The sequence below is a fragment of the Desulfobacter postgatei 2ac9 genome (assembly GCF_000233695.2).
Classification (GTDB): Bacteria; Desulfobacterota; Desulfobacteria; order Desulfobacterales; family Desulfobacteraceae; genus Desulfobacter; species Desulfobacter postgatei.
The window spans coordinates 2,758,308-2,815,978 of the sequence record NZ_CM001488.1 but is presented as its reverse complement, the minus strand read 5'-3'; the positions used below and the strand labels follow the sequence as shown (position 1 = coordinate 2,815,978).

The following is a 57,671-nucleotide window of genomic DNA, read 5'->3' as shown; positions in this document are numbered from 1 at the left end:
AGGAATTTTGAAATGGGTGCCCCCCTGCTCTGCCTCTTCAAATATTTTATTGGCCAGAGACAGGTATTCTTCGATCAGGACGTTCCTGAAATTTTTATCAAGAATATCACAACTGTTAACACCCAGCATGGACTCGGCAGCCTTATTCATGGTGGTGATTATCCCCTCATTGTCCATGGAGACAACTCCGGCAGAGATGTTTTTCAAAACGATCTCAATATATTGGCGACTTTTTTCCAGCTCGACATTCTGCTGTTTAAGCATATTTTCGGACAGGGCAATCTGCTGGCGGCCCGCGGCCAGCTGGCGGGTCATGGAGTTAAAGCTTTTAATCAGGGTACCGATCTCATCGTCGGTCTTGAAATCAATCTGATATGCCATGTCGCCGTCTATGATCCGCTGGGTACCCTCGGCAAATTTCATAATGGGAATGGTGATGGACTTGGCAATCTGGAATCCAAACCACACGGCACAGAATACAACAAGAAGCGCCACAATGGACAAAGCGATATAATACGAAATTTCAGCCGGTCTCTTTGTCAGTTTAAGCTGGTGGTACTCCTCCACACCTTTAAGAATGGCTTTTAAATTCTCAGACAGATCCGGGGCTGTCAGGGTGTTGATTACAATAAAGCCGGCAGCCTTGGCCGGCGGTACGTCAAAGGGGATGGTGCATAGGGTGCGTAAAAATTCCCCTTGATCCATGGTCTGATAAACGGTGTGACTGGCGCTGCCATCCCGGATGCCCCTTAACTCCGTGGTGGTCAGCAGCCCAAAGTGCGTGTTCTCCAGCTCGCTGGCTAATGAAATGCTTACCCGCTGGGCATCCGGGGTGTAGACTTCCACGGCCTGACGGTTAAAGGCGCGCTGGATCACCTGGGTGTACCGCGTGAGTTTCTCCTGATTTTCAGGTTTGAGCAGATCCCTGGAATGAATCTGAAACGCCCCTCTTTTAGCAAAAAAGGCATTTTTCTCCTCAATGTAATCATACAGGGTTTGTCCTACGGCCAGAGAGGCTTCCAGGGTCTGCTCCACAGGGGCATTAAACCAGAAGGCAATGGAGGTAGAGATAAACTGGATGGAAAAGAAAAAAAGCACGGTAGTGGGTAAAAGGGCCAGCACTACAAAAGAAGCGGTCAGCCGGGTTTTTATTTTGGAACCCAGGATGTTATTTTTTCTTTCATAGTAGAGTTTGGCAAGATTCCTGAAAACCAGCAGCAGGAGGGTAAGCAACAACAACAGGTTGATATTTATCAAAATGAACATCAGCACGGTGGATGACAGGGGCAGTCCCGTGTCAAAGGGCGTGACCCGGGTTTCAAGAACCGTCAGCCCCCCAACGGCCATAAGAAGGCATAAAATGGCAATGCATTCTCTTTTCCGGCCGGATCGTTTTGGTCTTGTGTTCTGGAGTATCTGGGTCATATGCCATGCCTGTCCGGCTGATGGTTAATACGTGAAATTAATGACGTACCAGTCCGTTTCAAAATCCCAGTAAGAGACAAAAAAGAAAACATAGTGCAACCACAGGGGCAACGTGACTTTTTCAAGTTCAGCTTTGATCCGAATCTGGTACTTATCACCTTTTATCAAGCGGTTAAGGGGTACCACCTTGAGGTTATCAATTTCGGTCATCCAGGTCTTTGCCTCATCAAAGGATTTTGTGATCAACGCAGGGGCATGCTTCCATTGGCAGACAACCGTGTATTCCTGTCTCATGGAATTGTATTTTATTGTTGCACGGGTTTTAATATCGGCAATTTTTTTGTCAAACAAACCGCTTGACGTTTTGAACAAGGTTACATAGAACGTAAACGAGCTGGGAATGCCATTCTCAACAGCCTGGGTATTTTTTTCATTAAAGGCATTTTCCACCTTGAAATAAGCAAACAGATCATCCCGGGTGTTGGCCAGTTTGATATTGGATATAACCGTATTGTCATAGGCAAGAGCAATTGCCGGGACAATAAAAAGAATGCCCGCGATAAAAAAGGCAACTGCACATAAACTTTTTGTAACCGTACCCTTACTTATCATCGGCATTAAGTTCTAATCAGCGCTTTGCCGGCCCTGTTTCCCAGGCCTGCCTTTCATCAAGAAATTTTTTTATAAACAGATGATTCAGGTGATGACCGGATTTATGGGCGATAATATGCCCCTGAATGGGCATTCCCAGAAGGGAAAAATCCCCAAGGCAATCCAGCAGTTTGTGCCGGACAAACTCATCCGGATACCGCAGCCCCCCCTTATTCAAAATTTTATCATTATCGATCACAATGGCATTGTCAAGGCTTCCCCCCCTGCCAAGACTGAATCTTTTCAGCAGTTCAAGATCTTTAACAAACCCAAAGGTCCGGGCCCCGCAGATTTCCTGTTTAAAGTTATTTTCCGCCCTGTCATAGACAATTTTCTGCAGGCCGATAAGCGGATGGTTGAAGTCAATGATGCAGGAAATTTTGAAACAGGGTTCAGGTTCCACCCGAACCCATTTATCTCCCTGTCTTATTTCTATGGGCTCATTCACGATAAAAAGGTGCTTGGGTTTATCCTGATCTACCACGCCCACGTCGGTTATCGCCCGGGTAAATTCCCTGGCTGATCCATCCATGATGGGGATCTCATAATCGTCCACTTCCACCAGGGCATTGTCAATGCCAAGACCTGCAAAACTTGCCATCAGATGCTCAATGGTGGAAACAATAACGCCATTGTCCCCGATAACCGTGGCAAGGCTGGTATCCACCACCAGCTTGAAAAGCGCCGGGATATCAGGGGTTCCAGGAAGATCTATACGCCGGAATTTAATGCCGTGGTTCTCCTTGGCAGGGCGGATGGTCAAGTTAGTCTTTTTACCCGAATGGACGCCTACCCCCGAAAGACTCACCTTTCCGGCGATGGTTTGCTGATTATAAAAACTGTTCATTTTTTGTTCCAAAGTGTCTGAATACGATAAAACGTGGTATATATAGCTGATTTAAAAATACAAAGCAAAACAAATGAGAAAAATATTTGGCATGCAGACATTTTATGACAATTTAGCATGATTTCAATGAATTAAGTTCCATTTTTTTTCTCTTATCTTAAATTTTTTAAAATGAGACCTTAAATGATAGCAAAAATGAAGTCCTGTGCATTAAACGGGTTTGAGGCCATTGTTGTAGATGTTGAAGTAGACATCACACTGGGATTGCCGGTATTCAATATGGTGGGGCTGGCTGAAACCGCTGTCCGGGAAAGCCGGGACAGGGTCCGGTCTGCCCTCCAGAACGCCGGATATACATTCCCCATGGACAGAGTGGTGGTAAACCTGGCGCCCGCGGATTTCAAAAAAGAGGGTACCGGCCTGGACCTTCCCGTAGCTTTAGGAATTCTTTGTGCCCGGGGGTTATTCCAGGCATCTGAAGCGGCATCCTGGCTGTTTGCCGGGGAGTTGTCCCTGGACGGCTACCTGCGGCCGGTCAAGGCAGCACTGCCCTTTGCCCTGGCCGCCCGGGACAATGGATTCAAAGGCATTATCCTGCCCAAAGAGAACGGAGCGCAAGCAGCGCTTGTTAAAGATATTGAGGTTCTGGCGCCGGATCATCTGACCCAGGTCGTGAATTTTCTGGCAGGAAAGGCAGGACTTGCGCCCCTGGAACCTGATCTGTCCATGCTTCTGGAAACAGATGGAACAGACCGGGAAAACGATTTCTCCCATGTCCGGGGCCAGACCCATGTAAAACGGGCCATGGAAGTTGCGGCAGCAGGGCATCATCATATCCTGTTCAACGGTCCGGCGGGATCCGGGAAAAGTTTGATGGCAAAATGTTTGCCGGGAATCATGCCGGAACCATCCTTTGAAGAGGCCATGGAAATCGCCCGGGTCTATTCGGTGGCCGGGGTGGCCCGGGAACCGGGGCAGCCCCTGGGCGCACGTCCTTTCAGATCCCCCCACCATTCCATCTCCGATGCAGGACTTGTGGGCGGCGGCACAGTGCCCAAACCCGGTGAAATCACGCTGTCCCATAACGGCGTACTGTTTCTGGATGAGTTGCCAGAATTTCGGCGCAGTGTGCTGGAGGTTCTCCGGCAGCCTATAGAGGAGGGCGTCATCACCCTGGCCCGGGCCAACGCCAAGGCCACCTTTCCATGTCGGTTTATGCTCGTAGGCGCCATGAACCCCTGCCCCTGCGGCAATCTCACCAATCCGGACAGGGAATGCACCTGCACGCCGGCAAAAATTGAGCAGTACAAAAACAAAATCTCAGGCCCGCTCATGGACAGAATGGACATCCTTGTGGAGGTTCCCCGGTTGTCTTTTCAGGAAATGACGGCAGATGGACACCGGGAGTCTTCCAAATCCATCCGGAAACGGGTGGAAAAGGCCCGGGAGATACAGACCCTTCGGTTTAAAAAGGCCGAAACAACGTGTTTTGCCAATGCAGACATGGGCCCAAAGCTTTTGCAGCAATTTTGTCCCCTGGATGCCCAAAGCAGCAGGGTGGTTGAACAGGCCATGAAACAGTTTAACCTGTCCGGACGGGCCTATGCCTCCATATTAAAACTTGCCAGAACCATCGCTGATCTGGCAGGCGCCCACGATATACACAAACCCCATGTTCTTGAGGCGGTTCAGTACAAACGCCTGGATCAGGCCCGGGATGACTTTGGTTGATGCTGTTCCCACCGTGCTGCAGTGGGTCACACCGCATTTTGTGCACCCCTACCGGCAGAGTGCAGGACAATTTTGCCGCTATTGTTTCTCTCTGCCGATAAAACGAAGCTCAAACCCCGCCTTACCAACTTTTTTTTAAATAGGAGAAAAAAGAATGAGCTTTTTGGAGTAAAAAATGTTTTATTTATAATCTCTTGGTTATTATTGATGCGATAGTCTGAACAAAATATATAAAGGAGAATACGTATGAAGGTTGTTGGATTTAATGGCAGCCCTAATAAAAAGGGAAATACAGCCTGTTCACTGAACATGGTTTTTGAAGAGCTGGAAAATGCCGGAATTGAGACGCAGATGATCCATGTCGGCAAAAAAAAGATACAGGGATGCACTGCCTGTCTCGATTGTGTAAAAAAACAAAATCAAGCTTGTTCCCTTGATGACGATCCGGTTAATGAATGGATTCAGAAAATAAAGGCAGCCGACGGCATTCTACTTGGTTCTCCTGTTCATTTTTCCGGTGTTGCAGGGACAATGAAATCCTTCCTTGACAGAGCGTTTTTCGTTGCTTCGGTTAACGGCGGCCTCTTCCGGAACAAGGTCGGCGCAGCTGTTGCAGCTGTCCGGCGATCAGGCGGGATTTCAACAGTTGACTCCCTTAATCATTATATCAATTACTCCGAAATGGTCATGCCCTCTTCAAATTACTGGAATGTGGCACATGGTCTTGCCCCGGGGCAAGTGATGCAGGATGGAGAAGGTAAACAAATCATGGCGGTTTTAGGTAAAAATATGGCATGGCTCATGAAAATTATGGAACATGGAAAAGAACAATTTCCCCCGCCTGAACCGGTTGCCAAAATCATGACCAATTTTATCCGATAGTTTGAGCTTAGGAAAACAAATCAGGTGGAAGCAGCATCGTTTTCGTCCTCCTCAGCCTCTCTTCTTTCCAAAGAGTGCGAGGCCAGGGGAAGGCGGATAATAAAATTCGCCCCTTTGCCCGGTGCGGAAGAGACCCCCAGTGTGCCCTTATGATTTTCCGTAATAATAAAATAAGATACGGACAGGCCCAGGCCGGTGCCCACCCCGGGGGGCTTGGTGGTAAAAAAGGGTTCGAATATCCGGTTACGGACTTCCCGGGTCATACCCGGGCCGTTGTCCTGAATCTCCATTCTCAGCATGCCGGCCTCGGCCTCCGTTGAGATCCTCAGGATAAAGCAGGGCCGGTTCCGACCGGCTTCCACCATGGCCTGGGCCCCGTTTTTCAGGATATTGAGAATCACCTGTTGTACTTTCGCTCCTTCACAGGGAATCATGGGCAGGTTCTCTTCATATTCCCTGACAATCTTAATTGTTTTAAAATCATACTGCTTTTTAAGATCATAATCCGTAGCCGCCAGCTCCAGAATACTGTCCATGAGTTCTCCGGGATTGTGGGAAGAGACAATGGCATCGGATTTCCTGGCAAAACTGAGCATGTTGTCCACAATGACCGCCACCCGGGCCCCGGATTCATTGATGGCCTCAAGCATGTTGAAAATACCCCGCTTTTCCATAAATGCCCGGACCTGTTCCGTGGAGATGCCGATGTCGGATGCCGCCCGTTTGTTTGCCGCCATGTCGATATTCTCAAGTCGCAGTTTCATTACATTGGCGGTCTGCATGATCCCTGCCAGGGGGTTGTTGATCTCGTGCGCCATACCCGCTGCCAGTCCACCCACGGAGAGCATTTTTTCAGACTGGATCACCATCTCTTCCATCCTGACCTGATCAGTGATATCGTCCACACGGATCACTGCCCCCTCCACCCCGTTGGCCACCAGGGGGAATACGGTGATATCCTCATAACAGACCAAATTGTCCTGCATCCGGGCCTGTTTCTTACTCACTCTCTCCCTGCGGGTGGCAATGGCCTCCCTTACCTGATCCATCCTGGGGGCCAAACGGGGATAGACCTTTTCCAGGGGGCGATCCAGGGCCTGTTCTGTAAGAAATCCCGAGACCTGTTCCGCCCTGTTGTTCCATAGGGTGATATTCCCTGCCGGGTCCACACCGATAAGCACCGAAGGCATGGAATCCAGTATCGACTGGAGCCGTGCCCGGCTCGCCCTGAGATCTGCCGTACGTTCTTTAACCCGCTCTTCCAGGGTTTTCTTTGCGATATACAGATTTAAAAAAAACCAGAGACCGGCAAAGAGCAGGACCTGGCATATAATCACATAAAAATAGATAAAGGCGGCCCGGTTCTGCCAGTCCACCTCTATGCTGCCGATGGTCCGATTTTGATACCTGACCGGCTCTTCCAGCTCAACCACCGGCAGCAGCCCCGCCCGGGCCATTATACGTTCCGTAAACGAAGGTGCCGGGCCCTTAACTGCGGCATATTCTTTTTGTGAATCGTCAATAACCTGCACCGTCGTATAGCTGTTGGACCGGGCAGACAGTATCAGATAAGCAAATGGGGGGGGCTCGTACCGCCACAGGGACTCTGCAATGACAAGGGCATCTTCCCTGAGCCGCCCTTGTGCATATTTAAAAACAATATCCTGATACCAGGTGAAAAACAATAAAAACCCCGCAGTAAATAAAGCCAGCAGCAGCACAAATACCAGCCGGATATGATCTTCAATCAAACGCGCCATATTTTCACTTTTAAATAACTAATTTTTTTTCTTTTGATTTTAGTTGTTTGTAAAATTGGGTTCACTCCCAGCTGAATGGGAGGCTATCAATTCAAAATCAAAATGAGGTTATGCCGTAGGCCCCAAGTATACCTGTCATTGTGCCGTCATCGGCCATATCGTTTATGGTCCGGTTAAACTGGTTAAGGATACGAGTATACCCCGACCCATTATGGATCATGAGATGAAAGGGCATTGATTGAAGAGCAATGCCGGTGTCAATAATTTTGTCCCTAACCCCGGCTTTTTCCATGCCCAGCCGGGCTCCCGCCGGCCATTCAATTGCCAAATCCCCCCTCCCGGCGGCCAGCATTTTCCAGACATTGTGGACTTCGCTGGTTTCCCAGGAGGGAATACCCAGGCTTGAGATGTGTTCATCATGCCACCCGTTGCCGCTGTAGGTTACCACGCTGTATCCCATAGCCTTGATATCCCGGACAGATTCGATGGTCCGGATACGGTCCAGATCCGGATGTCCCGCATAGGTGAACAGGACCATTTTTTTAAGATACAAAGGATCTTGATGGGTCAGGCAATAGGTAGATCGTTCCGGCGTGGGAACGGTTATCATTGCATCGTATCTGCCGGCTCGTACCTCCTCCTGGCATCGCTTCCAGGGCATCTGCCGCCAGTGTACGGTCACGCCCATGCGCTTATCCAGAGCCTCTGAAATAATTTCGTAAAAGAAACCGGCCATTTCGCCGTTATCTTTCCGGGTAAAAAAGGGGTAAAAATCAGGATAAGCAATGGTTAGACCGGCCTGAGCCATGATCATACCCGGAAATACCAACACAACAATAATGCCTATAACACCTGACAATTTTCTCATAATATTCTCTGGAGCGGACAATTTTTATTACAGAACGTGTAAAAATTATCATACGGGGATTCAAATCCTATGTAAAGCCTAATGGTTTACATTTACCAAACAGGTCTTATAATAACACGGCATGATTACTTTGGGGAATTAGAAGATGATAAAAAAAGATATATTTCAGCATGATGTAAAAGCCCAGTTCCAGGCCTCGGCCAAAGAACGGCTCTACCGTTTTTTAATGGCGGATGATCAGATCAAAGGGGTGGTGGTACATGGAACCCGGATGGTCAAAGAGATGCAGGCCAATCATGATCTGGGTCCTTTGGAAACCCTGGTTCTGGGTCAGGCTTACATTGCCGTGGCCCTGATGAGCGCACCACTGAAAGGCCGGGACCGGATTGCAATGAAGATCCAATGCTCCGGTCCCATAAAGGGCCTTGATGTGGAGGGCAACGCTTTTGGAGAGATCCGCGGATATTTAAAAGCCAACCCCATTGAAATAAAAAATCCGGAAAAAATAAAATGGCTGTCCACCCTTTACGGGGCAGGTTTTTTGTCGGTAACCCGGTACATAGAAGATACAAACCGACCCTATACCGGCCAGATTGCCCTGGTTCACGGCGCCATTGCCGAAGATCTGGCTGAATACTTTCTGACCTCGGAACAGATTCCTTCCGGCTTCATCCTGAGCGTGGCTTTTGATGAAAATGAAAACGTTACGGGTGCAGGCGGTATATTTCTCCAGGCACTGCCGGGTGCCCAACCAGACAACGTTGCCCGGGCCGAAAACTTGATCCGAAATATCAATGCTTTAGGCAATTGCTTTGCCCAGAATCAAACACCGGAATCCATTATTGAAACCGGCTTTGCCGATCTGTCACCGCGGTTTCTGGACAGTTCCCGAGTAGAATTTTACTGCCCGTGCACAAAGGAACGGATGGGCGGTTACCTAAAGAACCTACCCAAAAAAGAGTGTACCGATATCCTGGCAAACGGTCCTTTTCCATTGGAGCTTCGATGCCATCACTGTAATTCCGTCTACCGGTTCAGCCAAAAGGAGTTAACCGGTCTGCTTACCGGATAGCCATTACTTTTGTGTGGCAAGAGATTTCAGATGATCCAAAAGAGTCTGCTCCAGCCGGGTAATGAGTTCTGATGGAGGAATACCGCCCAACAGGACAGGAATGACTTCCATATCCAGGATAGCGGCAGCTGCAGCGGAGAAATTTAGATCATAAACCATTCCGGCCTGAAACACCCTCATGGCATTGAGGGTGTTTACACAGCTTAAATCGTTCTGCCGGGTTTCAAGAAGGAGTTGGGCAGCTGTTGTCGGTATTTTGCCGTCATCGTGCAAATCATAGGTAATAAAACCGTGACTTGAATCCGGATTCAGATAATGGTCTTTCATTACTTTATAAATATCCATTTTGTCCGCATCCCTGAGCAGACGGGCCAGAAGACTTAAATCGCTCCCGAGCTTTCCGGAAAGACGGGGGCGGTTATGCAGGGCCACTGCCCGCAAAATCAGCTGCCTGTCGGTAACGGACAAATGGGAAAGAATGTTGCTTCGCACTATTTCCCGGCACCCTAATGCTGCATGGTTTTTGGAACGGGCATCCGCATAGGTGTGAAAGACGGCAAACTGGGGAAATCTGCCCATATCATGAACCATGGCGGCAGCACAAGCACGGGCCGTTTTCGGCCCGTCAAGATCAAGTGATGCGCAAAGCATTCTCATGGCCTTGCAGACCCGGGCAGTGTGTTCCTGTTTGAGTACAAATGGATAGGCGTCTTCAGCCCTGTCGACAAAAGGGGTGGTATACGCATAAAACTGTTTTTCTATTTTTAAAAAATCATCGTGGGTCATCATGGATCAATTTTCCAGGACAATGGATGGAATTTTCAACATAAGGGTGATTTGTCCACTGACCTAGTTATCCGGCCTCTTTTCTGACAAAAAGCATCATGATAATGCCGCCAAGCACAAAAAAAACAAACGCTGCGATCACCGGATCATCTTTGGTTGGAAGAACATTGATATTGGTCTGGACTGCCACATTGTCAAGGCAGATGATTTCCCCTGCCTGTTTCACATACTGCTGCGCCATCAACACGGTCTCTTTAAAGGGCCACAAAGCATAAAGGGAGCCTACCATCAGCCCGCCTAAAAAGGCCATGGTGGCATTATAGCAACGATAAAGGACAAAACTGACCAGCCGGGCAAACATAAGGCCGCCGAAGATAACCCCCAGGCCGAATATTCCCAGAAAGACAAATGTCTCCCAATGAAAGGACTTTAATTCAGAAATAGCCGAAATAACATCAAAATAGGTTCCCATTAAAATCAATACCAAAGAACCGCTGACACCCGGCAGTATAGTGGCTGAGATGGCAAGAGCACCGCAAAATGCAATATACAGATAATCCTCAGGTGAATAACCTTGGACCGTTGAAGCAATTTTTCCCGATTCAGGCATAGAAGCATCCGGTCGCGCAGCAGAGGCGCCCTGAACCTGGAAGATCCGGGAAAGATAATCAGACTTCATCTTGATTTTATCGTAGGGATTGACCATGGCGGATACCCACACAGTGATGCCGACCCCGCCCACAAGGCAAAGCAGGGCCCGGGCATCAAAACGCTTAAGCATCTTTACCGGAATGATGATAGAAACCAGGATCAACCCGAAAAAAAATGAATAGGTTACACAAAAATGGTGGAGCAAAAGATATTTCATCAGACTGGAGAGGGCAAGAATGGCAACGGCGGTCCCGGCCGCAAGTTTAAACAGGAAAAAGAAACCGTTTTCTTTAAAAAATGCATAAAAATTTTTAACGCCCTGGACCGGGTGCATGAAACAGGAAAAGACAAGTTTAAGGCATTTCAGGACAAAGTTTTTATTAATCTGATTTAAAATTAAAAATACCCGCTCATATATTCCGAAAACCAGCAAAAAGGTCCCGCCGGAAACCCCAGGAATAATATTGGCAACGCCTAAACAGAACCCCATGAGCAACTCTTTTATGGTTGCCGACGTAGCAGAAGAAGAAAAGGACATCAAATTTTACCTCAATATTCAGGGTGTATTAAGCAGGCCACCCGTGCTCACCGATAAGCTTGACAAAACGGCAACCACCTAAATTGACCGTTTTAATACCCGTGCTGGTCTTTTCAATACGTAAAAGTTCCTGGGAATGCAGTCCCCCCACGGGCATAACCAGGCGCCCCCCCTCTATAAGCTGATTCACTAAAGGTTCGGGTATCCGATTCCCTCCGGCCGTGACAATGATGGCGTCAAAGGGGCTTTCGGCTTTCCAGCCCGTGGTGCCGTCGGAATAGCGGGTTACGATATTATGGTACTTCAGACGGTCAAACAGTTTCCGAGTCCGTAGATAAAGCGTATTGTTCCGTTCAATGGTATACACCCTGTAAACAATACGGGACAGCACGGCAGCCTGGTAACCGGAGCCCGTACCGATCTCAAGGACACGCTCCTGGCCCGTCAAGGTCAGACTCTGGGTCATTTCAGCGATAATAAAAGGCTGGGAAATGGTCTGTCCCTCACCGATGGGAAGTGGGAAATCCCCATAGGCACTGTCAACCAGGGCCTCACTGACAAAAAGATGGCGGGGCACCTCGATCATGGCCTGGATCACCAAAGGATCACTTACTCCCCTGGCAATAATCTGTTTTTCCACCATATCCCTGCGCCAACGCGAAAATTTTGTAGGTTCGTCAGTCATGGTCTTTTAATATCAGCAACCGCCGAGGCCGTCAAGCATTAGAAAACGGGTTTAAAGCCTGTAATAAAAGCCGTTATGGTAATTATCCGCCCTTCATCTTTCCCTTGCATTTGGACGCCGGTGAAAGTAATAGTAAGTCATGGATAAAACTTCTAAAATGGTAATAACCGTGTTTATCGCGGTCCTATTTTTTTGCATCGGCACGGCCGGATACATGGCCGTTGAAGGCTGGGGGGTTCTTGATGCCGCCTATATGACGGCCATCACCCTGAGTACGGTGGGTTTTCTTGAAGTCCACGATCTGTCCAACGGCGGACGATTGTTCACCATTTTTCTGATATTTACAGGCGTAGGGTACTTTCTGTATCTGGGCAGTGTTTTTATCAGTTCGGTTGTGGACGGTGAAATTAAAAGCATGCTGGGGAGGCAACGTTTGAACAGCAAAATAAAAAAAATGAAGAATCATTACATTGTCTGCGGATACGGTCGCATCGGCAGAATTCTGTGCAACTTCGTAGCCGAAGAGACCATAGACATCGTTGTGGTGGAACAAAGTGAAGAACTCAAAGATCTCCTGGAAAAGGATAAAATTCACTATATCATCGGAGATGCCGGGAATGAGGAAATTCTGGAAAAAGCCGGAATCAAACAGGCAAAGGCACTGGTGGCGCTTCTTGGAACGGATGCGGCAAATGTGTTCCTGGTACTCACAGCCAGACAACTCAATCCCGACATCTATATTATGGCCCGGGCAATAAGCACCATGGTGATAAAAAAACTCTATGTGGCGGGCGCCAATCAGGTGGAATGCCCCTATGATACCGGTGGGATTTCCATGGGACTGAAGCTGTTGCGCCCTACGGTTTCCAATTTTCTGAACACGGCACTGTCCCGGGAAAGCGATGCCATCCAGCTTGAAGAAGCCTTTGTACCGGAAACATCAAATTATGCAGGGAAACAGCTTAAGGATTCCGGTATTCGGCAGGACTACAACCTGATCATTATTGCACTCAAAGAGAAGTCAGGCCACATGGTATTTGCCCCCAGTTTTGAAACCATTATCCATCCCTGGGACACACTGATTGTCATGGGAAAAACCGAAGACTTGAAGGCTTTCAGGCGTGCGCTTGGTAATGTTTAAATCTTATAGATTACCCGGGTATCGGTAATGATAATGTCCACCGTATATTTTCTTGACTCCATCTGAATCTGATCAACAATCTGCTCTTCATAAGCCAAAGCTACCTTACGGCAGGTTTCAGGCAATTTTGTGATCAGCTTTGAATAGTAATTGTTTCCGAAGCCCATGCGTCCGCCCTTGTCATCAAAGGCCAGACCCGGGATAATAGCAATATCCACATCATCCAGGGCGATTTTCTTGCACCGCTCGGGATTGGGCTCAAGCATGTCATGGGCGTTGGGCACCAAATCTTTATCAAAATGACTAATCTTATACAAAAGGAAAGTATTTTTAACATCTGTAAATACCGGTAAAATAACACTTTTCTCAATTTCCATAGCTTTTCGAATAATCTTTTCCGTAGGAATTTCCTTACTTCCGGGCGGGTATAGGAACACCTGATGGGCTTCTAAAAAGTTTGCAAATTCGAACAATTTATTTTCAATGATATTATATTTCTCTTCAATCTGTTCCGGGGACAGGGCGTTCATACGTTCGGCAACCTGGCTTAACACACTGTTCTTACCACTTTTAGCTTCATCCATAATCGTATTCCTTAGATTATTGTACAATAATTTTTTTGCGAAATATTATACACTGCCGGCCAATTGTCAACCGGCAATAATCGTTGACTGTTTACATGGCCCGTGTTATCTGAATATGATTGTAAAAATATTATAATCAGCCACCCGTCAACCCTATAATCATGCAGGATAAAAATCAAAAATGCTTGATATAAAATTGATTAAAGACAACCTGGATACTGTTGTCCAGGGCATGAAAAAACGCCGAGCAAACATTGATTTTTCCCCATTTCTTGAAAATGAGGAAAAAAGAAAATCTCTTTTAGTTGATATTGAAGAGTTACGGCACCTAAGAAATACTGTTTCTGATGAAATTGCCAAAATGAAGAAATCCGGCCAGGACGCCCAGCCAAGCATAAATAAGATGAAAGGCGTTTCTGAGCAAATTAAGGAAATGGACAAAACACTCAATGAACTGGACGCCTGGATCAAGGCGTTCCTTATTAATATTCCCAATCTGCCCCATGAAGATGTGCCCATGGGAAAGGATGACACTGAAAACCGGCTTGAAAAGAGGTGGGGTTCCCCCCCGTCCTTTGATTTTGAGATCAAGGACCATGCGGATATTGCCGAAGACTTAGGCATTCTCAATCTTGGATGTGCAGCAAAACTTGCCGGGTCCAGATTTCCTTTGTACATCGGCGCTGGTGCGCGCCTGGAAAGGGCCTTAATCAATTTTATGCTGGATATTCACATCACGGAGCACGGGTATAAGGAGGTTTTACCGCCGTTTATCGTAAACAGGGAAACCATGACCGGAACGGGCCAGCTGCCTAAATTTGAGGAAGACCTATTTAAGCTTGAGGGCTGGGATTACTACCTGATTCCTACATCAGAAGTGCCCATGACCAACATCCCGGCCGGAGAAATCCTGGATGAATCCAAGCTGCCCATGAAATTTACCGCATTTACCCCCTGTTTCAGGTCCGAAGCAGGCTCCTACGGCAAAGACACCAAAGGACTGATCCGCCAACACCAGTTCAACAAAGTGGAAATGGTAAAAATCACCTCTCCGGAGAGCTCATTTGATGAGCTTGAATCATTGCTGGCCAACGCCGAAGAGATTCTCCAACGCCTGGAACTGCCATACCAGGTGGTCACCTTGTGCACCGGGGACTTGGGATTTTCCGCCGCAAAAACCTATGACCTTGAAGTGTGGATGCCCGGCCAGGATAAATACAGAGAGATATCCTCATGTTCAAACTGCCTTGATTTCCAGGCCAGGCGGGCAAACATCCGGTTCAGACGGGAAAACGCCAAAAAGCCTGAATTCTGCCACACACTGAACGGGTCCGGGCTGGCCGTGGGCAGGACCTTTGCAGCAATTCTTGAAAACTATCAAATGGAAGACGGAACCGTCAAAGTGCCCAAAGCACTGGTACCGTATATGGGAGGGTTAGAAATCATTGAATACGAATCTTAATCTGTTTCCTGAGGATATCAGACCACACATCATCCCCTCGCCCAAGGGGGGACTATACTATAAATGTCTTGGCTGCGGTGCCGAATACGGCATTGAAGAACTTTTATATGTGTGCCCGGCATGCAACGAGGTATTGCTGATCCATGACCGGAACAAAGACCAGCTCAACGCCATTTCAGGCGAAACCTGGCAGAGAATATTTGATTACCGCAAGATGCTTAAGATCCCGGCCCTTAAAGGGATTTATCGGTACCACGAATTCATAGGCCCCAGCATCCCCCTTGAATCCATCATCTATCTGGGTGAAGGACACACGCCACTGGTGGAGGCCAACACCCGGCTCCAGGAAAAAACCGGGTTAAAGTTCTATTACAAAAACGACGGCCAGAACCCTTCAGCCTCATTTAAAGACAGGGGCATGGCCTCCGCCCTGTCCAGCATAAAATATCTTATTGACCAAGGATTTGTCTCCGAGGTCATCTCGATATGCGCCTCCACCGGCGACACCTCGGCATCGGCAGCCCTTTACGCCTCCTACCTGGGATCTAAAGTAAAATCAGCCGTACTTCTGCCCCATAAAAAGGTCACCTCCGCACAGCTGGCCCAGCCGTTGGGAAGCGGTGCCAGGGTCTTTGAAATTCCGGGGGTTTTTGACGACTGCATGAAAGTTGTGGAGCATCTCTCCTCAAGCTATCCGGTGGCACTGCTCAATTCCAAAAACGCTTGGCGGATACTGGGACAGGAGTCCTACTCCTATGAAATTGCCCAGGATTTTGACTGGGATATGGATAAAAAAGTGGTCATGGTGCCCATTGGCAATGCCGGAAATATTTCAGCGGTTATGAACGGTTTCTTAAAATTTTACAATGCCGGCATCATCAATAAACTTCCCAAAATCATTGGGGTTCAGTCCGAACATGCTGACCCGGTATACAGATACTACCTTGAACCGGATGAGGGCAAACGTAAATTTATCCCTGTCCAGACCCAGCCGAGTGTTGCCCAGGCAGCTATGATCGGCAACCCCGTATCCATGCCAAGGGTGATCCAGATCGCCAGGGAGTATGATGCGGCCAGCGGCCACAGAAATGTTTTTGTGGTCCAGGTAAAAGAACAGCAGATCATGGACTGGCAGCTCACAGCCAACCAGAACGGGCATATCACCTGCACCCAGGGAGGCGAATGTCTTGCAGGGATGGTCCAGGCAAAGGCATTGGATCTCGTGGATGAGAGCGAAACGGTGATTCTGGATGCCACGGCACATGCCATTAAATTTTCCGGATTCCAGGACCTCTATTTTAAGGGCGAACTGGCTGAAGGTTACGGTATTTCATCTGACAGCCGGTTTATCAATTTACCGGATTTTATTTCACCCGATGATCCCGAATTGATTCCGTCCCAGGAAAAACCCCTTGGTCCATCACAATTCCAAAAATTCGTAAAGGATGTGTCAGAAAAAATCGCCACCCGTTTAGGGCTTTGATCTATGTCTTTTCCCCGGGACATCATAATGAGACGTATTGTTATCCCGGCCATACTGTTTTTTTTCACCCCTTGCGCCGCTTTCGCAGCAACGGGGGTGAAAACCAGTATTAAAAAATATTCTCTGTTCACTTACGAAGATCGGGTTTACCTGTGCGAGCCTTATCTGGTCGGGCAAGATGAATGGCTGTATAAAATTTTTCGCCAGAAAGGAGAAATATCCGCGTCGGATTTCCCGCTGTTTTTAAAAATATTTAAAACCATCAATCCGCAAATAAGCAATATTGATGCCATTTCCCCCGGCAGCCAGATTGTGATTCCCCTTAAACAGGTGGATAAAAACGCTTACAAACACGAGAACAACGGCATGGTGGCGGTACCGGTGCTGGAGTTCTCTACAGAGATTAATTCTGCCACTCTATCCCGGCACATCCATGAACACGAGGTCAAAGCCGGGGAGACCATATCAGAACTGCTTTCCGAAGAATTTTTAACATCCAGGGGCCATCTATCCAGGACGGGGGAAAAAATTGTGCTTCACCTGAATCCAAACATAACGGATATCAACCGTATCTATCAGGGGACAACCATCGCAATCCCTGACCCTTCAATTCTTTCCCAGCCCTGGTTTACCGATTTCATTGCCATGGGAAAAGATGTTGCACCGCTCGCAAATAACGTTGCCACCAACATTTCCGAAGAGAAACGAACACTCCCCCATTCACCCAAGCCTCTGTCCATGGCGCAGTTGACAGATCTAAAACGCTATACCCGGCTTATCCAGGGTCACCTCATGCATCAGGGAAAACTGTTTTTCCCGTCCGACAGCCAAGGCGGCAAGCCTCAATGCATCGATTTGTCAATAACACCCGTCATCAGTGACGATACCGGGAAAAAAACCGTGCTGCTTGGGCCAGATGCCACTGAAGCGTCCATGGATCCAGACCTTGTTGCTGCTATGAAAGCCTATTGGAAAAATCTGCAATTTAGAAAATACAGTGAAGTCCTCAATGCCAAGATGCTGCTCAACACACAGACCATGAAGGATGTGCCCAGATCCCATGAATCGTTGATTCGGCTTCTTATCGCCGCCACATCTTATTCCTATGAGCCCCGGGTCTATTTCCCCCTATCCGTCAACAAAGTACAGATGACGGTCTCTTTAGGCAGGATCACCCATAAGCACGCGTCTGATATTTTAATCAATTCGGGAAGCGTTTACGGTAAAGCACTTGACGTCTTAAAAAGCCAAGGATACCTCATACTTGACCTACCTTCGGATCTCACGTTTGAAGATATCTGTACCCGCCTTTTTTCCCAGCTTGGGTATCAGGTGTGGAAAGACCCATCGTTTAATACAGACCGGAAAGTATATAATATCCCAGGTGTTTACATTGAAAAAGGCCTGGAAAAGCTGTTTTTCACCAGGATACCCCTTTTCAAAAGAGCTACAAACTTTCTGGAAAACGAAAAAATTGATGTGATTATGCTGAATAAGGAGTCGGCCCGATGAAAACAAAGCTGTTTATCCTCATTTGTATCTGTGCTGTCATGGCATCCTGCACCTCAACGGTACAGACCCAAAAACAAAATAAAATCGCCCAGGCCATCAAAAAGGAAGGCGATGTATTCCAGGCCCAGGGGAACTATACGGCGGCATTAAGCAAACTGCTTGAAGCAGAAAAATTGGCACCGGACGACCCATATATTCAAAACAGCCTGGGATTGGCCTACATGGGAAAAGAAAGAGATGATCTGGCGATTCAGGTCTTCAACAAAGCCCTGGCGCTCAAGCCCGATTACACCGAGGCCCTGAACAATCTTGGTGTCGCTTACCTTCGGGAGAAAAAATGGGATATTGCCATAAAGACATTCAACAAAGTCCTTGAAGATATGACCTACCCCACCCCCCATTACCCGTTGGCCAATATCGGATGGGCCCAGTTGGAACAGAATAATTACCCCATAGCCCAGAAATATTTCCTTAAAGCATTAAGGGAAATGCCCGGATTTATCAAGGCCATCCATGGCCTTGCCCAGCTCTACATCCGAAGCGGCCAGACAGACAGGGCCATCGCATACTTGGATAAAAATATAAAAAGATCCCCGGACACTGTCATATTCCATGCGGACCTTGCCCAGGCATATGAAGCCTGCGACCGGACTGGCCATGCCATCAAAGCCTGGCAGGTGGTTATGCAGTTGGCCCCTAAAAATTCCAGTCTTTACCACAAGGCAGAACAGCGTCTGTTCGAACTGCAGTAGGTAGCAGTAAATGCTATTGCATAATATACCTTTTCTGCTCAAGTTGGATAATGGAAGGCGTCAGGAAAATAAGCAGCTCATTTCGATCGTCAGCCTTGGCTTTTGAACCAAAAAGATAGCCTAACCCCGGAAGGTTGGCCAGAAAAGGAACACCATCTGTGTCCTGGCTCTGGATACTTTTGATAACTCCGCCGATAACAACCGTATCGTTGTTATTGACCAGAAGCTCCGTTTTCGCCTCATTTGTTGCCAAGGTCGGTACACCATCGGGACTGATGCTGGCAACGTCATTTTTGGTCAAGTGTACGATCATGTTGATTCTGTTGTCTGGCGTAACTTGGGGCGTTACTTTCAACTCCAGATTAACCTGTTTAAACGCCACAGAAGATCCGCCGGTATCATCTCGCTCAAGATAAGCATATTCCAGGCCCTGCGAGATCATGGCCTCTTTTTTGTTCAGGGTCAGAATTCTTGGGGAGGATACGATCCTGACGTCTCCCTGTGCTTCAGAGGCTTCAAGCTTTGCATTCAGCGCACTGACAGAAGACCCGAACAGTCCGAAAAAGGAAAAATCACCTGAAACACCTGATGTATTAACAGACACAGAGAAATCATCAACAAAGCCCGATGTTCTATCAGACGCATTGGACAGGTTCCAGTTGATTCCGAAGCTTCTTGAAAAATCCTTGTTTACCTCAACCACCTTGGCCTCAATCATGATCTGGGGCGTCACCTTATCCAAGCGGTTGATCAGCTCAAAGGCTTGATCGATCTTAGCCTGGGTATCGGTAATAATCAGCTGATTGGTACGGGCATCCACTGAAATCTTGCCCCGATTCGGGGTGAGAATCTTGGATACATGGGGTTCAATATACTTCTTTGCATCTGAATAATTGACAGGAATATATTCGGTGACAAGGGGCTCCAGGGCCTTTTCCTGTTCTTCGGATTTCTGCCGGGCCGCAATGGCTTCCTGGCGCTGAGTTTCCTCCCTGGCAAGGGTTTCTGTCGTGGCAATACGGATGACATTGCCCTCCATCTTTTTACCAAGATTATTCATTTTCAGAATAAGATCAAGAATCTGGTCCCAGGGTACCGGATCCTGAAGCGTCAGTGTCACCTTACCCTGCACATCCCTGTCAATGGCAAAATTCACGCCGGCCACACTTTTTAATATCCTGAAAACATTTTTAATATCTGTTTCATAAAAGTCCAGTTTAATTTTTTCACCGGTATACCGGACCGAGGAAGGATTCAACAAAGGATCCTGGTCCGGGGAAGGCCTCTTTGCCTGGGTCGTTGATTCCCCCTGATCATATTTTTTTAATCCGGGATGGGTCTTTTTGCCGGCGTCCGAACTGACTTTGACTTGATCAAATTCAGGCGCAGAGACGTTGGGGGCTTGAAAGATCACATGAATGCCCTTAGTGGTTTGAACCACTTGGAACGGCACTTTTTCCCTGATCTTGATATCCACCAGCGTATCATTAGGATTTGCAGGATTTGGCCCGGGCATAACCTGTTCCACGGCAGAATTCAAACACCGGCTTAAAAGAGGCCGCTGATGGTGGAGGGGAACCGTTGTATTATACAATACCAGTCCGAGGGAATCATTGCGAGTCTGAACGGTTTCGTATCGAACCGGATGATCCGTTAGAATCTGAACATCAGATTCGCCAAGATTATTGCTGTCAAATTCAATATGGGTCAGATGGGCTGTTGTTCCAGGAATCGAAACATCTTTGGACGGTTCCACAACATCTTTCCATCCCTGTCCGGATTCATCTGAAATAGAACCGGCCTTTGCCGACTGTTCGGAAAGGGACTGACTGCCCTTGATAATGATACCCAAACGGTCCGGTTTTTCCTCCACAATGTACGGCAGGTCCGCTTTAAGCAGGATATCCACCTTGACTGTTGTTTGGGCCTTATCAATAAAACCGACCGTTATATCGCTGACACGGGAGTCGGAAAAGTATCCGGCATCCACCCCCCGGGCAAGATGGACATTGGACAAATAGACGCTCACGGCAAAGGGGAAAGACTGCTTAATGGAGGTATAATCATTCAAAGGCCCGGAAGCCTGTATCCATGCCTCAAACGCATCCGCTTTGGGGTTGACCCATATTTTGTTAACGGTTTTGGGTAAAGACCCAGAATCGTCATGGGAAATCGGACTCTCCTCAACCTTAGCTGTACTTGCCGCTACGCCGGTTTGCTGGGTTACGCACCCTGCCGTAAAGGAAAGCATCAGAACTGACATGATAAGACCTGTCATATAACGTCTGAGTGCAGACCGATAATTAATAATCATCTTCTTCCCCATCCTCGCTTTTATGAAATTTAATCTCCTCATAACGCTTAAGGCTTTTTCCTTGATAATCTTTTACTGTTTCTTCAATCTTAATGCCTGTGCTGGTAATGGATGTAACCCTCCCGCCATTGGGACCGATATAAGTACCAATAGAGACCTCATACCCTTTACCGCCGGCTTCCTCCACCATAGCAATGGCCCTGTCCTGCATTTCAACAACTGCCACCAGCTTAACCTGGCTTAATTCCAATTTTTCCAGGGGGGTCAATATTCTTTCGCTTTCGAGCTTTGAATCCCCGGATGAAGCTGATCCGACAACTTCATTTTTCTCAGCAATCAAAGGAATAAAAGGATCCACCCCACCCTTGCTGTCATATTTTTCCATGGGTATAGAAATACCGGCTTTTTGTAAGCTGCCTGCACCATCAATATCGCCACCGACCTGATTCTCTTTGACTGGATCCTGCACTGGTTTCAACTCAGAGATCAGGGCCTGTTTTTTCTCAGTATCCCCGGAGCCAGGCGTTAGCGCTACCGGCCGATTTGATTTGAAAATGGGTTTGGAAACCTCCTGGGGCTGTCTTGTCTGTTTTGGCGCAGGGGCCTGCTCCTCATTGCAGGCTGATACAAACAGTAATGAGACACCCAAACCGGCCACGCAAAATATTTTAACTAATTTTTCCATATCCGGCGCCTTCTATCTCTTTGTGTGTTTCTTCTTGCCTTTGTCACCCGTACCCTCATCTTCCTTGGGTTCAACAAACATGTAGGTCAGGGCAACGCATTGCATCTGAATTGTATTTCTGTCCGCCACCTCTTTTCCGGACATCCGATTCATATTGATGGTCGACATATTGACAATACGGTTGAACCCTGCAACCCGATAAAAAAATTCGGCCATCTGGTGGTAACGCCCCGCCACCGTCATGGACAAGGGGATTTCTATATAGGACGCATTCTCCACCATGTTCTGGGGCGCAAATAACTGGACTTCAAGCCCGGCATCCCTTCCTGCCTTGGATATTTCATCCAGCAAAGAAGGCAGTTCTCTTTTATCCGGCAGAGCGGTCATGGCAATGTTGAACTGTTCCTGGGCTTGGGCCATCTGAGCTTCCACCTTTTCAAGGGCTGCGGCTTTAGCCTTGTACGTTGACAAAAGAGTTCTCTGACTTTCCAGATCTTGCATTGCTGCCGTAAGTGTATCAAGCTTTGGGCCAAGCAGCAGAAAATAAAACCCGCCACAAATTAAACCCACTGTGCCCAGACAAATAAAAATACGTTTGATTTTTGTCAACTCACCTATTTTTTCAAACAGGACGTCTATCTTCCCACTTTTTTTTTCAGTGCTATGTTTCGTTTTCCCTGCCATTATTTTTCCCTTTTTGTAGACTTTACACCCTTATCCGTCTCATCGGGTGCCGGTTCGGACAGTCTCTTTGTGCAGGATATCTCAAATTCTTTTAACCGGAGATTATTATTAAACTCCTTTGTTTTTGACAACTTTAAATCTACAGTTCCAAACAATTGAGAACTTTCAAGATTTCTCATGAATGCGGCAATGGTCGGGTTATCAAAGGCAATCCCTTTTAAAGAAACGGTCTGGGCATCTGCAGCCACACTGAACAACCACATTTTTGTCTTTACAAGCCGTTGCGCCAACTCTTCCAATAATATCTGCTGCTCATTTTTTCTTTTTTTCAAATTTTCAACGATGGCCAGCTTCTCCTCCAGAATCGCCAGATTTTTCTTAATCTGGGTGACCTTATCCGCTTTTTTCTTATACATGAGGCTTTCAGCCCTTACCTGGGCAGCCTCATTCTGAATCAGGCTGATTTTATTGTTCAGCGTAGAGATCACCCAACCCAATGCCAGAAAAATAAAAATAAGGGAAAGGAAAAATACGGATACCTGACGGCGGATGTTTTCCTTTTTCCTGGCAAGCCTGAACGGCAACAGATTGATTCGTATCATTTGTCATTCACCCGTCTCATGGCAAGCCCCAGTGCGATGGGGGACAGAAGCTGGTACGCTTCCAGTTCGCCGAGTTCTTTTGAATCACTGACCAGTCCGGCAAAGGGATTAATCTTTGAGACAGTTACCTTGAGCGCCGCAGTCAATTTCTCAGCCAGCAGATCTATGAAACCGCCCCCGCCGCTGATAACAATATTTTCAATCCCGTCATTGCCGGGACCGGACTCAAAGGTATGAACCACCTCGCAGATATCTGAACACCAGTTGTCGACAACTATTTCATACAGGTCGTCCAACGACTGTCCAGATTCCGGATAATCAACCTCGCCCATGATGATCTGCAAGGCTTTTTCCCGGTCAATCTCCAGTCGCTCACTGACAACGGAAACAAGCTGGTAGCATCCGTTGGTCATGTCCCGCATCATCATGGAATTGTTATTCTGAAGGATATTCACACTTGTTTTGGAAGCCCCCACATCAAGCAGCAGGGTTATGCGCTCATGATCTACATCAGGAAGCGTTTCATAAACATTTTGAAGGGCAAACGTATCCACGTCAATAATCACTGGATTAAGGCCTGCCATATGAATCAGCTCAACATATTCATCCACCAGGTCCTGTCTTACCGCGACAAGAAGCACATTCATCTGTTCAGAAGAGTATTCGCTGTCACCCAGAATCTGGTAATCGATATTAACATCATCTATATCATAAGGAATGTATTGCTCGGCCTCTGTCCGAATATTTCTATGCAGTTCCTCGTCATGGACCTTTGATGTGCTGATGGTCTTGATAACCACCGAATGACCACCGGTGGAAATCGCCACATTTTTTTCCTTGATATTCTGCGATTTAAACAAGGAGCGAATAATTTCAGCCAACCCCTCCGTATCGGCAATCCGGCCTTCCTGAATCATGCCTTCGGGAATCTTTGCGATGCCGAATTTATGAAGCGTTCTGCCTTTCTTGGTTGTCTTCAGTTCGGCCACTTTGACGAAAGCAGCCCCAATATCTAGGCCTACAAGATGATCTTTTTTCCCAAATATCATACGCATCTATCCCCAACGATGACTGTCGCAATGGGCTTGATATGAAGAATGCAAATAATAGTTATTGATATCCTAAACTTATATGACTATATATTTGATACGAAATGGGCGTAAAGTCAAGCAGAATAAAACTATTTAACTGATTGAATAGCAAATAAAAAAGGTGCTTGCCAAATTTAAAACCCCAAAAATATGATTTTTTTTTCATAATGAAAGGTACCCAAAAAGACGAATTAATGTGAAAATAAAACCACAGAAAGAGACCGACAATTCAGGCACCCGGCCTTTTGTGCTCGTCAAAGCCTTCACTGTCTCAAGCCTTGTTGTCATGCTTACGGCAACCATCGTGATTGCCGCTTTGAATGCCCACTGGGTAAGAAAAATACTGCTTGAAAAAAGCAAGGAGTATAACCAACTCCTGGTGGAAAACCTCAACCATCAAATATTTTTAAGATTTGTCTGGCCTGTGGTTTTCAAACATGGGGAGATAAAACTGCGGGAACCCAGCCAGTATCAACTTCTTGACACGGTTGTTAAAAACACCCTGCACAGTTTCCATGTGGAAATGGTCAATATATACGCAACGGACAATGTTATTGCTTACAGCCTGGACAAAGCTCAGATCGGCAAAAAAAATGCCGGGGGGGTTCATTATGAAAAAGCCATGAAAAAGAAGGTAACCTCCAAGCTCGTTCAGCAGGGCAACCGGATTGAACTGACATTCTGGTTTCCCCAAGAGACAAAAATTGTTACCTTTGCCCCTTTGATGCAGGAAGTCCAACTCACCCGGGAAAAAGACAGGATGGTCATCGGCGTTATTGAAATTATCAGGGATGTATCTGATGACTATCAGCAGGTATTTAAACTCCAGGGACTGATTGTCGTCAGTTGCGCTACGATCATGGGCATTCTTTTTCTTATTCTCCGGTTTGTGGTGAAACATGGAGAGAGTATTATTGAGCGCAGGGCTGAAGAAAGGCTCAAGCTGGAAGAAAAACTGCGTCAGACTGAGCACCTGTCCGCAATCGGTGAAATGACCGCCGGCGTATCACACGAAATTCGCAATCCTTTAGGTATTATAAAAAGCTCTGCACAGCTGATGGAAAAAAAAATGGCAAAACTGGATCCATCCAGCAATATTCCGGGAATCATTGTTGAAGAATCCACCCGTCTAGACCGCATCATCACAGATTTCCTTGATTTTGCAAAACCTAAAATCGCAGACTTAAGGCCCTGCTGTCTGGAAGACATCATAGAAAAAAATATCACTTTTTTATCGTCTTTAGATGAGCATAAAGATATCAAAATCATCCGGGAGTACCAGGGGAGCCTGCCGGTGTCGGACATTCTTGGGGACTCTGCCATGCTCTATCAGGCTTTTTTAAATATTTTCCTAAATGCATTTCAGGCCATGGACCAGACGGACGGAAGCATCACCATTGCCACATGGCATGAGCCCGGGTTTGTCCATGCCAGCTTTACAGACACCGGCCCGGGCATTGACGAAGATGTGCTAAAAAAAATCTGGACGCCCTTTTTCACCACCAAGGAAATGGGAACAGGTTTAGGCCTTGGTATCATTAAAAACATCATTCAGGCGCACCACGGGGAAATCAGCATAACCAATGCCCAACCCAGCGGGACCAGGGTGGAGATACGCCTGCCCGCAGCGCAGTAAACTATCCGGGAGTTATAATGGAAAATATATTGATTGTGGATGACGAAAAACACTACCCAATGATTATAGGGGAGATTCTGTCCGAAGAAGGGTATACCCCGTTCACCGCATCCAGCGGGATGGAGGCACTGGATATTCTTAATAGCCACCCCATTGACCTGGTCTTATCCGATGTCAAAATGCCGGGCATGTCCGGCATTGACCTTTTGGAAAGAGCCAAACAGATCAAACCGGATCTTCCGGTAATCATCATGACAGCATTCGGCAGTGTGGAAAAGGCGGTGGAAGCCATGCACAAGGGCGCCTACACCTTTATTTTAAAACCGTTTGAAAACCAAGCCCTCATTGCCCACATTGCCAAAGCCCTGTCCATGTCCAAAATTGTCCAGGAGAACACGCTTCTTAAAGATGCTATCCAGTCCCGGTACCAGTTTGACAACATCATCGGCAAAAGCAAAACCATGCAGGCGCTGTACGACATCATTAAAAAGGTAGCCCCAACCAGTGCATCCGTGCTTGTGGAAGGGGAAAGCGGCACAGGCAAAGAGCTTGTGGCCAAATCGATTCATTACAACAGCATGCGCAAGGATCACCCCCTGATTGCGGTGAACTGTTCGGCGTTTGCCGAGTCTCTTTTGGAAAGCGAACTTTTCGGACATGAAAAAGGGGCCTTCACCGGTGCGGTGGGGTTGAAAAAAGGCCGGTTTGAAATGGCGGATAAAGGTACGCTGTTCCTGGATGAAATCGGGGAACTACCCATGCCGCTACAGGTAAAACTGTTACGGGTACTCCAGGAACGAACTGTGGAGCGCGTTGGCGGGACCGTAAGTCTGGCCGTGGACTTCAGACTCATTGCCGCCACCAACAAAATCCTGGAAGATGAAGTTAAAAACGGAAATTTCAGGGAAGATCTCTACTATCGTCTCAATGTGGTCAAAGCCAACATCCCTCCCTTGCGGGAGAGGTTGGAGGACATTCCTTTGCTTATTAACCATTTCATTGAAAAATACACCCGGGGCCCGGAGAGGGCCGGGATTGTCACAGGCATTGACAAAGAGGCAATCCAGCGGCTGTGTGACTATGAGTGGAAAGGTAATGTCAGGGAATTGGAGAATGTCATTGAAAGGGCGATAATCCTGGGCAAGGGGAGCATAATCACAGTTTCGGACCTTCCGTCCCAAATCCGCAATCCCAAAGCCGGCACACTTCAACTGGACGGTATTCCTGATGGCGTAGGCCTTTCAGAAACCCTCGCCGCAGTAGAAAAAAGAATGATCCTGCGGGCAATGAAGATCTCCGGAAATGTTCAGACCAAAGCAGCAAAAATCCTTGGCATCGGAAAGAGCGGATTGAACCAGAAACTAAAAAAATTCAATCTGGACAAGGAGTTAAAACTGGACAATAAATAATGATCTTTTCCGGAGTTCAAAATTTTGAACCCTGGAAAAGATCATTTCTTGGGCATAATTCGCTCTTTTCGTGAAAATACCACTTTAAGGGTTCAAAATTTTGAACTCCATCATGTCATAGCCGCATAATTAGGTATGTGTATTTTTTACAACAAAGAAAACTATATATTATATTTTCAATAAGTTAAAAATTTTATAAGCTTTTTAAAATGAATGGCAAGGAATTTGCTTTTAATAATTAGTACTAACCACGGTTAGTTTTTTCATCTTTTTTTCCTTTTCTAAAAAAGGCTGCCCCGCCCAGGCAGCCTTTTTTAGTTCTTGCGCTATTTAATCCGGGCCTGGGCTATGTCCTTATAAATCGAATCCCCAGAACTTTCGGCAACTTTTTCATACATCTGACGCCCCGCATCCGTATCATTAAGTTTTTCATAAATTAGGGCCAGGGCAAACCGCGCATCATCCTTTAAAAGATTTGATGTGCCGTTTTCAACACGCAAATAATAAGATTTTGCCTGTTCCAAATCATTTTTCAATTCACAGACAGTACCCAAAGCACAAAGCAAAAAGTTCTTCACGCCGGCCTTATCTCCTACAGTTGACAGGGCTTTGGAATACAAATCAAATGCTTGATCATACGCCTTGGCCTCAAAACAAAGCTTCCCGAAATTAATCAGTGCCATGCGCCCTGCACTGGTGTTTGGATATTCATCAAAAAGTGTTTGAAAATCATCTTTGACGGCATCATATCCTTTCCGGGCATCTCCGTCCTGGGAATATTGTTCTTCATATTTTCCATAGGCTTTGGCAGCCAATTCAGAGGCCTTGATTTCAGACTGTTTAAAACTGAACATAATCGCAGAAAACACAATCACTACTCCAGCCAGAGCACCCGCTGAAATCATCAATTGTTTTTTGCGGGCAGTAGCCCATTTAATGGATTTGGCCAGACCCTCCTGGAACGGATCCATCTTCGCCAGTTCTCTTTTCCGCTCGTTTGATACGCCTTGATTCGCCATCAAAATATTACCTTCTAATATGTTTACCTGGATTCCCGGCATAAAATTTGCTTAGCCAACCCTTGCGCTCTGATACATAAAAATCTGCTGAGGCTTGGCCTCTGCAAACCCTGACCCAAGATCATATTTGATGACTTATTGGCCAGCAATCTTAGCTAATCCATTTTTTTACTGAACTATACTTGATTACCCATGGTCAAATCACGCCAGATAGGCACAGTTCACCATTAGCGCTCTGCGCATAACTTCTCCATCCCGATTTTTTACCCAATAATGTGCTTATCCTGGAGAACAACGTAACCGGTACAATACGTTCTCAGCCAATTGGGCAAACGGGTTGATCTTACCAAATGAAATGCTCCACCGCCGACCACTATATATTAAACGGCCAGCCATATACATTAAATCCTGCATAACTGTTCTTAACCTCCTTCGTGAGACTTTTTTTCTACGGTTGATCGGAAGATTGTTCTCATCCTGCTCCTCAAGGCTAATTTGGCCTATGATTCTAAGAATGTTATACGCCAAAAGAGCAAGATGGAGAATCAGGCTGTTGCTGCTAAAACGGCAACTGGGGAAGCGTTCTAACCCAAGATCACTTTTGATTTCTGAATGAAATTGTTCACTGGTTCCATGATCATGGTATAAATTGATGACCTCTTGGGGGCTCAGCCCGGCGATGGTAACCCAATAGGTCTCGACTTCAATTGTGGGAAAAAGCAGGGGCTCCCCTTTTTCTTCATATCGTTCAGTCACTTTGAAGACAATCGGACGTGGCAATGCCCGCCCTTTTGGGTCAACAGTTGTTTGCCCGACCCACACACTTTTGTGTCCACAGCGAATCAATCTAACGCTTTCAGTATTCTGGGCCAGGATAAGCCAACCATCCAAAGATTCTTTACGTAAATTGCGCTTAACCAAGACATCAACACCTTCGCATGTTTTTATTACTTCAAAATTATCCTGACTGTCATTTCCTGAATCAAGACGGATAAGAAGAGGTTCCTGGGTAATCTGCCTGGTTAATTTTAATATTTCTTGAATGAATTCCGGGGTGTTTTTTGACAATGCTGGCTGCCTTCTCTAAGCTCTACATTGATTAAGTATCCTTCAGTTCCTAAATATCCGAACATTGGTGCATAGCCATCACAGCCTTTGTATGTCCTGGAAACTCCCTCTTTTTCGTTTTTGAATTGTCAAAAGGGCTAACGTCCAGATCTAAGGGAATATAATTGCCGACACTCGTCTGAACCGGTGAAATGGCGGGTGCTTTGCCTCGAATCATTTCAACTGAAGCCTCCTTGATAAGTTCATTGGCAGATTCCCCGATCAGGTCAATGCGTTCACGCAATGTTGATTGAGAAGGACAATTGCTGATTCCCAGAGATTGTGTAAAGAAAAATGGATCCTGCCTGAAAATTTCAATAGCGATATAGTCTGGCTTACCAACACAAATAAGTCCCAACATGGACGAAAGGATCTCTCCATGAGAAATATTAGGATCAACACAATGTACATCCGGTAAATTTTTGAACCGCTGGGCAAAATTAATCGACTTAAGCAATGCACCTACAGGGAGCAATCCGCTTTGACTGACAAGGTTTTCATTTCCATGTTTTACATTGATAGTGGTCGGCATCGGTCTTCACCTCCGAAGTGAATGTTTTTTTAATGCCATTGTATTAATTTTATATTAAAATTTCAATATGTTATAATTAAAAAAGCAATCTTTATGCCGCTAACTCAGGTGTTTACCTAACTTATGTATCCGGGTTACCACACCAAATTTTTAAAAATCCAACCAACTTCGCCGTCAGCATGCTCAATATTAATCCAGTCCCCTTTACGACCCAGCACTTTAAAAGGGACACCCCGTTCCACTCTAAGTACAATGTCACTTGATTGATCCGGTTTTGAACGAACATTACATTTTGATTTTATCGAAATGACCGTATCCGTTTTTCCCAACAAGGTTTCATGAACCCAGGCCGTATCTCCTTCAAAATCCTTTACCTCGTACCAGTCCTTTTTTTTATTGATCACAAGAAAGGGATGGTATTTCTCCACCTGCCACAACACATTATATTTGATTCCCGCACCGTCTCTTAAATTGGCAACAGAAGATATTACCGATAGCCGTTCTGAGGCCAACGCAATGCCGGAAAACAGAAAAATAAAAAAGCAACAAACTGAAATTCTAAAAACATCTTTCTCTTTTATACGATACATAAAAATCTCCGATCAACTACAGTTTAAATCATGTCGTACCCGGTATATCAGAAAAGCACCTTGGCATGCAAGGTATTGTGACAAGGCTTCTACCCGGTTGAGATGTAAAAAAATTACGGCGTGATGTTCTCCACAAAAATTTTCGATGCATCCTTTTCGGACAGAAAAACCCGATGCCCCCGAACCATGACCTCAATGAAATCGGATTCCGGGCTACTGATTACCTGGACAAGAACGCCCGGCTGAAACCCCATCTTTCCCAGTCGCCGCCGTGGAAAGTGTCCGCCGTCCACCCGTGCAATACTGCCCTGTTGTCCCGGTGCCATCCGACTAATCGGCACAGATTCATTGAAAAACGGCAGGCAGCTTTCCCCTGCACCGTCATTGGATACACCCCGGGATCCTTTTTCGGGTCGAACCCAAATTTTACTAGCCATTCCCGCACACAAAATCAGCCGGTTGCATTCTGATGCAATGACAAGTTGCCCCCCGATGGCACTGGAAATAATTTCAACAAAAATACCCGTCCGAAGCCCCATGGAAGCAAAACGCATCTGCATTTTTCTGCCGGCAGCCACATTAACGATCTCAACCTTTTCTCCGATTCTGGCCCTGGACAAAGGAATCAGATCATCCCGCTGCGCCATACACTCCCCGCAAAGGCCATAAATCTCCATTTTATGCTGAAGCATAAAAAAACCATATTCGGCAGCCAGTTTCTCCTGAAACGCTTCTAAATCATCGTCCTTGAACTCAATGATTGCACCGCATTTGGTACAGACCATATGATCATGATGCACCCCAAGCTGACGGTGTTCATATAGAATGGTGTCATCCCGGTCAAACACCACCTGACTGGCAAAGCCCAACCGGCACAACTGCTCCATGCACTGCAGCAGAAATTCATTATCCACACGCAGACCATCCAGCCTGACCTGATCGGCAATCTGGGCCAGGCTTACATGGCTTTCCAATTTTAAAAAAGATTCCAGTATCTGAAACCGTTCCTCAAAACGATCAAGCCCCCGCCAGCCAAAAAGGCGACGAAACTGATCTTTTTCCTGCTGATGCCGGTCCGGCATATTTGTAAACTCCTCTTTAAACAGCCAAGGTCTAACCCGGAACCATACCTCAATTAAGCCTTGAAGCTAAAAATAAAAGGACTCTTAAACCGTTCATTAAAAAGCTTATAAATAATATAGGAGCAATACCTTGTCAATATAACCATTTACCCAAACCCATCACGGAATATCGTTTGACACAGGCCATCAACTTTTTTTAGAGTAAAAGTAATTTTTCCTTAAACCCAAACCCGCTCAAAAAACACAGCAAGGAGGCAGCCATGGGAACCAATAATCTGATTTACCTTGAAGTGCTGGAGTGGTTTGACGAAACCGGACAGGAACTGATTCACCGCCTGCCTGAAAAAGGCTCGGGTGAAATCAAATTCGGGGCCCAACTCATTGTCCGGGAAAGTCAGGCCGCAGTCTTCTTCTACCAGGGAAAGGCCGTTGGTGCCTTTGGTCCCGGACGGCACACCTTAAAAACTGCAAACATTCCTATTCTGACAAAAATTGCAAGCCTTCCCTGGGCCATGGAAAGCCCGCTGAAAGCCGAAGTTTTTTTTGCCAATTTAAAAACCTTTACCAACCTGAAATGGGGGACCCGGGACCCGGTGGCATTCAAGGACAAGGACCTTGGCCTGGTAAGACTCAGGGCCTTTGGTGTTTTTAACTTGAAAATTGTCCAGCCGGTCCTGTTCATCAACACCCTGGCCGGAACCCAGGGCATTTACACAAGTGCCGACATCAGCGATTATCTCAACCAGGTGGTGGTGTCCAGATTCAACGACTATATCGGAGAGAAAGTCTCCTCCATTTTTGATCTGCCGAAACATTACGATGAACTGGGAAAGGCTCTGGCCCTAAGACTGCGTGAGGATTTCAGCGCATTCGGACTGAATCTGACCCATCTTTACATCAATGCCATTACACCGCCCCCCGAGGTCCAGCAGGCCATTGATGACAAAAGCCGATTAGGGTTGTTTGACGATATGAATAAACTGATGCAGATGAAAACCGCCATGGCCATGGAAAAAATTGCCGAAAATCCTCAGGGCATTGCCTCAGACGGTGCCCAGGCAGGCCTTGGATTAGGCCTTGGCATGATGCTGCCCGGCATATTTTCCCAGCAGATGCTCTCCCCGACAGGACAGCCGACAACCCACACTGCGCTGACCACTGCCTGCCCGGAGTGCCAAAACCAGATCCCCCTGGAGGCAAAATTCTGCCCCCAGTGCGGTCACCAGCAGGTGATCTTTGCACGGTGTCAGTATTGCGGCAAAAACATCACACCCGACACAAAATTCTGTCCCAGATGTGGAAAACAGGTCGTGGAAAAGGCAAAAGAAAAAACCTGTGGCAATTGCGGTGCAAAAAATCTGCCGGATTCAATCTTCTGCAACCAGTGTGGAGAAAAATATTAGCTACGCAATCGAGCATCAATGCCCCCAGTGCGGGGCCCCTGTCACCTTAGGGGAAGAGACCCGGTTCTTTGTGTGCGGATTCTGCAGGGTCCGGTCCTGTATTTCCCAAAAAGGATTTCCCAGGTATTACCTGCCCTGCTCCCCCAAGGCACCCCAAGATAGACAGCCGATATACCTGCCCTATTGGCGTTTCAAAGGCGTGCGTTACATATGTTCCCCATCCGGTATAACACCCATATTCACGGACATCTCCACCCTGGCCGTGACAGACATGCCGCCCCAGATTCCATTTTCCCTGGGTCTAAGATCCCAGGCCATGACCATGAAAGTGATTGAGCCCGATACCAAGGGAAAATTTTTTCGACCTCTGCCCTGGGCAACGATATTCAAAGAGACAAAATTTGGTTTAAAACCAGATGAACGCACGTTTAAAGAGGATATCGGAGAAACCTTCAGTCTTATTTATTCTCCTTTTTACATCAGACAGCAACATCTTATAGATGGGGTTACCAATCAGATGTTGCCTCCGGGAAAAGAGATCACCCCGGATATATTCGACCTGGATCAGGTCCGCCCCGGTGTTGAGACCCATTTTATTGCCGGCATTTGCCCCGGATGCGGGGCTGATCTTGAGGGCAGTGGCGATTCACTGGCCCTGGTATGCCGGAACTGCCATTCCCTGTGGCGGGCCAGGGGAAAAAACCTTGCAAAAATTAAATTCAGTACCGCAGCCCCTGCCGACAAAGATGACATCATGCTACCGTTCTGGCGAATCAGCGCCAAAGTCTCGCCCATGACCCTGGCCACTCATGCGGATCTGGCCAGGATGGCAAACCTGCCGCTGGCAATTCCCCGAAACTGGGAGGAAAAGCCTGTGCATTTCTGGAGTCCGGCATTTAAGGTCCGTCCCAACATTTTTTTACGGTTGTTAGGTCAAATAACATCAGCCCAGCTGGAACCGGCCCTGTCCCAAACGATTGAAGACAATTTGTACCAGCCCGTGAACCTGCCCGCTTCAGAGGCCATCCAGACCATCCGCATTACCATGGCCGCTCTTTTGAAACCCAGAAAAGAAATTCTTGAAATTTTACCCAAGACCGAAGTGACACCCCAAAGTATATCCCTGATTTTTCTGCCTTTTCAATCCACCCAGCATGATATCATTCACCCGGATTTGGGCATTGCCATCAATAAAAAAGCCCTGGCGTTGTCGGACAACCTATGAATTCTGAAAAAACAATAGAGAACACCATAAATACGGCTCAAGACCTGGCACAATATCTGCTCAGGCCGCTTGCCATCGGTAACAGAACCATTTCCAACCGGATGGTACTGGCGCCCATGGCAGGACTGGGGCACATCGCGTTCAGGCAGCTTGTGACTCAGTTTTCAGGATTCGGCCTGCTGTTTACGGGCATGTGCCCTGCCAAAGCGGTTCCCCATGAAAACCCCGGAATATCCCATGTATTTTCCTGGCGGCCCGAAGAACTGGACCACACAGTATGCCAGATATTTGGTGCAGAACCTGAGACCATGGCCCGGGCTGCCCGTCGCATTGAAGCCGAAAAATTCTTTGGGGTGGACTTAAATTTCGGATGTTCCGTTGCCGCAATCTGTAAAAAAGGATGCGGGGCCGCACTGTTAAAGACACCCGACAAGGCGATCGACATTGTATCTGCGGTCAGAAAGGCTGTGTCATGCCCGGTTTTTGTTAAATTCAGAACCGGATGGCAGGATGATCATAGCTTTCCGGTGACCATGGCCCGGGCCTTTGAACGTGCCGGGGCAGATGCCTTAACCTTTCATCCCCGGGTCGCCCCCGACCGAAGAAGCCGAAGACCCATGTGGGAGCTGATCGGCAAAGTACAAGACGCGGTCACCATTCCCGTTTTTGGCAACGGGAACCTGTTTGCCCCCGAACATGGGATCAAAATGATCCGGGAAACCGGCTGCCAGGGTCTTTCTATCGGCAGGATGGCCGTGGCACAGCCCTGGATTTTTGCCCAGTGGACCAAAAGTTTTACACCGGAACCGTCCATTTATATGAAAACCGCCCTGGACATGGCAAGGCTTTTAAGCACCCATTATGAGGACCGTTTTGCCCTGAAGATGTTTAAAAAATTTGCCCCGTATTTCTGCGCCAATTTCAAATTTTCCAACGCCATTTTAAAATCCATGATACGGGCCGAAAACATGAACGAACTTTGTGACAACATACGGCATCTTCTGGACCCGCCACCCCAAACATTACGCCTGCCAAACATTAATCTGTTCATTTGACAACTTTATCTTTACCGGATATGTGCATGGATAAAAATGGATAAAAAAAATTTTGACCTGACACGATTTGAATGCTTAGGATGCGGGGCCTGCTGCAGACAAAGCGGGTACGTCCGTCTGGGTGATAAAGAACCGGATATCATTGCCGATTTCCTGAATATGGATGTCCGGGATTTTATAGAAACCTTCACCTGTCTGACGAAAGACCGCAACGGCCTTTCAATCATTGATGCCCCTGACGGGGCCTGTATCTTCCTGGACAGCAATGGATGCCGCATCAATCCTGTCAAACCTTCCCAGTGTCGGGACTTTCCCGTCAAATGGCGATTTTTGGGTTTTGAGCAAATCTGTGAATGGGCACGAAAAAACTGTGCGCCTTCCCAAACATCTACCCCCGACAAGGAGACTTGAAAATAGAATGGTAAAAGAACTTGACTGCAGGAAAATGGATTGTCCGGCACCTGTAATAGAAACAAAAAAATGTCTTGAAAGCGAAGCATTGTCGCATATCCGGGTGCTGGTGGACAATGATGCCGCCATTGAAAATGTCAGCCGGTTTTTAACCTATGCCGGTTTTGAAGTCGGTGTGGAATCCGACGGCACCATGTCTGTTGTGGAAGGCACCCGGGACCAGGCCGCGACCGTTAAACCGGCGCCCGGACCGACAGGGCAATCGGCTTGCGGCCCAGCGCCATCCCAAAAAAACGCCCCGGTAAAAATCATGGTGATGGCCGCATCCAACACATTGGGCGTTGGAGATGATGAATTAGGCGCAAAGTTAATGATCAATTTCATCAAAACCCTCAAGGAGATGGGCAAGGATCTGTGGCGCCTGGTTTTTGTCAACCATGGCGTCACCCTTGCCACGGTAGATTCCGCAGTGCTTGGTGAACTGCACGAACTTGAAGAATCAGGCGTCACCATTCTTGTATGCGGGACTTGCCTGAGCCACCTGAATCTGATGGAGAAAAAAGCCATTGGCCAGACCACCAATATGCTGGATATTGTCACGGCCATGCAGCTGGCCGACAAGGTGATCAATCTGTAACAGCTTGTGTGTTAATTTGGCATCAAAACCCTCAAAGCCGTTGACAAAAAGGATCTTTTTGCCTATTCTCTGCCATAGTATAATCTATGCAAGTGCCGCGGCCGCGAAATTCATACGGCTGAAAAAATGTTCCCCTCAATCCAAGGAGATTCCCTCATGTGTATGCAATATGGTTTTCCGCAGTCCTCTATGTCCGGAATGCCTGGTCCTCAACCCTTTAACCCGATCATGCCCTGCTGCTGTACTCAAATGCAGCCCATGGCCATGACCGGACCATCTATGCCACTTCCCATGCCCAACGAAATTCAACTCCAGCAGTTGCATTTTCAACTCCAACAATTGAAATTCATGAAACAGAACCTGGAACAATCGCTCGAATTCGTAAACAAATCAACCTCTGAAACCGAAAAGATTATTAAAAACCTCGAAAGCACAAAATCAAACAAGTCAAATGAATCTCAAGCAGACTTCCTCCGGAAGTCCTAATCTAATAACACTATAGTAAAAGGAGACCGCCATGCAATTTTTCCCCCAAAATATGATGATGGCACCTATGATGCCAACGAGCCCTATGGCTGCTGCCCCCGCACCGGAACAGATCCAGCAACAGCTCCAGCAACAGCAGCAACAACAACGACTCCAGCAACAACAGCAACAACAACTCCAACAGCAGCAACAACAACTCCAGCAGCAGCAACTCCAGCAGCAACAGCAACTTTTTTACGGTCCGGGTGATATTGGCCGGCCCATCGTTTAATTAATGCCGCCTCAATCAAAGTATAGAGTCCCATTGCCAAGAACTCTCTCCGACAGGCGGTTTTCCTACTTTGGCCGCTTGCCGGGGAGCCAAAAAGGCCAACTCCATGTTTACCAATCTTGCCCGACCGTACAAAGAGCAGCCAGCAACAGTTACCATTGAGGGTATCCGGAATATCCTCAATCAGGCAGATCTAGTTCCTGACGAGATCTACCATGCTAATCCGTATCCGAAAATTTTCTCGTCCAGTATCGCCCTACCCCCGGACCGGGGCGGATTTCGCACCAACGGCAAAGGTCGCACCCATGAATTCAGCCTGGCCAGTGCCTATGCCGAGTATATGGAACGAATGCAAAACCTGCTGTTTGCAACATTCTCCCGTTCCATAGCAAACAGGCTGAAGGATGAATTCGGCTATTACTATTTTCCGGATGAATCCTACTTGGACCGCCAAGCTGTGGAAAACCTGCCGGCCGATGTGCTGGCTGATTTTTTCCGCTATCTGAAGCAGGACCGCAAGGAATTTGTGACAGCCTATTTTGACCGAATCGCTGCCAATGGTATGCCTGGGGTTGTAGCCACGCCCTTTTACGATACCCTTAACCAATGCAGCCAGCTGCTGCCTTTAAACCTCTTGCTGATAACAGTAGGTTCTAATGGTATGGCTGCAGGCAACACACAGCCCGAGGCCATTTTTCAGGCGCTGTGTGAACTCACGGAACGTTGGGCTGCCGCCCTGATATTTTATGGACAAATGACACCACCTACCGTGCCCAGGCAATTTCTGGCACAATTTCCGGGTGAAAGCGCGATTATTGAAGATATTGAACGCGACGGCCGCTATAAGGTCATTGTCAAAGATTTTTCTGCGGGACGAAACATCCCGGCCCTTGGTGTAATCATTAAAAACTTGCAGACCGGCCGCTATCGGCTTAACGTCGGTTCTGAAACCTCCTTTCAAGTGGCGTTGAGTCGTTGCCTGACCGAAATTTTCCAGGGCATACAGGATAGCGATCAGTTCGATGCTGCCATGTTAAAAATTCCCGCGTCCGTGCCTGAGTATTTTCTCCGCCAGGACAGTGAAGCTCGTAATACTCGGTTTCATGTTTTTACCCATTTTACGACAGACAACAGCGGAGTGTTTCCGCCGGCCCTTTTCGGCGACTCTCCCAGCTACTCCTTTGATCCGAGTACTTTCACACCATTGAAATCATACGAGGAAGAGGTACGCCGTCTGGTTCGGTTCTTCCACGATAATGGAAAAAACGTCTACATTCGAGATGTCTCTTTCCTGGGTTTCCCATCGGTGTTCGTCTATGTTCCGGAATTCTCGGCCCAGGGACGGAAATCTGCCCCTCCCGTAGACGGATCAGGCAAATTTCAACTCGTTGACCTGGATAGTATTGAACATCTTTTTTTTGATCTGGCTCACTGCTCTTCCCAACAATTGACAGACATCGCCCATAGGCTCGCTTCTTTTGCCCCATCCGTCCCCATTACCCAGCTTTTTAATATTGAGCTGACAGCAGACTCACCCTGGCAGCAGATGAATCTTGCCTTTGTTTTGACCCAGATCCATTATAGCTTGGGAAATTATGACCAAGCCCTGGCGCATTTCAAACAATTTTGTGCAACCCGCATAGAGATCGGTCCGTATTACACGATGGTAAAACATTATCTGGAAGCCAGAGCTGAAGGGCAGAAACACACTCAGGTTCAAACGAAGTTGAATACTATTGCTGAAGATCAGAAAATAGAGTCTACCCTGGTCAAACAGGTTATGACCGACATGGCCGAACCCTATTCGATCCAGGCCAACACACCGCTTCCTCGGTGTCCCCATTGTACGGCCTGCCCCCTGTCAGACCCCTGTCAAACGCGACATAAGCTGAACCTTGCTAGGACCGTCTATTCAAACATGAAATCGATGCCTTCAACGGAAGCCTTAGCGTGGATCATGGCCTGATCTCTTTATGGGTATTTTGGCACAACGCCCGAAAAGGTATATTTTTATGCAACGTTGGGGATTACTCCATTGATCGATAGTTTAATTTTTCAAAGTTCCCTAACAGCCTGTCGAACTTCAGTTCGATAATCATTAAAACAGACAGGCTCTATTTTTTGGTTACAAAAAACTCGTTAATGACATGGTCGGCTTTTAGCTGGTTGCCGTAGACTTGGGCACTTTTCTGATCCGTGAATTCAGACACCTGGACCAGATACCAGGTTTTGCCCCCGCCGTCCGCAACCTTCATGGCGCTCTCCACCCCCTTTTGGGTAAGGGTTGCCATATATTTGTCGGCATGGGCCTTTTTATGGTACGCAGCCACCTGGATGGTAAACGGCTTTGGAATCACAACCTTTATCTGCTGAGCCGGCTGCTCCGCTGTTTTAAACATGTGGGAAAACGTGCCCCAGACAAAAAAAATCAGCCAGACGCCCAAGCAGGCAATCATGGTCCCCCACACCCGTCCCCACCATTTTTCCCGGGCCTGTATCAAATTTAAAACAGCGTGCTTGGCTTTTCCGGTTCTGTCTGCAATAAAAGAGCTGCTATCTGAGGTTTTTCTGCTAATTCCGGACATCAGGGCTGACATCCACCCCGAACTCTCCTGCCCGAAATAGATCTCGTCTGCCGGCCGCCACCCTGCCGGACCATCTTCAAATGCCTGATCACCCGGACTGGCCGACTCTCCGTCGCCCCCTTGATCCCCGCTCATAAATGTCGCCAGGTCAACCCGTTCATCCCCAAGAGTACCCAATCCCGGTTCCGTCATTTCCGGTTCCGGCTCCGGTTCAGGTGTATCCAGGCGCCCGGACATCATGTCCCGGATTGTTTCAACCCGGGCCTTATCCTCTTGTGATAAAGCTTTGTTCCCGCCTGTCATGTCAATCATATTTAGGAATGATTGATACAGACGCCTTGCCGAAAAATCCATCCGGCCCTGGTTCAAAAACACACCCACCAGTATCCGGCAAAGGTCTGGATCTGCATACCAGTTATCTGCCAACACCGTCAGTATGGACTGGGTGGATGTTCCTGAGATATCCTGATCCTGGATGCGTTCAAGCCAAAACCGGGCAAGACTCTCGTCTTTGGGATTCTGCGCCAGCCAGACGCTGGCAGCCCCTTGAATTTCCCGGCGCCGGCTGCCCGATGCCAGGTAAAACCGCGCCAGGGCAGAGGTAAGCATGGGGCCTACCCGCCGCGCAGCCAGAGGAGATATCCAGGCACTGTCATAAATCCGAACAGCCCGGATAAACTTTTTTTCAGCCCGGGTGGCAATACCGGATCGCTCCCACAACTGCGCATCCCTAACCAGTCTCCTTATCCACCAGAGTCCTGCAATATCCATGGACAAACCAAGTCCCAAGCCAAAGACCACATACATCAGGAGGATAAATACCGAAGCAGGCATATCCGAAAGCCATCCGGAAAGCCGGGGAAACAAGATGAACCCTGAAGGCAGAACCATCAGGGTTGTCAGCCAGAACCGGACACTGATATGTCGGACAATGCGAATCATCTTAATAGCCTCTGCAGGGGTCCTGGTCCTTTTTCAACGCCACACGAACAACACCGGAAGCGTCAGGCTCCGACTGTGGCAAAATTACTTCATCAACCGTATCCTGCCGGGGTGCTGCCGGACACCCCGTGGTCTTTTCCACAATTTCATACCGGATATCCGATGGAATCAAAAAGTCGCGTTCGGGCTCGCCTTCCATGGCCCGGGTCATGAAATCCGTCCATATGGGCACAGCTCCTCGGCCACCGGTAATACCTCTCCTGTTTTTATCCTTAAGTTCTTTCTTCTTGTCATACCCTGTCCACACAGATACGCAAAGGGACGGGGTAAACCCGGTGAACCAGGCATCATTATAATTATCCGTCGTGCCGGTTTTCCCGGCTGCGGGGCGCTTGAATCCAAGACTTCTCACCCCCCTGCCCGATCCGAAATCCACAACGCCTTCCATCATGTCCACCACCTGGAAAGCCGTTGCCGGATCCAATACCCTGCGGTCCTTGACAATATGTTCAAAAAGCACCCGCCCCCTTGCATCCTCAACCCGCCAGAATAAAAACGGTTCATGGCAAATGCCCAGCGAAGCGAATGTGGAAAATCCGGCAGCCATGTCCATGACGCTGACGTCAGACGTACCAAGGGCCACAGAATATACGGATTTTAACGGACTTTTCACCCCACAGACTTTGGCCACATCCACCACTGCAGCAGCACCCACATCTACCACCAACTGGGCGGCAATGGTGTTCACAGAATTGATCAGGGCCTGCTTAAGAATCATGGGTCCCCTGAATTCTTTCTCAAAATTCTGGGGGTACCAGTCTGGTGCCCCGTTAATTGGAATGGCCACAGGCCTGTCCTGGAACACGCTGGCCGGATGAAATTTTCCATCCCTCAACGCCGCATAATATAAAAAGGGTTTAAATCCACTGCCGGCCTGGCGTTTACTGTTCACGGCCCGGTTGAATTCACTGGCATAATAATCTCTGCCACCCACCATGGCTTTAACCGCTCCACTGGCAGTATCAATGGCCACCAGCGCGGCCTGGGGTTTGTCGCCCACCCCCTTATCCAACCCCATAAGCTCATCAAGCCGGGCCATTCCTTCCATTATCGCGGTACGGGCATCGGCCTGGCGCATTGGATCCATGGTGGAGTAAACCTTAATGCCCCCATGATAGACCACATCCTCGCCATACATGTTGACAAGCTCTTGAATCAGGGCATCCAGAAAATAACTGCCGGTACGGGCATCTTTGCGGCCATCATGCAGTTCCGGACGGATGGCATCAGTCCCAACCCCTTCATCTTCCGTAATAAACCCGGCCGCCACCATCCGGTTTAATACCACCCGTCTCCGGGCAAGGGCCTCATCATAATGCCGGAAAGGGTTATACTGGCTGGGAGATTGGGGAAGACCCGCAAGCAGTGACGCTTCGGCCAGAGTCAGATCCTGGGCGGATTTATCAAAATAGATGCGGGCCGCCTTCTCAATGCCCTGGGCCCCGGCCCCGAAATGAATTTGATTAACGTAAGCTTCAAGGATCTGCTCCTTGGTATTGGCCTGTTCAATCTGAAACGCCACCAGCATCTCCTTGAATTTGCGCTGCCAGGTTTTTTCAAAGCTGAAAAACAGATTCTTGGCCAGCTGCTGGGTAATGGTTGATGCGCCCTGGATCCGGTCGGATTCAAACAGATTGGTATATAATGCTTTAAAGGTTCTCAGCTTATTTACACCATGGTGTTCAAAAAACATGTGATCCTCGGTGGCCACAATGGCATTGAGAAAATCAGGAGAGACCATATCCAGGGAAACGGAGGTCTTTTCGCCAAGGGCAATGAGAACCTGGCCGTCTGCGGCATAGATCAAACTTTGTGGGGTTTCGATAATACGGCCTAAAGGCGATGGCAACTTGGGCAGGTCTTGGGCAATATGGAAAACCATCAGGCAGCCTGCCGCTGCCATGATACCCATGGCAAGAAGCCCGATATGGAACAGCAGACGACAAAGGGAGATCAGCCAAAAAAGAGATCGCATCAGCTTTCTCCCTTCAGCACCAGGGTCAATTGCCAGACTGCCCATTCCCGGGCCTTGACCCTCACCACCCGGGATTCGCCCAGGTGGCGAAATTCAAATCCCAGGTTGATAAAACCGTCCTGGGCGGAATTGCTCACCCCCACCCGGTCGAGGGCACCTTTCTCAGATAAAAGATCTTCCGTATCCAGGATCAGATCGACTCTCATATCCCCAGGCAGCCTTGAAACAGCCGTAAAAAAAAGCGAGGCGGGGTAGATTCTGCCAAAAAATTCATGTTCATTGTCCAGGGTTCCAGGAATAACTGCTTGACTGCCGTTGTTTCCCAGGGTCTGAACATCCAGGTCCAGCTGCTCGATAACCCGGTTCTGGGTATCAATGAAAAAAATTTTCATGCCGCCCATGCGTCCTTCACAGAAAATACGGTCGGTGGCACCGCCGTTGAGCAGCCACACCAGGCGAACCGGATCCATCACATTCCTGCGAAGATAAAGGGGTAAAGACAGATACAGCACCCTGAACCGATCCTTGTCCAGGTTGGCCCATTCCCCGGGCCCAAGTTGAGCGGCCAAGTCTGAAAAAGACTTCGCCGTACGTACTATCCGCCCGGCGTTCTCCCGGGCAAGGGCCATCTGATCCAGGGATTTTAACGCACTGACCATGTGCCGCCCTGCGTCCCAGACAGCACCATTTTCAGGACGGGCGTCATTGGTGAAAGAAAGATAATGACCCACCAGACGCTCGCACCAGTCAAAACGAAATTCAGAGACAACAATAATACAGGTAACCGAAAGAATGGCCAGATTTAAAACCGAACATATCCGTTTGAGCCACTCTGTCAGAGTTACCGGCTCATGCCAGTTTTGCGTGCGCAGATGCATAGGATAAATAAAGAGTAATCTTAGGCTTTGCCCACAGCCTTCATTGAATCGTTAAACACAGCATACATCTGGTCATGTTCAGACAGGGCCACGGCCAAAACATTATTTACCAGGGAGGCGTCTTCCTGCTCAAGGTCCTGGAATTTTATCACATAATTTGCGCTCAGTTCCAGGGCGGTCATGGCATTGCCGGTCTCAAGACCCGGACCGAGCCGGACAAGACAGATCTTGCGGCGAAGGAACATATCCATACTGTTCATGTAGGCCACCATGACTTTGTCAGTATCAAAGGCTTCATCTATCACCACCAGCGGGTAAACATAATATTCAAGATTTTTCAATGCCTGGGCCGGCGTTTCCGGCACATGGACCTTCAATCCGGCATTTTCCAGCCCAGCTATAATCCGCTTACGGCCAAGGCAGGAAGGAATACAGACCAGCGCCGGTTTCGCTCCGCCGGCCTGAAACTTAGGAATAGCCGGGCTCGTGGCAGCTGTATTTTGCCCAAAACCGGCGTTACCGGGATTCCCGATCGAAGCCTTGACGGGAACCGAGGCGCTGCATTTGGGACATTTGAATGAAAAATCCTTGTCTTTTGGTATCTTATCATCGGGCAGATTTGCATTACTCCCGCATGTCGGGCAAGCGATTTTCATTATATGTTGTTCTCCTCTCCCCCATAACTGCGGTCAATCTCAAGGGACTGAATGCCACTGGTGGATTCCCCCCTGGCACTCTTGATCCGGTCAAGCCCCCTGCCCACAATATCTTTGCGTGACGCATAGGCCATGGCCGTATTTTCGTCTATCTTGCCCTCTTCATACAAATTTACAATGAACTCGTCAAAGGAAATCATGCCCTGGGGTTTGCCCGCCACAATAATGTCATTAAAGGTCTTGCCTTCGGACTCCCCATTTAAAATACTATCCTTTACCCGCAGGTTGGTGGCCATGATTTCAAAAGCGGCCACGCGCCCGCCCCCCACCTTCGGCAAAAGCCGCTGGGCCACCACCCACCGGACAGTGTCTGCCAACCGAATGCGAACTTGGGTTTCCTCTTCTGTGGAAAACATACCCAGCAGACGGTTGATGGTTTGTCCGGCATCCACGGTGTGCAGGGTGGAAACCACCAGATGGCCGGTCTCGGCAGCGGACAGGCCGATCTCAACCGTTTCCCGGTCACGCATTTCGCCCACCAGAATAACCTTGGGGGCCTGGCGCAAGGCAGCCCGCAACCCCGAGGCAAAGGTGTCGAAATCCATTCCCAGCTCCCGCTGGTTAAAGGTGGAGCGTTTCTGGGGATGCTGGTACTCTATGGGATCTTCCAGGGTAATCACATGCACGGATTTGGTCGCGTTGATTTTGTCTAAAAGCGCGGCAAGTGACGTGGATTTACCGGAACCTGTGGCCCCGGTAACAAAGATAATGCCGTTCTTCTCTTCGGCCATTTTATGAAAACTTGCCGGCAAATTGAGCTGCTCAATGGTGGGAATGGTGGTTTCAAGTTTTCTTAATACAATGGCGTACTTGCCGGACCTGGAAAAAATATTCACCCTGAATCTTGCCTTGGTGCTCAGCTGGTAGGACAAATCACAACTGCCTTCCCGCAGCAGGGTTTCAAGCTGTTTTCTGTCATTATTAATAAGATTGAGTGCCAGAACCTCGGTTTGAAAGGGCGTCAGGATACTGAACCCCGGGCCCAGATCAACGGCCGCAAGCTGGCCTGAACTTTCCACCTGAAGGGGTTTTCCCGGCGTAATATTCAAGTCCGACACATTATCGTGTGAATCCAGCATATTGGTAAGAATATAATCAAGCTGCTGTTTTTTCATGCCTTGCTCCTATTAATGAACAAAATCGGGGATCAGGCTTCCGTAAAATCCGCAGGCGGATGTTTAAGAAACGGCCGGAACAACGATTTGTTATTTGCCTTTGAATAGGCATCATCGGAACTGATCTTCCCGGCTTTATACAGTGACATGATGGCATCGTCCAAAAGCTGCATCCCGTACTGCTTGCCGGTTTGAATCATGGAAGGGATCTGGTGGGTTTTGGATTCGCGGATGAGATTTCTGACCGCAGGGGTTGCCACAAGGATTTCCAATGCGGCACACCGGCCCTTTTTATCAATCCGTTTAAACAGCACCTGGGCCACTATGGCACGAAGGCCGTCTGACAGTGTCGATCGGATCTGGGCCTGCTCAGTGCTGGGAAAAACTTCAACAAGCCTGTCCACGGTTTTATGGGCACTTGATGTATGCAGGGTGCCAAATACCAGATGGCCGGTGGAAGCGGCCTCAACAGCCAGAGAAATGGTTTCAAGATCCCGAAGCTCACCGACCAGGATAATATCCGGATCCTCGCGCAGGGCACCGCGAAGCGCGGCGGAAAAGGTTTTGGTATGGGTCCCCACTTCCCTGTGGTTGACAATACACCGCTGGCTTTTATGAACAAACTCGATAGGGTCTTCCACCGTAATAATATGGTCTTTTCTGTTTCTATTGGCCTGATCAATGATGGCAGCAAGGGTGGTTGATTTACCGGACCCGGTGGGTCCGGTCACCAGTACAAGCCCCCTGGGCAGGTCTGCCAGTTTTGAAATGACAGGCGGCAACCCAAGGGCTTCGGCAGTCAGAATATCCGAGGGGATTTCGCGGAATACCGCGGCTATGCCGTTTTTCTGCATAAAATAATTGGCCCTGTAACGGGCAAGGCCGGGAATTTCATACCCAAAATCAACATCCCCGGTCTCTTCAAATTCCTTAATCTTTTCCTGGGAGGTAATTTCATACAGCATGCCGCGCAGCTTATCACTGGTCAGCTTATCGTATTTAATTCGCTCGATGTCGCCGTGAAGTCTTAACGCAGGCTGCTGCCCGGCAGTCAGATGCAGATCGGATGCCCCCTGGTCATGCATAAGCTTGAAAAATGCATCAATTTCAGCCATTTTTTCCCCTTATTATTTTGTTATTTGCCCCCTGAACGGGGAAAGGACTCAGGCCCGACGGATAAATCTCACGGCCGCATCTGATTCGTCGGCAGCTTTATTTTCTTCCTTGGTCATTTCGAGCAGTTTTGAGTGCGACTCAAGCACCGAACCGATCTGCATTTCAAGCTGGATGCGCTGGCGTTTAAGTTCCGTAATATCGCTGTGCAACTGGGAAAGACGTTTATGGGTCCGGTTCAGAATCTTTTCAGCCTCAACCTCTGCATTTGCGATTATTACCTGGGCGGATTTTTCAGCGTTTTCCTTCATCTGATCCAGTACTCTCTGGGACTGAATCATGGCATTTCTCATTGATTCTTCGCGTTTTCTATAACCCTGGTTTTCCAGATTCAATCGATGATTTTCCTGCCTGAGTTGTTCTATGGCAGTTTCCTGGGATTCAAATTCCCTTGCCACTTCTTCAAGGAAGGTATCCACTTCCTGTACGTCAAAACCTCTGAAACGGGTGGAGAATTCTTTTTGTTTGATCACCAAAGGTGTAACGCCCATGAACAAACTCCCTTTATGATTATCACATCGAACGGGCCATGCCGATCAGGCTCTTTACAACAAAATTCTGAAGAAAAACAATAACTAAAAATACAACTATCGGGGACATATCCAAACCGCCGAAGGTCACGGGAAGATGTTTGCGGATCTGGTAAAACACCGGTTCCGTTGTCTTGCGAAGAAACCGGACAATTGGGTTGTACGGATCCGGATTCACCCACGACAGCACGGCCGAGGCAATAATTATCCACATATAAATATTTAAAGCATAGTCAAGAACAATGGCAATAGCCATAAAGAAATTAGCCAATATCAGCATTCTACATCACCCTGGTTCAGGTTGTTTTTATGGAACGTTGTTACCGTGAGACAATTGAAAAGTCAAGTTTTTTTGACTTTTTCTCTACATTGTTATAAAAGTACAGATCGTTTAAATATTTACCCTTTAAAAAATTATGTTTAAATTATTTTGAAAAAATTAATCAACTTCATAAAAAAACTTTTTGCAGGAAAACAAAAAAAACAAAATGCCGGAACCACTATTTCGGAACCCAGGAAACCTGAACCGACTACAGCCCCACATAACAGGGACGCCGGGACGGTTGAAAAGCCCCGTCAAAAAATCAGAAAACCGAGCTGGACCCTGGAGAATTTCCAGGTCGAGCCCCAGGAGGGAAAGACCCGTTTCCATGACCTCCAGCTGACCACGGGGATGATGCACGCCATCTGTGACCTTAATTTTAAATACTGCACAGAGATCCAGGCCCAGCTTCTTCCTCACACCCTTGACGGTCGGGACGCGACCGCAAAGGCCCAGACCGGAACAGGCAAAAGTGCCACCTTTATCATTACCTTGATTGATCGGTTTGTCCGCACATCCGTCAAGCGGGAAAAAAAGTATCCCCGGGCACTGATCCTTGCCCCCACAAGGGAACTGGTTCACCAGATTGAAAAGGATTTCAAGGGACTTGCCAAATATTCCCATCTTCGCATTGTCCCGATTTTTGGCGGCACGGATTATCGCAAACAGCAGACGCTTCTGACAGACAAACCCGTGGACGTCATAGCTGCAACCCCGGGACGCCTTCTGGACTTTATCTCAAAAAAACTGATTGATCTGTCCAGGGTGGAAATTGTTGTCATTGACGAGGCGGACCGAATGTTGGACATGGGATTTATCCCGGATGTCCGCCGCCTGATTTATATGACACCTCACAAGGACAAGCGCCAGACACTGTTTTTTTCCGCCACGCTCACAGACGATGTGCTCCGCCTGGCCCAATCCTGGACCCGGGATGCCGTGGGCATTGAAATTGATCCGGAACATGCCGCTGCGGAGAGCATCAACCAGATTGTCTATCTGACCACGGAAGAGGATAAGTTTAAAAATGTCTGCAATCTTCTAATTAGTGAAAATCTTGAGCGGGTCATCATCTTTGTCAACCGCAAGGATACGGCCCGGCATCTGTCGGAAAAATTATCCAGGTACGGCCTTAATGCGGGGATACTGTCCGGAGATGTGGCCCAGGACAAACGATTCGAGGTACTCAACAGGTTTAAGACCGGGGATCTGAATGTTCTGGTGGCAACAGACGTAGCCGCCCGGGGACTTCATATTGAAAACATCAGCCACGTAATCAACTATGATCTACCCCTGGAACCCGAGCATTACATCCATAGAATCGGACGCACCGGCAGGGCCGGCGCCACGGGTACCTCAATAAGTTTTGCCGATGAAATGAGTTCGTTTCAAATCCCTAAAATTGAAGAGGTACTTGGCCACAAAATCAGCTGCGAATATCCGACAGGAGCTCTGGAAGCGAAGCTGCCGGCACCGGTGCCGCGTCCTTCAAAGCAAAGGTCTAAACAGAATCACACAAAAGCTGAGAATAAAGAGAAAACGCCTTACAGGAAACGAAAAAAGCCCGCAACAACAATGGCAGGCAAAAACCCATGACCCGGTTGACACCCACGCATATTCAATGTAAAAATAGCCCGTTAACTAACCAATTTTGACATCACAAGGAGTAACACCACCATATGTTTGGTCTAGGAATGCCGGAAATTTTGCTGATTCTGGCCATAGCCCTTATCGTCATAGGTCCGCAGAAACTGCCGGAAGTTGCAAAAATGCTCGGCAAAGCCATGGGGGAATTCAAGCGATCTGCCCAGGAACTGAAAAATTCCATTGATATAGAAACCACGGTAAATGAAGCCAAGCCGAAACCTGTTAAAAAAAAACTCAACGATGTTATTAAGGATATAGGCACGGAAGACCCCAAACCGCAGCAGGTTTCCGCCAAACCGGAGACCACGGACAAGGCGGATGAGCAGAAAGCCAAAGCATCCCCGGAACCGGCAGAGGACAACCCGAATGCAGCCCCGCCGCCCCCGGCTTCGTCCAAAACAGAAACAGTCACCTCTAAAGAATAAATCCATCAGGTATCCGACATGAACGACCAGGAAGAAAAAAGTCCTTTTACCGAGCATCTGGGCGAATTGCGTGACCGTCTGATTCACTCCTTTATTGCCGTGGGTTTAGGCTTTGTTGTTGCCTATTTTTTCAAGGAACAACTGTTTGAGATTCTGACGGCCCCCCTGGTAACCGCTATGGCAAAAAGCGGCAATGCAAAACTAATATTTACAGGCTTACCCGAAGCCTTTTTCACCTATATGAAAGTGGCCTTGCTGGCAGGCATTGCCCTTGCCACCCCGGTACTGTTTTATGAATTCTGGATGTTTGTTTCTCCGGGGCTGTACCGGGAAGAAAAAAAATATCTCCTGCCCATAATCATTCTATCGCTTATTTTCTTTATTGCCGGTGCCTCATTCGGGTATTTTATTGTTTTTCCATACGGGTTCGAGTTTTTTCTGGGCTTTACCACGGAAACCATCCAGGCAATGCCTTCCATGAAGGAGTATTTATCCTTCGCATCCCAAATGCTTCTGGCCTTTGGATTTGTTTTTGAGTTGCCCCTTGTCATGACCTTTTTGTCCCGCATGGGTCTGGTTCCCCCCGCCTTTTTAAAAAAAAACAGGAAATATGCCCTGCTTCTGTTTTTTGTGGTAGCAGCAATCCTTACCCCCCCGGATGTGGTTAGCCAGATTATGATGGCCATGCCGCTTATTGTTTTATATGAGGTTGGGATTATTGGCGCCAGTATTTTTTCACGAAAATCCACGGCTCAGGAAGAGGATGGGGATGAGGACGAGGAAGACGAGGAAGACGAGGCGTGGGTTTCCCAGGACCCCGAAGACGGGGAGGATACTGAAAGCGATACAGAAGATGAAGATGAAAAATAGCACCCTGAAAAATTTTACAAAGACGGTTAGGATTGACTTTACCCGGGGCTTAGGTGTAAAAAAGGCAGGTAATGAAAGACATAATCGGCGCTATAGCCGAAAAAAAGCAGTATAGTTTTAACTTTTAAAGGAGAAAAGAGGTTATGAACAAGAAAATTTTTACCCTCCTGATGGCAGCAGGGATTGCTGTGGTTTTCACTGCCTCCGGCATACAGGCAGGGAACACTGTAGATGATGTGATCACCATGAAAAGCAAAATTTTAGATGCAACGCGTAAAAAATCGCCGGATGCAGAAAAACCATGCAAGCTGGTTGAATTCACCCATAAAAAACATCATGAAGAGTACAAAATTTCCTGCGGCGACTGCCATCATGACAAAGAGGGCAAACCCCTTGCCGATCTTAAAGCAGGCGATAATGTCCAAAAATGCGAAGAGTGCCATACCAATGTAAAACCCGGCGACAAAACCTTCCAGGGCAAATACAAGGCCAAACCTGTTGACATCATGCACCTTGAATCAGCCATCCATGAAAACTGCATTGGCTGCCACAAGGGACAAGGCCTGACGGTCGGCACCAAATGCGGCGACTGCCACACAAAAATGTAATTATCACGGTAGACGATTAACTTATTAACCGTTTACCCGTTATATATTTAAAAGGGGAAAACCGTATGTTTTTCCCCTTTTTGCGTTTCACGCCGCCAGGTATATCAATGGGTAAAACATCACCCCACACACCCCAGACTTGGGTCCTGGACCACAATGGTCCGCATTCTGCGTTTCTTTTTCACCTGGCACATCAAAGTTTTATACACGGGAAACCCGGAGATGGGATCAAACTGCTCAAGGTCGGTAAGCACATTGACATTGGCTTTTCGCCAGGATTCCGACCCTAAAGGACCGCCGCCGCCCACTGATGCGTAAACAAACCCTTTCATCACATTTTCCGTGACATCGGCCCGCATCTCCACAAACCCCCGGGGCGTTTTCACCACCACCGTATCACCGGTCTCAATCTGTCGATCTGAGGCATCCTGCGGATTCATCTGAACCATGGGATCCGGATATTTTTCAATAAAATCAGGAATTGCCCGCAAACAGGATTTCATGTCCGGTTTAAAGGGGCCCGTTCCAAGAATCAAAGGAAACCGGTTGGCCAGTAAAGGTTGACTGACGGGGGTTTCAAAAGATTCTTCATATTTTGGCAATCCTTCATACCCCATCTGCTCCAGCAGCTGCGATTTAATTTCAAACTTGCCGGACGGGGTTTCAAAGCCTGGCTTTCCGTCCGTTCGCAAATGCCCTGTCTCCCATTTCCGGTAGGTCATGGGTTCGGCTGGTTTGCGCACGGTCAGTCGCTCATCCTGTTCCATATCGGCCCGGGTAATGCCGGTATCTTTTAAAACCAGGTCCAGCAACGCTGTTTCATTGGCAGGAAACTTTTCGCCATACCCAAGTTTTTGGGCCAGTTCCGTTAATATGGTAAAGCAGGGTTTGCTCTGCCCCACCGGTTCAATCATTTTTTCCCGTAACCGGACAGCATTGCCGTAAAAGCAATAGGATGACTGCTCAAAGGCGGTGGTGGCCGGCAGTACAATATCGGCCCAGGCGGCATCCCGGGTGAGTTGCAGATCAATGGAGACCAGAAAATCCAGGGCATCAAAGGCCTTTTGCCACAAAATGGGGTTGGGCCAGGCGGTGAGGATGGATGCGCCAAGGATAAACAGGCCGTGGATTTTATAAGGATCCCCCTCTAAAATAGATTTCGGCAGACGGTTGGCATGGGGCTCTCCTCCGCAGAAATGGGCGTAAACCGGGAAATGTCCTGCACCGATGGAGCGATCAAACCCAGGGCTTGCAATCTGGTGATCTTTACTCAGATGGATCTGATTCTCATGGGGAACAAAACAGCGGCCCCCTTCAACATCCAGCTGCCCGGCCAGGGCCCAGAGCACCATGACCGCGCGGATGTTCTGAACACCGGATTTGGTATATTCCAGCCCTGTATACATCACATAGCTTGCACCTTCGGCATCGGCAATCTCTTGGGCCAGCTCCATAATCAGATCCCGGGGCACACCGGTTATCCCGGCAACGATTTCAGGGGTGAATGCCTTGACATATTCGGCAAACGCTTCATATCCAAACGTCCACTCTTTTACAAAGGCCTGATCAATTAAATTTTCCCGGATCAGGATATGGCACAGGCCCAGGGCAAGGGCCCCGTCTGAACCGGGCCGGATGGGCACCCACAGGCTGCCCGGCAGCTTTGCAGATGCGGTTTGCCTGGGATCAATGACGATAATCCTTGCCCCTTCATGGGCGGCACGGACCAGGCGGCCGAACATGGCCGGGGGCGTTGATGTGGAAGGGTCTGTCCCCCAGACAAAAATAAGATCTGAATTATCCAGATCGGAAAACATCTCCGTATGCAGACAACCACATGTCAACTGGGGTGCCAGCACCCCAAGGGAGGTGTAACAGGGGGAACCCACCCCAAAGGTATTGGGCGATCCGTAGGGAAACAGGATGCTTGAGGCAAGATAGATGTGAGAGCCGCCAAGCTGGAAAGCATCTTTAAAGGCCCGTTCGTAGGAACCTGTACCCGCGTAGAATCCCAGGGCCTGGGGCCCGTATTTCGCTCTAACCGAATCCATCTTTTGAGCAATGATATCAAAAGCCGCATCCCAGGAGATGGGTTCAAAATCCAGTTTTCCCTTGGGCCCTTTTCGTTTCAAAGGCTGTTTGATGCGGGCATCGGAATAGATAATCTGCTTTGCACTGGCTGCCATGGGGCAAAGCACTTCGCCCATGGGCGCTCCAGGGTCCGGGGTGAGCCGGTCGATTTTCCCGTCATCGTCAAAATGAACAATTACACCGCATCCGGGGCTGTGGAAACATAAGCCGCAAATTCCTGGTTTCTGTTCTGCCAAAACACACACCTCCTTTATATTTTGTTTCGTTCCGCAACAACAAACTGGGAGGTAATATGCTCCCACAGATTTCGCGTTTTCCTGATTTTCCACAACACCTGCCCCATATCCTGGATCGTGAAGCCCGGAGAGAATAGAGATTCCGGATCCTGGAGCAGCCTGCAGATATTATCCATGCCAAACCCCTTGAATGGGCCCTCTTTGGTGCCCCCAAGCCAGAGCGCGGGATCGTTGACATTTTCATCCCAGGAAAAGGGATCGGAAAAAAGGAATTTTGCATCTTTTTCATCCATGACCCGGTTGGCTTCGGCCAGATGCCGCAACGGATCCGGCACCTTTTCAAGAATGTTTACGGAACTTACCGTGGTAAAGCGCCGGGACCGGAAGGGCAATGCCATGGCATCGGCAACAATAAATTCAGCCTGGTCAAAACCAAAGGCCGGATCCAAATCACAGGCCCGCTTTTCGGTGATCTGCCCCTCCATGATCAGATCAAATGCCAGTCGCTTTTGGGCCGCAAGCCTGCGGGCAGCCCGGACAAAGGAGATCGAGGTATCAAGCCCCACAGCCCGGTCATGGGTTCTGGTCATCTCAAAGGTCAGACGCCCCACGGAACACCCGATATCAAGGGCCCAGCCGGAGCGTTGGGAATCAAAAGCCCGGGCCCATTTCCCATAGGCGTCCGTGGCATCCGGGCCGTTAAAAAACTCGGAATAGTGGCTCCACAAATAGGCGGAACGCATGGAAAAAGAGTTGTATCCCGTTTCATCCCGGACAATAGGCAGGGTCTGTTCCGGCACGACCACGGCAATGCCCTCGTGGATCTCATACCCCTGTCTGCATTGGGGGCAGACGAGTCGCCCCTCAATAATATCATCATCGGTTTCCGTGTGGATATCAGGATTAAGCACAACCTCACTGTCCAGACATTGCGGACAGATAAGCTCTTCAATCAGCCATTTTTTCATAACAGCTCCTATTTCATACGGATGTAATTATAACAGGCTTGACAAGCACATAGTATATATGAAAAAAACTGTAAACGATCACGATTTAATAAATTTCCCGGCTGGATTCAAAAAACTTTCGTTTAGCCGTCATGGAAATTTTAGAACTCTTTTTTTCAAAAAATTATTCCAGACATTTTTTTTGAAAAACCGCCCACCAGCTCCGCAGATAGAGTAAACGGCAAAAAAATTAAATCCAAGGGATTATACACACCCATGAAATTCGGAAAATACCTGTTCCACATCAAACTGACCCGGGACGCTGTTTTACCCGCGTACAAAGGATCCACATTCAGAGGGCTTTTGGGCCATGCCTTGAAACGAACCGTATGTGCGCTTAAAAACCAGACCTGCGCCACCTGTATTTTAAGGCAGAACTGCACCTATGCCCTGGTATTTGAAACCGCCCATGCCCTGCCGGCTCCGGAAAACGCCAAGATATCGGCCCCACCGCACCCCATGGTCCTGGAACCGCCTTTAACGGAAAAAAGAGAGTTCGCTGCCGGCGACACCCTGGCATGCGGCATGGTCCTTTTCGGGGACCTGAACCGGAACCTGCCCTATTTCATCTATGCCTTTGACCAGATGGGCCGTATCGGCCTGGGCAAAAGCCTGAACGGCACCCGGGCCGGGTTTACGCTGGAATCCGTCACCTTTGGGGATGAAAGGGTTTATTCAAAAGAGGACGGCCGGGTGACATTGCCGGATATTCTGCCTGCGCTTGACCTGACACCGGATCAGGACGAAAATCCGGAACATGTCACACTCAAACTGCAAACCCCGTTCAGGATCAGCACGGACACGGGCCAGGCCCCAAATCTGCCCTTTGACCTTTTAATGCGTTCCCTGATCCGCCGGTGTACCGCCCTGTTCAACACATATGGGGATGGTGAGCCACCCCTGAATTACCCGGAGTTGGTGCAAAAAGCCTGCCGGGTGAACCTGACAGACAACAGCCTGGCCTGGTTTGACTGGCAGCGATACTCCTCCCGACAGGAGGCAAAAATGTATATGGGCGGACTTTTGGGACAAGTAACCTACCAGGGAGACCTTGGACCTTTTCTGCCGTTTCTTCGCATGGCGCAAACCGTTCATGCCGGGAAAAACACGGCGTTTGGCCTGGGCAAGGTTGAGCTGGAGACGGTATAGTGGTTGAAAAGCAAAAGAAAGAAAAAAAGATGTTCCTGGTGTTTAGCCACAGGCTGACTCCGGAACAGGAAAACGATGCCCAAGATGTCTGGGGCGTTACATCCTTCATTGCGCTTCCACCGGGACTAAAAAAAATATGGGAACAGATTCCGGCTGATCTGGAAAATATTTCAAACGTAATTCTTCCGATTCAGCAGTGGGTTAAAAGGGAAGCAGATAAAAATGACGTCGTCCTGATCCAGGGCGATTTCGGTGCCACCTGGCTTCTGGTTGACTTTGCATTGAGGGCGCAATTAATCCCGGTTTATTCCGTGACCCAAAGAGATGCCCGGGAGGTTCTACAACCGGACGGCGCTATAAAAACAACACATGTTTTCAAGCACAGGAGGTTTCGATTGTACGGGCGGCCATAAAAGGAAAAACATAAATGATATGATTTTTAGGAACAGGAGGGATAAAAATGGATCTGAGTCACGGGGTTCACCAGACGACTATGGTTTATTTGCCGAAAACAACAAAGAAATTAAAAAAAATTATAAAGGTGAATTATGGCAAGGATATTAACAACTGACGAGTCGGTAATTGACCCGGATTTCAAAATATCCGGGGCTAAGTTCATACAACACGAATATGAACTTGAACTGCTGACACCTATGGCCGGAGGCGGAACAAAAAGCTGGGTTCCAGATCTTGAAAATCCAGTCCGTACTCAGTCCATAAAAGGGCAGCTTAGGTTCTGGTGGCGAACCATGCAAAACGAAGTTAACCCAACTGATTTTAAGACAAAGGAGGATAGGCTTTGGGGAAGCACCAAAGAGGCTTCTACAGTGCGTTTGAGTGTTAATTTGACCAAAAAGCCAACCATCAAACGAATACCTTGGGGAGGGAAAGATGGCAAATACCTTCAATTTGATAATGTCCAGGTGCCGGGGTTTGTACTTTTCCCGTTTCAAAACAAACCGTTTCAACCCGGAGACGACTGTGATTTGATTGGTGATCTCAGTTTCATACTTAAAGTGACATGCCTTCCGGAACATAAAAACGAAGTTTGCAATTCAATAAAACTGTGGACTCTTTTTGGCGGCCTTGGGGCTCGTTCCCGCAGGGGATGCGGTTCCTTATACTGCAAAGAAATTGCCGAACAATTTCAGACCACAGGTGACATTGACCAATTTGTAAATAATTTGGCAGAAAATCAGAATGGGAATTTAAGTACTAGTCCATATCCCAGGCTTTCCGGTTCTCAATTTAGATCTATTACCACCACCACCAATAATGCTGCTGCCATGGAATGGTGCGCATACCTGGACAGATATGGGGCGTTTCGCCAGGGACAAGGCGTCGGACGCCGGGCCGGGGCCGGGAATCAGCCTGGAAGGAGCTATTGGCCGGAGCCGGATGCCATGCGACTGATAACCGGAAAAAGCAGTCCGAATCACCAGCCTAACCACCCAGCAGGTAAATGGTTTCCACGGGGGGCATATGGTTTGCCGATTATTACCGAATTTCGTAATGCTGGTGGAGATCCTCCAGGGAAATACACCCTGTTACCGGCAGGAGCAAAACAGGAGCGCTGGCCGTCGCCGGTTATTTTGAAAGTAACAAGACTTGGGGGCGGTAACATCGCCCGTCTTTGCCTCATTTTAAATGATAAGGGCCCTCAAATTCTAAAGCTTGAAAGTTCTATCATTTCCTACACCCTGGCACCGGCAGAACATCCTCTTGACCATACAGACAAGGAGATGGTGGAGCCTACAAACATCCTTCAGAGCAGAGAAAATCCCTATGACGGACTTTTGCGCTATCTGGAAATGACAGAGGTGGCATAATGAGCAAATATCTTATCAATATCGCAGTCGGTCCCGTTCAGGAGTTCATTGCCTCTGCAAGAAAGTTAAAGGATCTGTGGTACGGGTCCCATTTACTTTCAGAACTGTCAAAATCCGTGGCTGCGGTCCTTTACGACCAGGGCTGTGAGCTTATTTTTCCGGCAGTTGATGAGAAAGTCCTGCTTCAACCTAATTCACAGTTGAATGTGGCGAACAAGATCCTGGCGGTAAGTCCTGACGGCAGTGACCCTGCTTCCCTGACTGCCCAGGCACGGAACGCCTTTACTAACCATTGGGAAAAAATATGCAGGGAGGCAGCATTAAAAGCACCCCGTTTGAATCAGGATTTGTTTGATAAACAGATTAATGACTTTGGTGAATTTTTTGCCGCCTGGATTTTCTATGAGGAGAAGGAATACAAAAAATGCCGTTCCCTTGTGGAGG

The 57,671-nt window shown here is 48.1% G+C and carries 55 protein-coding genes (2 of these 55 cut by a window edge); 26 read left to right on the top strand and 29 right to left on the bottom strand.

What is annotated here, in order from left to right; translation table 11 throughout:
- The 3 genes in view from DESPODRAFT_RS12915 to lpxC are tightly spaced (at most 24 nt apart) and all read right to left on the bottom strand, a layout consistent with a single transcriptional unit that may run on beyond the window.
- Positions 1-1,425, bottom strand: the 5' portion of a protein-coding gene (locus tag DESPODRAFT_RS12915; protein WP_004074022.1) for an ATP-binding protein. It extends 798 nt beyond the left edge of the window; only the first 1,425 of its 2,223 coding nucleotides appear in the window; its start codon is at positions 1,423-1,425; its stop codon lies off the left edge, out of view.
- Between the two features lie 24 nt (positions 1,426-1,449).
- Entirely contained in the window at positions 1,450-2,043 is a 594-nt protein-coding gene (locus tag DESPODRAFT_RS12910; protein WP_245531911.1) for a DUF4390 domain-containing protein, read from the bottom strand.
- Between the two features lie 10 nt (positions 2,044-2,053).
- On the bottom strand, positions 2,054-2,923 hold the full coding sequence (gene lpxC / locus DESPODRAFT_RS12905; protein WP_004074020.1) for a UDP-3-O-acyl-N-acetylglucosamine deacetylase: 870 nt from the start codon (positions 2,921-2,923) through the stop codon (positions 2,054-2,056).
- A gap of 183 nt (positions 2,924-3,106) precedes the next feature.
- Here lpxC and DESPODRAFT_RS12900 point away from each other — a divergent pair, with 183 nt between their 5' ends.
- Positions 3,107-4,654 carry a YifB family Mg chelatase-like AAA ATPase gene (locus tag DESPODRAFT_RS12900; RefSeq protein WP_004074019.1) on the top strand — a complete coding sequence of 516 codons (1,548 nt, stop codon included), beginning with the start codon at positions 3,107-3,109 and terminating at the stop codon, positions 4,652-4,654.
- A 246-nt stretch (positions 4,655-4,900) separates the two neighbouring features.
- The gene (locus DESPODRAFT_RS12895; RefSeq protein ID WP_004074018.1) at positions 4,901-5,536 is read left to right on the top strand and encodes a flavodoxin family protein; all 636 of its coding nucleotides are present in this window, start codon (positions 4,901-4,903) and stop codon (positions 5,534-5,536) included.
- Between the two features lie 20 nt (positions 5,537-5,556).
- On the opposite strand, the gene DESPODRAFT_RS12890 is transcribed toward DESPODRAFT_RS12895, so the two are convergent.
- Together DESPODRAFT_RS12890 and DESPODRAFT_RS12885 are read right to left on the bottom strand one after the other, a co-directional pair.
- On the bottom strand, positions 5,557-7,296 hold the full coding sequence (locus tag DESPODRAFT_RS12890) for a two-component system sensor histidine kinase NtrB (protein ID WP_004074017.1): 1,740 nt from the start codon (positions 7,294-7,296) through the stop codon (positions 5,557-5,559).
- 97 nt (positions 7,297-7,393) lie between these two features.
- Positions 7,394-8,164, bottom strand: a complete 771-nt coding sequence (locus DESPODRAFT_RS12885) for a substrate-binding periplasmic protein (RefSeq protein WP_004074016.1) — start codon at positions 8,162-8,164, stop codon at positions 7,394-7,396.
- Between the two features lie 145 nt (positions 8,165-8,309).
- On the opposite strand from DESPODRAFT_RS12885, the gene DESPODRAFT_RS12880 reads away from it, so the two are divergent.
- On the top strand, positions 8,310-9,236 hold the full coding sequence (locus DESPODRAFT_RS12880) for an Hsp33 family molecular chaperone HslO (protein WP_004074015.1): 927 nt from the start codon (positions 8,310-8,312) through the stop codon (positions 9,234-9,236).
- Between the two features lie 3 nt (positions 9,237-9,239).
- On the opposite strand, the gene DESPODRAFT_RS12875 is transcribed toward DESPODRAFT_RS12880, so the two are convergent.
- The 3 genes from DESPODRAFT_RS12875 to DESPODRAFT_RS12865 all read right to left on the bottom strand — a co-directional run bounded on the left by DESPODRAFT_RS12875 (position 9,240) and on the right by DESPODRAFT_RS12865 (position 11,896).
- The gene (locus DESPODRAFT_RS12875) at positions 9,240-10,025 is read right to left on the bottom strand and encodes an HD domain-containing protein (RefSeq protein ID WP_004074014.1); all 786 of its coding nucleotides are present in this window, start codon (positions 10,023-10,025) and stop codon (positions 9,240-9,242) included.
- A gap of 64 nt (positions 10,026-10,089) precedes the next feature.
- Positions 10,090-11,211: a DUF368 domain-containing protein gene (locus DESPODRAFT_RS12870; protein ID WP_004074013.1), complete on the bottom strand. Its 1,122-nt coding sequence runs from the start codon at positions 11,209-11,211 to the stop codon at positions 10,090-10,092.
- Positions 11,212-11,239: 28 nt separating this feature from the next.
- Positions 11,240-11,896 carry a protein-L-isoaspartate(D-aspartate) O-methyltransferase gene (locus DESPODRAFT_RS12865; RefSeq protein WP_004074012.1) on the bottom strand — a complete coding sequence of 219 codons (657 nt, stop codon included), beginning with the start codon at positions 11,894-11,896 and terminating at the stop codon, positions 11,240-11,242.
- Between the two features lie 157 nt (positions 11,897-12,053).
- On the opposite strand from DESPODRAFT_RS12865, the gene DESPODRAFT_RS12860 reads away from it, so the two are divergent.
- Positions 12,054-13,037, top strand: a complete 984-nt coding sequence (locus DESPODRAFT_RS12860; protein ID WP_004074011.1) for a potassium channel family protein — start codon at positions 12,054-12,056, stop codon at positions 13,035-13,037.
- Here DESPODRAFT_RS12860 and DESPODRAFT_RS12855 read toward each other — a convergent pair.
- Positions 13,034-13,621, bottom strand: coding sequence for a 5-formyltetrahydrofolate cyclo-ligase (locus DESPODRAFT_RS12855; RefSeq protein ID WP_004074010.1), 588 nt, complete (start codon positions 13,619-13,621; stop codon positions 13,034-13,036). The two genes, DESPODRAFT_RS12860 and DESPODRAFT_RS12855, sit on opposite strands and share 4 nt — an antisense overlap.
- Positions 13,622-13,802: 181 nt before the next feature.
- On the opposite strand from DESPODRAFT_RS12855, the gene serS reads away from it, so the two are divergent.
- From serS to DESPODRAFT_RS12835, 4 genes are read left to right on the top strand one after another with little or no spacing between them, the layout of a single operon-like run.
- Entirely contained in the window at positions 13,803-15,083 is a 1,281-nt protein-coding gene (serS, locus tag DESPODRAFT_RS12850) for a serine--tRNA ligase (RefSeq protein ID WP_004074009.1), read from the top strand.
- The gene (gene thrC / locus DESPODRAFT_RS12845; protein ID WP_004074008.1) at positions 15,067-16,566 is read left to right on the top strand and encodes a threonine synthase; all 1,500 of its coding nucleotides are present in this window, start codon (positions 15,067-15,069) and stop codon (positions 16,564-16,566) included. The genes serS and thrC overlap by 17 nt, the downstream gene beginning before the upstream one ends.
- Positions 16,567-16,593: 27 nt before the next feature.
- The gene (locus DESPODRAFT_RS12840) at positions 16,594-18,078 is read left to right on the top strand and encodes a hypothetical protein (RefSeq protein WP_245531910.1); all 1,485 of its coding nucleotides are present in this window, start codon (positions 16,594-16,596) and stop codon (positions 18,076-18,078) included.
- The gene (locus tag DESPODRAFT_RS12835; protein ID WP_004074006.1) at positions 18,075-18,830 is read left to right on the top strand and encodes a tetratricopeptide repeat protein; all 756 of its coding nucleotides are present in this window, start codon (positions 18,075-18,077) and stop codon (positions 18,828-18,830) included. The genes DESPODRAFT_RS12840 and DESPODRAFT_RS12835 overlap by 4 nt, the downstream gene beginning before the upstream one ends.
- A gap of 13 nt (positions 18,831-18,843) precedes the next feature.
- Here the strand turns inward: DESPODRAFT_RS12835 and DESPODRAFT_RS12830 are convergent, their stop codons facing one another.
- Genes DESPODRAFT_RS12830 through pilM form a run of 5 tightly spaced genes read right to left on the bottom strand, consistent with a single transcriptional unit; the run spans position 18,844 to position 24,170 of the window.
- Positions 18,844-21,144, bottom strand: a complete 2,301-nt coding sequence (locus tag DESPODRAFT_RS12830) for a type IV pilus secretin PilQ (RefSeq protein WP_004074005.1) — start codon at positions 21,142-21,144, stop codon at positions 18,844-18,846.
- Complete coding sequence (locus DESPODRAFT_RS12825) at positions 21,134-21,829, bottom strand: pilus assembly protein PilP (RefSeq protein WP_004074004.1); 696 nt, start codon at positions 21,827-21,829, stop codon at positions 21,134-21,136. Before DESPODRAFT_RS12825 ends, DESPODRAFT_RS12830 begins: the two co-directional genes overlap by 11 nt.
- Before the next feature lie 12 nt (positions 21,830-21,841).
- Entirely contained in the window at positions 21,842-22,513 is a 672-nt protein-coding gene (locus DESPODRAFT_RS12820; RefSeq protein ID WP_004074003.1) for a type IV pilus inner membrane component PilO, read from the bottom strand.
- Positions 22,513-23,115, bottom strand: coding sequence for a PilN domain-containing protein (locus DESPODRAFT_RS12815; RefSeq protein WP_004074002.1), 603 nt, complete (start codon positions 23,113-23,115; stop codon positions 22,513-22,515). The genes DESPODRAFT_RS12820 and DESPODRAFT_RS12815 overlap by 1 nt, the downstream gene beginning before the upstream one ends.
- Entirely contained in the window at positions 23,112-24,170 is a 1,059-nt protein-coding gene (gene pilM / locus DESPODRAFT_RS12810; RefSeq protein ID WP_245531909.1) for a type IV pilus biogenesis protein PilM, read from the bottom strand. The genes DESPODRAFT_RS12815 and pilM overlap by 4 nt, the downstream gene beginning before the upstream one ends.
- A gap of 232 nt (positions 24,171-24,402) precedes the next feature.
- Between pilM and DESPODRAFT_RS12805 the strand changes: the two genes are divergently transcribed.
- Positions 24,403-25,842 carry a two-component system sensor histidine kinase NtrB gene (locus DESPODRAFT_RS12805; RefSeq protein WP_004074000.1) on the top strand — a complete coding sequence of 480 codons (1,440 nt, stop codon included), beginning with the start codon at positions 24,403-24,405 and terminating at the stop codon, positions 25,840-25,842.
- 17 nt (positions 25,843-25,859) lie between these two features.
- Complete coding sequence (locus DESPODRAFT_RS12800; protein ID WP_004073999.1) at positions 25,860-27,251, top strand: sigma-54-dependent transcriptional regulator; 1,392 nt, start codon at positions 25,860-25,862, stop codon at positions 27,249-27,251.
- A 326-nt stretch (positions 27,252-27,577) separates the two neighbouring features.
- On the opposite strand, the gene DESPODRAFT_RS12795 is transcribed toward DESPODRAFT_RS12800, so the two are convergent.
- The 5 genes from DESPODRAFT_RS12795 to DESPODRAFT_RS12780 all read right to left on the bottom strand — a co-directional run bounded on the left by DESPODRAFT_RS12795 (position 27,578) and on the right by DESPODRAFT_RS12780 (position 31,581).
- Positions 27,578-28,270, bottom strand: a complete 693-nt coding sequence (locus DESPODRAFT_RS12795; protein WP_004073998.1) for a tetratricopeptide repeat protein — start codon at positions 28,268-28,270, stop codon at positions 27,578-27,580.
- 279 nt (positions 28,271-28,549) lie between these two features.
- On the bottom strand, positions 28,550-29,338 hold the full coding sequence (locus DESPODRAFT_RS21150) for a transposase (protein WP_052314675.1): 789 nt from the start codon (positions 29,336-29,338) through the stop codon (positions 28,550-28,552).
- Between the two features lie 49 nt (positions 29,339-29,387).
- Positions 29,388-29,909, bottom strand: a complete 522-nt coding sequence (locus DESPODRAFT_RS21145) for a hypothetical protein (RefSeq protein ID WP_052314674.1) — start codon at positions 29,907-29,909, stop codon at positions 29,388-29,390.
- A gap of 134 nt (positions 29,910-30,043) precedes the next feature.
- The gene (locus DESPODRAFT_RS12785; protein ID WP_004073997.1) at positions 30,044-30,499 is read right to left on the bottom strand and encodes an SH3 domain-containing protein; all 456 of its coding nucleotides are present in this window, start codon (positions 30,497-30,499) and stop codon (positions 30,044-30,046) included.
- Positions 30,500-30,612: 113 nt separating this feature from the next.
- Entirely contained in the window at positions 30,613-31,581 is a 969-nt protein-coding gene (locus DESPODRAFT_RS12780) for a FeoA domain-containing protein (RefSeq protein WP_004073996.1), read from the bottom strand.
- 260 nt (positions 31,582-31,841) lie between these two features.
- Here DESPODRAFT_RS12780 and DESPODRAFT_RS12775 point away from each other — a divergent pair, with 260 nt between their 5' ends.
- From DESPODRAFT_RS12775 to DESPODRAFT_RS12740, 8 genes are all read left to right on the top strand, one after another.
- Positions 31,842-32,984 (top strand): SPFH domain-containing protein, encoded by a 1,143-nt coding sequence (locus DESPODRAFT_RS12775; protein ID WP_004073995.1) that lies wholly within the window; start codon positions 31,842-31,844, stop codon positions 32,982-32,984.
- Positions 32,917-34,209 (top strand): hypothetical protein, encoded by a 1,293-nt coding sequence (locus DESPODRAFT_RS12770; RefSeq protein ID WP_245531908.1) that lies wholly within the window; start codon positions 32,917-32,919, stop codon positions 34,207-34,209. Before DESPODRAFT_RS12775 ends, DESPODRAFT_RS12770 begins: the two co-directional genes overlap by 68 nt.
- Positions 34,206-35,264: a tRNA dihydrouridine synthase gene (locus tag DESPODRAFT_RS12765; protein ID WP_004073993.1), complete on the top strand. Its 1,059-nt coding sequence runs from the start codon at positions 34,206-34,208 to the stop codon at positions 35,262-35,264. Before DESPODRAFT_RS12770 ends, DESPODRAFT_RS12765 begins: the two co-directional genes overlap by 4 nt.
- Before the next feature lie 36 nt (positions 35,265-35,300).
- On the top strand, positions 35,301-35,675 hold the full coding sequence (locus tag DESPODRAFT_RS12760) for a YkgJ family cysteine cluster protein (RefSeq protein WP_004073992.1): 375 nt from the start codon (positions 35,301-35,303) through the stop codon (positions 35,673-35,675).
- A 7-nt stretch (positions 35,676-35,682) separates the two neighbouring features.
- The gene (gene yedF, locus DESPODRAFT_RS12755) at positions 35,683-36,312 is read left to right on the top strand and encodes a sulfurtransferase-like selenium metabolism protein YedF (protein WP_004073991.1); all 630 of its coding nucleotides are present in this window, start codon (positions 35,683-35,685) and stop codon (positions 36,310-36,312) included.
- 156 nt (positions 36,313-36,468) lie between these two features.
- Positions 36,469-36,798, top strand: coding sequence for a hypothetical protein (locus tag DESPODRAFT_RS12750; protein WP_004073990.1), 330 nt, complete (start codon positions 36,469-36,471; stop codon positions 36,796-36,798).
- Between the two features lie 31 nt (positions 36,799-36,829).
- A complete protein-coding gene (locus DESPODRAFT_RS12745; RefSeq protein ID WP_004073989.1) occupies positions 36,830-37,069 on the top strand; it encodes a hypothetical protein in 240 nt (79 codons plus the stop codon).
- 106 nt (positions 37,070-37,175) lie between these two features.
- Positions 37,176-39,035 carry a YcaO-like family protein gene (locus tag DESPODRAFT_RS12740; RefSeq protein WP_157488479.1) on the top strand — a complete coding sequence of 620 codons (1,860 nt, stop codon included), beginning with the start codon at positions 37,176-37,178 and terminating at the stop codon, positions 39,033-39,035.
- 148 nt (positions 39,036-39,183) lie between these two features.
- Here the strand turns inward: DESPODRAFT_RS12740 and DESPODRAFT_RS12735 are convergent, their stop codons facing one another.
- Genes DESPODRAFT_RS12735 through DESPODRAFT_RS12700 form a run of 8 tightly spaced genes read right to left on the bottom strand, consistent with a single transcriptional unit; the run spans position 39,184 to position 47,323 of the window.
- Positions 39,184-40,596 carry an SPOR domain-containing protein gene (locus tag DESPODRAFT_RS12735; RefSeq protein ID WP_004073987.1) on the bottom strand — a complete coding sequence of 471 codons (1,413 nt, stop codon included), beginning with the start codon at positions 40,594-40,596 and terminating at the stop codon, positions 39,184-39,186.
- Position 40,597: 1 nt separating this feature from the next.
- Entirely contained in the window at positions 40,598-42,631 is a 2,034-nt protein-coding gene (locus tag DESPODRAFT_RS12730; RefSeq protein WP_004073986.1) for a transglycosylase domain-containing protein, read from the bottom strand.
- Complete coding sequence (locus DESPODRAFT_RS12725) at positions 42,631-43,509, bottom strand: hypothetical protein (RefSeq protein WP_004073985.1); 879 nt, start codon at positions 43,507-43,509, stop codon at positions 42,631-42,633. Before DESPODRAFT_RS12725 ends, DESPODRAFT_RS12730 begins: the two co-directional genes overlap by 1 nt.
- A 20-nt stretch (positions 43,510-43,529) precedes the next feature.
- Positions 43,530-44,165, bottom strand: coding sequence for a zinc ribbon domain-containing protein (locus tag DESPODRAFT_RS12720; protein ID WP_004073984.1), 636 nt, complete (start codon positions 44,163-44,165; stop codon positions 43,530-43,532).
- Positions 44,165-45,340: a type IV pilus twitching motility protein PilT gene (locus DESPODRAFT_RS12715; RefSeq protein WP_004073983.1), complete on the bottom strand. Its 1,176-nt coding sequence runs from the start codon at positions 45,338-45,340 to the stop codon at positions 44,165-44,167. The genes DESPODRAFT_RS12720 and DESPODRAFT_RS12715 overlap by 1 nt, the downstream gene beginning before the upstream one ends.
- 32 nt (positions 45,341-45,372) lie before the next feature.
- Entirely contained in the window at positions 45,373-46,455 is a 1,083-nt protein-coding gene (locus tag DESPODRAFT_RS12710) for a type IV pilus twitching motility protein PilT (protein ID WP_004073982.1), read from the bottom strand.
- Positions 46,456-46,503: 48 nt separating this feature from the next.
- Positions 46,504-47,004, bottom strand: a complete 501-nt coding sequence (locus tag DESPODRAFT_RS12705) for a DivIVA domain-containing protein (RefSeq protein WP_004073981.1) — start codon at positions 47,002-47,004, stop codon at positions 46,504-46,506.
- Positions 47,005-47,026: 22 nt separating this feature from the next.
- Positions 47,027-47,323 carry a YggT family protein gene (locus tag DESPODRAFT_RS12700; RefSeq protein WP_004073980.1) on the bottom strand — a complete coding sequence of 99 codons (297 nt, stop codon included), beginning with the start codon at positions 47,321-47,323 and terminating at the stop codon, positions 47,027-47,029.
- Positions 47,324-47,473: 150 nt separating this feature from the next.
- Between DESPODRAFT_RS12700 and DESPODRAFT_RS12695 the strand changes: the two genes are divergently transcribed.
- The 4 genes from DESPODRAFT_RS12695 (at position 47,474) to DESPODRAFT_RS12680 (ending at position 50,915) form a co-directional block, all read left to right on the top strand.
- On the top strand, positions 47,474-48,961 hold the full coding sequence (locus DESPODRAFT_RS12695; RefSeq protein ID WP_004073979.1) for a DEAD/DEAH box helicase: 1,488 nt from the start codon (positions 47,474-47,476) through the stop codon (positions 48,959-48,961).
- An 83-nt stretch (positions 48,962-49,044) separates the two neighbouring features.
- Entirely contained in the window at positions 49,045-49,437 is a 393-nt protein-coding gene (locus tag DESPODRAFT_RS21740; RefSeq protein ID WP_004073978.1) for a twin-arginine translocase TatA/TatE family subunit, read from the top strand.
- Positions 49,438-49,455: 18 nt separating this feature from the next.
- Positions 49,456-50,307 (top strand): twin-arginine translocase subunit TatC, encoded by an 852-nt coding sequence (tatC, locus tag DESPODRAFT_RS12685; RefSeq protein ID WP_004073977.1) that lies wholly within the window; start codon positions 49,456-49,458, stop codon positions 50,305-50,307.
- A 143-nt stretch (positions 50,308-50,450) separates the two neighbouring features.
- Entirely contained in the window at positions 50,451-50,915 is a 465-nt protein-coding gene (locus DESPODRAFT_RS12680; RefSeq protein WP_004073976.1) for a cytochrome c3 family protein, read from the top strand.
- 119 nt (positions 50,916-51,034) lie between these two features.
- Here DESPODRAFT_RS12680 and DESPODRAFT_RS12675 read toward each other — a convergent pair whose 3' ends face one another.
- Entirely contained in the window at positions 51,035-53,251 is a 2,217-nt protein-coding gene (locus DESPODRAFT_RS12675; RefSeq protein WP_245531907.1) for a molybdopterin-containing oxidoreductase family protein, read from the bottom strand.
- Positions 53,252-53,256: 5 nt separating this feature from the next.
- Positions 53,257-54,210, bottom strand: coding sequence for a class I SAM-dependent methyltransferase (locus tag DESPODRAFT_RS12670; protein WP_004073974.1), 954 nt, complete (start codon positions 54,208-54,210; stop codon positions 53,257-53,259).
- Between the two features lie 255 nt (positions 54,211-54,465).
- Between DESPODRAFT_RS12670 and cas6 the strand changes: the two genes are divergently transcribed.
- The 4 genes from cas6 to cas10 form a co-directional block, all read left to right on the top strand.
- Positions 54,466-55,398, top strand: coding sequence for a CRISPR system precrRNA processing endoribonuclease RAMP protein Cas6 (cas6, locus tag DESPODRAFT_RS12665; protein WP_004073973.1), 933 nt, complete (start codon positions 54,466-54,468; stop codon positions 55,396-55,398).
- Positions 55,398-55,811 carry a CRISPR-associated protein Csx20 gene (gene csx20, locus DESPODRAFT_RS12660; protein WP_004073972.1) on the top strand — a complete coding sequence of 138 codons (414 nt, stop codon included), beginning with the start codon at positions 55,398-55,400 and terminating at the stop codon, positions 55,809-55,811. Before cas6 ends, csx20 begins: the two co-directional genes overlap by 1 nt.
- A 135-nt stretch (positions 55,812-55,946) precedes the next feature.
- The gene (gene cmr1, locus DESPODRAFT_RS12655) at positions 55,947-57,227 is read left to right on the top strand and encodes a type III-B CRISPR module RAMP protein Cmr1 (protein WP_004073970.1); all 1,281 of its coding nucleotides are present in this window, start codon (positions 55,947-55,949) and stop codon (positions 57,225-57,227) included.
- Positions 57,227-57,671, top strand: the beginning of a protein-coding gene (cas10, locus tag DESPODRAFT_RS12650; RefSeq protein WP_004073969.1) for a type III-B CRISPR-associated protein Cas10/Cmr2. The gene runs 1,328 nt beyond the window's last position; 445 of the gene's 1,773 nt are visible here — the first part of the coding sequence; the start codon lies at positions 57,227-57,229; its stop codon lies beyond the right edge, outside the window. The genes cmr1 and cas10 overlap by 1 nt, the downstream gene beginning before the upstream one ends.

Excerpts from the sequence above, each read along its gene's own strand:
- DESPODRAFT_RS12700 (WP_004073980.1), bottom strand. The coding sequence starts at position 47,323 with ATGCTGATATTGGCTAATTTCTTTATGGCTATTGCCATTGTTCTTGAC.
- cas6 (WP_004073973.1), top strand. The coding sequence starts at position 54,466 with ATGAAATTCGGAAAATACCTGTTCCACATCAAACTGACCCGGGACGCT.
- DESPODRAFT_RS21740 (WP_004073978.1), top strand. The coding sequence starts at position 49,045 with ATGTTTGGTCTAGGAATGCCGGAAATTTTGCTGATTCTGGCCATAGCC.
- DESPODRAFT_RS12815 (WP_004074002.1), bottom strand. The coding sequence starts at position 23,115 with ATGATACGAATCAATCTGTTGCCGTTCAGGCTTGCCAGGAAAAAGGAA.
- DESPODRAFT_RS12750 (WP_004073990.1), top strand. The coding sequence starts at position 36,469 with ATGTGTATGCAATATGGTTTTCCGCAGTCCTCTATGTCCGGAATGCCT.
- DESPODRAFT_RS12800 (WP_004073999.1), top strand. The coding sequence starts at position 25,860 with ATGGAAAATATATTGATTGTGGATGACGAAAAACACTACCCAATGATT.
- DESPODRAFT_RS12715 (WP_004073983.1), bottom strand. The coding sequence starts at position 45,340 with ATGAAAAAACAGCAGCTTGATTATATTCTTACCAATATGCTGGATTCA.
- DESPODRAFT_RS12670 (WP_004073974.1), bottom strand. The coding sequence starts at position 54,210 with ATGAAAAAATGGCTGATTGAAGAGCTTATCTGTCCGCAATGTCTGGAC.
- DESPODRAFT_RS12745 (WP_004073989.1), top strand. The coding sequence starts at position 36,830 with ATGCAATTTTTCCCCCAAAATATGATGATGGCACCTATGATGCCAACG.
- DESPODRAFT_RS12840 (WP_245531910.1), top strand. The coding sequence starts at position 16,594 with ATGAGACGTATTGTTATCCCGGCCATACTGTTTTTTTTCACCCCTTGC.
- DESPODRAFT_RS12785 (WP_004073997.1), bottom strand. The coding sequence starts at position 30,499 with ATGTATCGTATAAAAGAGAAAGATGTTTTTAGAATTTCAGTTTGTTGC.
- DESPODRAFT_RS12710 (WP_004073982.1), bottom strand. The coding sequence starts at position 46,455 with ATGGCTGAAATTGATGCATTTTTCAAGCTTATGCATGACCAGGGGGCA.
- DESPODRAFT_RS12780 (WP_004073996.1), bottom strand. The coding sequence starts at position 31,581 with ATGCCGGACCGGCATCAGCAGGAAAAAGATCAGTTTCGTCGCCTTTTT.
- DESPODRAFT_RS12865 (WP_004074012.1), bottom strand. The coding sequence starts at position 11,896 with ATGACTGACGAACCTACAAAATTTTCGCGTTGGCGCAGGGATATGGTG.
- lpxC (WP_004074020.1), bottom strand. The coding sequence starts at position 2,923 with ATGAACAGTTTTTATAATCAGCAAACCATCGCCGGAAAGGTGAGTCTT.
- DESPODRAFT_RS21145 (WP_052314674.1), bottom strand. The coding sequence starts at position 29,909 with ATGCCGACCACTATCAATGTAAAACATGGAAATGAAAACCTTGTCAGT.
- DESPODRAFT_RS12830 (WP_004074005.1), bottom strand. The coding sequence starts at position 21,144 with ATGATTATTAATTATCGGTCTGCACTCAGACGTTATATGACAGGTCTT.
- DESPODRAFT_RS12740 (WP_157488479.1), top strand. The coding sequence starts at position 37,176 with ATGTTTACCAATCTTGCCCGACCGTACAAAGAGCAGCCAGCAACAGTT.
- DESPODRAFT_RS12795 (WP_004073998.1), bottom strand. The coding sequence starts at position 28,270 with ATGGCGAATCAAGGCGTATCAAACGAGCGGAAAAGAGAACTGGCGAAG.
- DESPODRAFT_RS12765 (WP_004073993.1), top strand. The coding sequence starts at position 34,206 with ATGAATTCTGAAAAAACAATAGAGAACACCATAAATACGGCTCAAGAC.
- DESPODRAFT_RS12825 (WP_004074004.1), bottom strand. The coding sequence starts at position 21,829 with ATGGAAAAATTAGTTAAAATATTTTGCGTGGCCGGTTTGGGTGTCTCA.
- DESPODRAFT_RS12880 (WP_004074015.1), top strand. The coding sequence starts at position 8,310 with ATGATAAAAAAAGATATATTTCAGCATGATGTAAAAGCCCAGTTCCAG.
- DESPODRAFT_RS12895 (WP_004074018.1), top strand. The coding sequence starts at position 4,901 with ATGAAGGTTGTTGGATTTAATGGCAGCCCTAATAAAAAGGGAAATACA.
- DESPODRAFT_RS12860 (WP_004074011.1), top strand. The coding sequence starts at position 12,054 with ATGGTAATAACCGTGTTTATCGCGGTCCTATTTTTTTGCATCGGCACG.
- DESPODRAFT_RS12875 (WP_004074014.1), bottom strand. The coding sequence starts at position 10,025 with ATGATGACCCACGATGATTTTTTAAAAATAGAAAAACAGTTTTATGCG.
- DESPODRAFT_RS12760 (WP_004073992.1), top strand. The coding sequence starts at position 35,301 with ATGGATAAAAAAAATTTTGACCTGACACGATTTGAATGCTTAGGATGC.
- cmr1 (WP_004073970.1), top strand. The coding sequence starts at position 55,947 with ATGGCAAGGATATTAACAACTGACGAGTCGGTAATTGACCCGGATTTC.
- serS (WP_004074009.1), top strand. The coding sequence starts at position 13,803 with ATGCTTGATATAAAATTGATTAAAGACAACCTGGATACTGTTGTCCAG.
- DESPODRAFT_RS12775 (WP_004073995.1), top strand. The coding sequence starts at position 31,842 with ATGGGAACCAATAATCTGATTTACCTTGAAGTGCTGGAGTGGTTTGAC.
- DESPODRAFT_RS12910 (WP_245531911.1), bottom strand. The coding sequence starts at position 2,043 with ATGCCGATGATAAGTAAGGGTACGGTTACAAAAAGTTTATGTGCAGTT.
- DESPODRAFT_RS12725 (WP_004073985.1), bottom strand. The coding sequence starts at position 43,509 with ATGCATCTGCGCACGCAAAACTGGCATGAGCCGGTAACTCTGACAGAG.
- DESPODRAFT_RS12735 (WP_004073987.1), bottom strand. The coding sequence starts at position 40,596 with ATGATTCGCATTGTCCGACATATCAGTGTCCGGTTCTGGCTGACAACC.
- tatC (WP_004073977.1), top strand. The coding sequence starts at position 49,456 with ATGAACGACCAGGAAGAAAAAAGTCCTTTTACCGAGCATCTGGGCGAA.
- DESPODRAFT_RS12855 (WP_004074010.1), bottom strand. The coding sequence starts at position 13,621 with ATGGATGAAGCTAAAAGTGGTAAGAACAGTGTGTTAAGCCAGGTTGCC.
- DESPODRAFT_RS12720 (WP_004073984.1), bottom strand. The coding sequence starts at position 44,165 with ATGAAAATCGCTTGCCCGACATGCGGGAGTAATGCAAATCTGCCCGAT.
- yedF (WP_004073991.1), top strand. The coding sequence starts at position 35,683 with ATGGTAAAAGAACTTGACTGCAGGAAAATGGATTGTCCGGCACCTGTA.
- DESPODRAFT_RS12705 (WP_004073981.1), bottom strand. The coding sequence starts at position 47,004 with ATGGGCGTTACACCTTTGGTGATCAAACAAAAAGAATTCTCCACCCGT.
- DESPODRAFT_RS12820 (WP_004074003.1), bottom strand. The coding sequence starts at position 22,513 with ATGGCAGGGAAAACGAAACATAGCACTGAAAAAAAAAGTGGGAAGATA.
- DESPODRAFT_RS12680 (WP_004073976.1), top strand. The coding sequence starts at position 50,451 with ATGAACAAGAAAATTTTTACCCTCCTGATGGCAGCAGGGATTGCTGTG.
- DESPODRAFT_RS12870 (WP_004074013.1), bottom strand. The coding sequence starts at position 11,211 with ATGTCCTTTTCTTCTTCTGCTACGTCGGCAACCATAAAAGAGTTGCTC.
- DESPODRAFT_RS12890 (WP_004074017.1), bottom strand. The coding sequence starts at position 7,296 with ATGGCGCGTTTGATTGAAGATCATATCCGGCTGGTATTTGTGCTGCTG.
- DESPODRAFT_RS12730 (WP_004073986.1), bottom strand. The coding sequence starts at position 42,631 with ATGCGATCTCTTTTTTGGCTGATCTCCCTTTGTCGTCTGCTGTTCCAT.
- pilM (WP_245531909.1), bottom strand. The coding sequence starts at position 24,170 with ATGCGTATGATATTTGGGAAAAAAGATCATCTTGTAGGCCTAGATATT.
- DESPODRAFT_RS12835 (WP_004074006.1), top strand. The coding sequence starts at position 18,075 with ATGAAAACAAAGCTGTTTATCCTCATTTGTATCTGTGCTGTCATGGCA.
- DESPODRAFT_RS12900 (WP_004074019.1), top strand. The coding sequence starts at position 3,107 with ATGATAGCAAAAATGAAGTCCTGTGCATTAAACGGGTTTGAGGCCATT.
- DESPODRAFT_RS12885 (WP_004074016.1), bottom strand. The coding sequence starts at position 8,164 with ATGAGAAAATTGTCAGGTGTTATAGGCATTATTGTTGTGTTGGTATTT.